The sequence below is a fragment of the Paenibacillus sp. NRS-1760 genome, assembly GCF_050467785.1.
Taxonomy (GTDB): Bacteria; Bacillota; Bacilli; order Paenibacillales; family Paenibacillaceae; genus Pristimantibacillus.
In genome coordinates this window covers 1-57,671 of the sequence record NZ_JBITPK010000015.1, presented here as the reverse complement: position 1 = coordinate 57,671, position 57,671 = coordinate 1, and the positions used below count along the sequence as shown (strand labels likewise).

General features: G+C 43.1%; 35 protein-coding genes and 12 tRNA genes (1 of these 47 running past the window's edge). 9 read left to right on the top strand and 38 right to left on the bottom strand.

The genetic code is table 11. The features are described 5' to 3' along the window. From ACIFSR_RS24140 to ACIFSR_RS24125, 4 genes are all read left to right on the top strand, one after another. A protein-coding gene (locus ACIFSR_RS24140; RefSeq protein ID WP_430060556.1) for an EAL domain-containing protein crosses the window boundary here: on the top strand, window positions 1–533 show its 3' portion. Its footprint begins 256 nt before the window's first position; only the last 533 of its 789 coding nucleotides appear in the window; its start codon lies off the left edge, out of view; its stop codon occupies window positions 531–533. A gap of 251 nt (window positions 534–784) precedes the next feature. Beyond that, window positions 785–1,339 carry a TetR/AcrR family transcriptional regulator gene (locus tag ACIFSR_RS24135; protein ID WP_430060704.1) on the top strand — a complete coding sequence of 185 codons (555 nt, stop codon included), beginning with the start codon at window positions 785–787 and terminating at the stop codon, window positions 1,337–1,339. Between the two features lie 103 nt (window positions 1,340–1,442). Continuing rightward, a complete protein-coding gene (locus ACIFSR_RS24130; protein WP_430060553.1) occupies window positions 1,443–1,895 on the top strand; it encodes a GNAT family N-acetyltransferase in 453 nt (150 codons plus the stop codon). A gap of 21 nt (window positions 1,896–1,916) precedes the next feature. Next, a complete protein-coding gene (locus ACIFSR_RS24125; protein WP_339205228.1) occupies window positions 1,917–3,119 on the top strand; it encodes an MFS transporter in 1,203 nt (400 codons plus the stop codon). Window positions 3,120–3,262: 143 nt separating this feature from the next. Here ACIFSR_RS24125 and ACIFSR_RS24120 read toward each other — a convergent pair whose 3' ends face one another. Further along, window positions 3,263–3,616, bottom strand: a complete 354-nt coding sequence (locus ACIFSR_RS24120) for a hypothetical protein (RefSeq protein WP_076270337.1) — start codon at window positions 3,614–3,616, stop codon at window positions 3,263–3,265. 396 nt (window positions 3,617–4,012) lie between these two features. Between ACIFSR_RS24120 and ACIFSR_RS24115 the strand changes: the two genes are divergently transcribed. Beyond that, window positions 4,013–4,786 (top strand): DeoR/GlpR family DNA-binding transcription regulator, encoded by a 774-nt coding sequence (locus ACIFSR_RS24115; protein WP_430060550.1) that lies wholly within the window; start codon window positions 4,013–4,015, stop codon window positions 4,784–4,786. 128 nt (window positions 4,787–4,914) lie between these two features. Here ACIFSR_RS24115 and ACIFSR_RS24110 read toward each other — a convergent pair whose 3' ends face one another. From ACIFSR_RS24110 to ACIFSR_RS24090, 5 genes are all read right to left on the bottom strand, one after another. After that, on the bottom strand, window positions 4,915–5,637 hold the full coding sequence (locus ACIFSR_RS24110) for a Stf0 family sulfotransferase (RefSeq protein ID WP_430060547.1): 723 nt from the start codon (window positions 5,635–5,637) through the stop codon (window positions 4,915–4,917). Window positions 5,638–5,658: 21 nt separating this feature from the next. After that, complete coding sequence (cysC, locus tag ACIFSR_RS24105) at window positions 5,659–6,222, bottom strand: adenylyl-sulfate kinase (protein ID WP_430060545.1); 564 nt, start codon at window positions 6,220–6,222, stop codon at window positions 5,659–5,661. A 271-nt stretch (window positions 6,223–6,493) separates the two neighbouring features. Further along, window positions 6,494–7,432: an alpha/beta hydrolase gene (locus ACIFSR_RS24100; RefSeq protein WP_430060542.1), complete on the bottom strand. Its 939-nt coding sequence runs from the start codon at window positions 7,430–7,432 to the stop codon at window positions 6,494–6,496. 63 nt (window positions 7,433–7,495) lie between these two features. Next, on the bottom strand, window positions 7,496–8,557 hold the full coding sequence (locus ACIFSR_RS24095) for an LLM class flavin-dependent oxidoreductase (RefSeq protein ID WP_430060539.1): 1,062 nt from the start codon (window positions 8,555–8,557) through the stop codon (window positions 7,496–7,498). Window positions 8,558–8,588: 31 nt separating this feature from the next. Next, window positions 8,589–9,851, bottom strand: a complete 1,263-nt coding sequence (locus ACIFSR_RS24090) for an MFS transporter (RefSeq protein ID WP_430060536.1) — start codon at window positions 9,849–9,851, stop codon at window positions 8,589–8,591. 294 nt (window positions 9,852–10,145) lie between these two features. Between ACIFSR_RS24090 and ACIFSR_RS24085 the strand changes: the two genes are divergently transcribed. After that, a complete protein-coding gene (locus ACIFSR_RS24085; protein ID WP_339205235.1) occupies window positions 10,146–10,748 on the top strand; it encodes a TetR/AcrR family transcriptional regulator in 603 nt (200 codons plus the stop codon). A gap of 130 nt (window positions 10,749–10,878) precedes the next feature. Here ACIFSR_RS24085 and ACIFSR_RS24080 read toward each other — a convergent pair whose 3' ends face one another. Next, window positions 10,879–11,232 (bottom strand): VOC family protein, encoded by a 354-nt coding sequence (locus tag ACIFSR_RS24080; protein ID WP_430060533.1) that lies wholly within the window; start codon window positions 11,230–11,232, stop codon window positions 10,879–10,881. A gap of 137 nt (window positions 11,233–11,369) precedes the next feature. Here ACIFSR_RS24080 and ACIFSR_RS24075 point away from each other — a divergent pair, with 137 nt between their 5' ends. Further along, entirely contained in the window at window positions 11,370–12,641 is a 1,272-nt protein-coding gene (locus ACIFSR_RS24075; protein WP_430060530.1) for a DUF1963 domain-containing protein, read from the top strand. A 70-nt stretch (window positions 12,642–12,711) separates the two neighbouring features. Here the strand turns inward: ACIFSR_RS24075 and ACIFSR_RS24070 are convergent, their stop codons facing one another. From ACIFSR_RS24070 to ACIFSR_RS23990, 17 genes are all read right to left on the bottom strand, one after another. Next, the gene (locus ACIFSR_RS24070; RefSeq protein WP_430060527.1) at window positions 12,712–13,827 is read right to left on the bottom strand and encodes a glycosyltransferase WbsX family protein; all 1,116 of its coding nucleotides are present in this window, start codon (window positions 13,825–13,827) and stop codon (window positions 12,712–12,714) included. A 350-nt stretch (window positions 13,828–14,177) separates the two neighbouring features. Beyond that, the gene (locus ACIFSR_RS24065; protein ID WP_430060524.1) at window positions 14,178–20,048 is read right to left on the bottom strand and encodes an S-layer homology domain-containing protein; all 5,871 of its coding nucleotides are present in this window, start codon (window positions 20,046–20,048) and stop codon (window positions 14,178–14,180) included. Window positions 20,049–20,897: 849 nt separating this feature from the next. Continuing rightward, window positions 20,898–22,397, bottom strand: coding sequence for a hypothetical protein (locus ACIFSR_RS24060; RefSeq protein WP_430060521.1), 1,500 nt, complete (start codon window positions 22,395–22,397; stop codon window positions 20,898–20,900). After that, window positions 22,390–23,163 (bottom strand): hypothetical protein, encoded by a 774-nt coding sequence (locus tag ACIFSR_RS24055; protein ID WP_430060519.1) that lies wholly within the window; start codon window positions 23,161–23,163, stop codon window positions 22,390–22,392. Before ACIFSR_RS24055 ends, ACIFSR_RS24060 begins: the two co-directional genes overlap by 8 nt. 77 nt (window positions 23,164–23,240) lie before the next feature. After that, window positions 23,241–26,585 (bottom strand): DEAD/DEAH box helicase family protein, encoded by a 3,345-nt coding sequence (locus tag ACIFSR_RS24050; RefSeq protein ID WP_430060516.1) that lies wholly within the window; start codon window positions 26,583–26,585, stop codon window positions 23,241–23,243. A gap of 20 nt (window positions 26,586–26,605) precedes the next feature. Next, complete coding sequence (locus tag ACIFSR_RS24045) at window positions 26,606–27,778, bottom strand: restriction endonuclease subunit S (RefSeq protein ID WP_430060513.1); 1,173 nt, start codon at window positions 27,776–27,778, stop codon at window positions 26,606–26,608. Further along, complete coding sequence (locus ACIFSR_RS24040) at window positions 27,771–29,240, bottom strand: type I restriction-modification system subunit M (protein WP_430060510.1); 1,470 nt, start codon at window positions 29,238–29,240, stop codon at window positions 27,771–27,773. Before ACIFSR_RS24040 ends, ACIFSR_RS24045 begins: the two co-directional genes overlap by 8 nt. Before the next feature lie 140 nt (window positions 29,241–29,380). Then, on the bottom strand, window positions 29,381–30,343 hold the full coding sequence (locus tag ACIFSR_RS24035) for a Tn7-like element transposition protein TnsE (protein WP_430060507.1): 963 nt from the start codon (window positions 30,341–30,343) through the stop codon (window positions 29,381–29,383). Window positions 30,344–31,029: 686 nt separating this feature from the next. Continuing rightward, on the bottom strand, window positions 31,030–32,862 hold the full coding sequence (gene glmS / locus ACIFSR_RS24030; protein ID WP_430060504.1) for a glutamine--fructose-6-phosphate transaminase (isomerizing): 1,833 nt from the start codon (window positions 32,860–32,862) through the stop codon (window positions 31,030–31,032). A gap of 553 nt (window positions 32,863–33,415) precedes the next feature. Then, complete coding sequence (gene glmM / locus ACIFSR_RS24025) at window positions 33,416–34,756, bottom strand: phosphoglucosamine mutase (RefSeq protein WP_076271680.1); 1,341 nt, start codon at window positions 34,754–34,756, stop codon at window positions 33,416–33,418. Window positions 34,757–34,818: 62 nt separating this feature from the next. Next, complete coding sequence (locus ACIFSR_RS24020; protein ID WP_339205258.1) at window positions 34,819–36,222, bottom strand: CdaR family protein; 1,404 nt, start codon at window positions 36,220–36,222, stop codon at window positions 34,819–34,821. Next, window positions 36,215–37,057 carry a diadenylate cyclase CdaA gene (gene cdaA, locus ACIFSR_RS24015; RefSeq protein WP_076271682.1) on the bottom strand — a complete coding sequence of 281 codons (843 nt, stop codon included), beginning with the start codon at window positions 37,055–37,057 and terminating at the stop codon, window positions 36,215–36,217. Before cdaA ends, ACIFSR_RS24020 begins: the two co-directional genes overlap by 8 nt. Before the next feature lie 143 nt (window positions 37,058–37,200). Further along, window positions 37,201–37,839 carry a zf-HC2 domain-containing protein gene (locus tag ACIFSR_RS24010; RefSeq protein WP_076271683.1) on the bottom strand — a complete coding sequence of 213 codons (639 nt, stop codon included), beginning with the start codon at window positions 37,837–37,839 and terminating at the stop codon, window positions 37,201–37,203. 210 nt (window positions 37,840–38,049) lie between these two features. Then, window positions 38,050–38,616, bottom strand: a complete 567-nt coding sequence (gene sigW, locus ACIFSR_RS24005) for an RNA polymerase sigma factor SigW (protein WP_054025284.1) — start codon at window positions 38,614–38,616, stop codon at window positions 38,050–38,052. A gap of 397 nt (window positions 38,617–39,013) precedes the next feature. Then, the gene (locus ACIFSR_RS24000) at window positions 39,014–40,162 is read right to left on the bottom strand and encodes a S1C family serine protease (protein ID WP_430060499.1); all 1,149 of its coding nucleotides are present in this window, start codon (window positions 40,160–40,162) and stop codon (window positions 39,014–39,016) included. A gap of 246 nt (window positions 40,163–40,408) precedes the next feature. Next, window positions 40,409–43,213, bottom strand: coding sequence for a phosphoenolpyruvate carboxylase (ppc, locus tag ACIFSR_RS23995; protein ID WP_430060496.1), 2,805 nt, complete (start codon window positions 43,211–43,213; stop codon window positions 40,409–40,411). Between the two features lie 384 nt (window positions 43,214–43,597). Next, window positions 43,598–48,910, bottom strand: a complete 5,313-nt coding sequence (locus ACIFSR_RS23990) for a choice-of-anchor I family protein (protein WP_430060493.1) — start codon at window positions 48,908–48,910, stop codon at window positions 43,598–43,600. Between the two features lie 1,637 nt (window positions 48,911–50,547). Here ACIFSR_RS23990 and ACIFSR_RS23985 point away from each other — a divergent pair. Beyond that, window positions 50,548–50,730, top strand: coding sequence for a hypothetical protein (locus tag ACIFSR_RS23985; protein WP_430060490.1), 183 nt, complete (start codon window positions 50,548–50,550; stop codon window positions 50,728–50,730). 713 nt (window positions 50,731–51,443) lie between these two features. On the opposite strand, the gene ACIFSR_RS23980 is transcribed toward ACIFSR_RS23985, so the two are convergent. The 6 genes from ACIFSR_RS23980 to ACIFSR_RS23955 all read right to left on the bottom strand — a co-directional run bounded on the left by ACIFSR_RS23980 (window position 51,444) and on the right by ACIFSR_RS23955 (window position 55,768). Next, window positions 51,444–51,517 (bottom strand) — tRNA-Gly (locus tag ACIFSR_RS23980). A gap of 14 nt (window positions 51,518–51,531) precedes the next feature. Further along, window positions 51,532–51,608: transfer RNA gene (locus ACIFSR_RS23975), tRNA-Pro, on the bottom strand. Window positions 51,609–51,642: 34 nt separating this feature from the next. Continuing rightward, a tRNA-Arg gene (locus ACIFSR_RS23970) sits at window positions 51,643–51,719 on the bottom strand. A gap of 8 nt (window positions 51,720–51,727) precedes the next feature. Continuing rightward, window positions 51,728–51,802: transfer RNA gene (locus ACIFSR_RS23965), tRNA-Gly, on the bottom strand. A gap of 409 nt (window positions 51,803–52,211) precedes the next feature. After that, entirely contained in the window at window positions 52,212–53,069 is an 858-nt protein-coding gene (locus ACIFSR_RS23960; protein WP_430060487.1) for an ABC transporter ATP-binding protein, read from the bottom strand. Window positions 53,070–53,308: 239 nt separating this feature from the next. Beyond that, window positions 53,309–55,768, bottom strand: a complete 2,460-nt coding sequence (locus ACIFSR_RS23955) for a phosphodiester glycosidase family protein (RefSeq protein ID WP_430060484.1) — start codon at window positions 55,766–55,768, stop codon at window positions 53,309–53,311. A gap of 363 nt (window positions 55,769–56,131) precedes the next feature. Between ACIFSR_RS23955 and ACIFSR_RS23950 the strand changes: the two genes are divergently transcribed. Beyond that, window positions 56,132–56,635, top strand: coding sequence for a GNAT family N-acetyltransferase (locus ACIFSR_RS23950; protein WP_430060481.1), 504 nt, complete (start codon window positions 56,132–56,134; stop codon window positions 56,633–56,635). Window positions 56,636–56,751: 116 nt separating this feature from the next. Here ACIFSR_RS23950 and ACIFSR_RS23945 read toward each other — a convergent pair. The 8 genes from ACIFSR_RS23945 to ACIFSR_RS23910 form a co-directional block, all read right to left on the bottom strand. Then, window positions 56,752–56,834: transfer RNA gene (locus ACIFSR_RS23945), tRNA-Leu, on the bottom strand. Window positions 56,835–56,931: 97 nt separating this feature from the next. Beyond that, window positions 56,932–57,014: transfer RNA gene (locus ACIFSR_RS23940), tRNA-Leu, on the bottom strand. Window positions 57,015–57,032: 18 nt separating this feature from the next. Beyond that, a tRNA-Lys gene (locus tag ACIFSR_RS23935) sits at window positions 57,033–57,108 on the bottom strand. Between the two features lie 10 nt (window positions 57,109–57,118). Beyond that, window positions 57,119–57,193: transfer RNA gene (locus tag ACIFSR_RS23930), tRNA-Gln, on the bottom strand. A gap of 9 nt (window positions 57,194–57,202) precedes the next feature. Further along, window positions 57,203–57,278, bottom strand: a tRNA-Val gene (locus tag ACIFSR_RS23925). Between the two features lie 31 nt (window positions 57,279–57,309). After that, a tRNA-Glu gene (locus tag ACIFSR_RS23920) sits at window positions 57,310–57,384 on the bottom strand. A gap of 40 nt (window positions 57,385–57,424) precedes the next feature. Next, window positions 57,425–57,500 (bottom strand) — tRNA-Thr (locus ACIFSR_RS23915). Between the two features lie 4 nt (window positions 57,501–57,504). Continuing rightward, window positions 57,505–57,580 (bottom strand) — tRNA-Asn (locus ACIFSR_RS23910). Between the last annotated feature and the right edge of the window lie 91 nt (window positions 57,581–57,671).

Here is a 57,671-nt window from a genome sequence, read left to right as displayed (position 1 = left end):
CGATTCAAGTCAGTGCTATGCACCTCAAAAAGGGAACAAAACGGTTCATAAACTTTTTACCTTCATCCATTTATAATCCTAATTATTGCTTAAGTCATACCTTTGAGGCGATTGAGCAATATGAGCAGGACCCGCAGGATTTTGTTTTTGAAGTCGTAGAAACGGAAAAGATTTCGGATGTGTTGCATTTAAAAAACATTTTTAATGTATACAAAGAGCACGGTATTCAAGTTGCACTGGATGATGTTGGATCTGGATTTTCTACGTTAGACGTTTTGGAAGAGCTCAAGCCCCATTTTGTAAAAATAGATCGTGAATTGGTAAGCCACTGCGATAGCAACGATAAGAAACAGAAGCTCATTGCAGACATCGTGCGAAGTGCGAGATCGTTTGGCGCTACGGTTTTAGCAGAAGGAGTGGAACGGAAAGAAGAGCTCGATTTCTGTAAAACGCAGCAGATCACTCTTGCTCAGGGTTATTTAATAGGCAAACCTGCCCCGCTGCCATTATCAAATAAACCAATTTTGATTTAATTAACTTCATCTGAACCCATCGTTGCCACGGTATCCTCCATGTGATTATCGTGGCCTTTTTTTATACATGTTCAACCCATTCCCTCTTTCTCTTAAACTCCAATAATCAAATGCAGCTCTCCAAAGCGCAGTTCGCGATTGACAATAGCAAGGCAAGTGGTTAATATTATCATATAAAACTATTCTAGTTTTTTTAGTTTTCTCAAGTCTAAAGTTTTCTCTCAGGGGGTCTGTTCTTGATAGATCGAATTATGAAAGCATTTATCGAAGAGATTCATGATAAAGGAATCAAATTTACAATGGACGATTTGGCCTCTCGGCTAGGGATTAGCAAACGGACATTGTACGAGCATTTCCCTTCTAAAGTAAGTATTTTGGAAGCACTCATTGCGCAAACTTTAGGTGAATTCGATGAGAAAACAGCTCTGATCACACAAGATGCAAGCTTATCGATTATTGAGAAAATCAGAGGTATTGTAACCCTTCTAACAAAACATTATGAATTATATGATATACGGATACTGGAGCAAATGAAGCGTTACTACCCAGAGCAATGGAAAAAAATTGATGATGCGCTGACCGATGACTGGGATGCATTGCGCAGCGTCATTGAACAAGGCATTCACGAAAGCATTATAGTTAACAAAAATATATCTGTCATTATGAAGCTAATGATCGACGCAGCAAACTCAACACTCGATCAACGCTTTTATCAAAAAAATGATATTACGCTTTCCGAAGCTTTATCCACCATTGTCGATATTATTCTATTTGGACTAGTACCTAGAGCTTCAAAGGGAGAATAAAAGCCAACGCTTTTATTCTTTTTTTAAACAGCTAGAAAACTACAAAAACAAAAATAGTTTCATGAGTATTGAAATTTACTGCAAAAGAAAGCGAGTGAACAGAATGAGTCTTCATTTTTGTAAAGTAACAACAGAAAACTGGCGCGCTGTAGCCGCATTATCGGTGTCCAAGGAGCAGCAACCATTTATCGAAAGCAACGCCTTTTCTTTAGCCGAATGTTTATTTGAGAAAAACGCAACTTCGCTTGCATTATATGATGGCGAAACTTTAGTCGGCTATGCGATGTACGGCTGGCAAAACAACGTGAACAAGAGTGTGTGGCTTGACCGCTTTATGATTGATTACCGATTCCAAGGAAACGGATATGCCAAGCGGTTTATTCCTATACTACTCGAATATTTACAGCACTTATATGAAAGCCGAACCATATATTTGAGCCTCCATCAACATAATTCGCGTGCTCAACGGCTATATGAACATTTTGGATTCCGCTTAAACGGTGAGATTGATGCAGACGGGCCGGTTGTAGGAATGGTCATGGAATTAAATTTATAGAAACATAATAGGTGAAACCATATGAAAACATTATTTAGTAATCGCGTTTATTTATTAGTTACCGCTTCTGATTTATTGCAAAATATAGGTACATGGATACGGAACATTGCTTTGCTCTTTTTTGTATTGGAAAAATCAAATAATGACCCGGTCGCTGTGTCGATGCTGACAGTTATCGAATATTTTCCTATCTTTGCTGTTGCCCTTGTAGGCGGGGCACTCGTTGATCGGTGGAATCCCAAAAAAACGATGATTATAGCTGACTTATTAAGTATCGTATCTATTTTGCTCATCATTGGCGTTTTGGATCTAGGCTTCTGGCCAGCTATTTATATAGCCACTTTCGTATCAACTATTATTACACAGTTCTCTCAGCCATCATCCATTAAGCTTATTAAACGTTATGTCGAACCGCAGCATGTTGGAGCAGCTGTTGGTTTAACGCAAAGCATGAACTCGATTTTCATGATTGTTGGGCCTGTCATCGGTACCGCTATTTACGTTAATTTTGGACTTAAGGTGTCCTTATACAGCTTATTGATCCTATTCGCCCTTTCTGCCTCCTTTCTTTCGTTTCTTCCTAAACAGACCCGTGAAGAGAAAAAAGAAAACAGCTCTGTTCTGAAAGAAATTAAAGAGGGTATGATCTACCTCCGTCAAAATAGAATATTAGTTGTTATAGCCGTATGGTTTGCTATTGATGGTCTGTCTTGGGGACTTATTCAACCACTTGATGTATTTATATTGACGGAAAGACTGCAATTGCCGAAAGAGAATTTGCAATGGTTTAGTATGTTATACGGAGTCGGCATGCTAGCCGGGGGATTAATAGCTGCATCTATTGGCAATCGTTTTGAAACTCGGAAAATATTTACCGTTGTTATTATTGTAACGGCGACGGGAGTGCTCGTTCAGGCGCTTTCCACTTACGTTTGGTTAACCGCATCATTCCATCTGCTGGTCGGTTTATTTTATACCGTGCTGCAAGTACTGCTTAATATGCTATTTATCAAATCCGTACAGGATGAATACGTTGGCCGAGTTAACGGTGTGATGGTTCCTGTATTTATCGGATTTATGTTAATTGGTACGTTTTGCTCAGGGTTTCTGAAAGAAGCGACCTCTTTAATTTTCGTGTACGGGACTTCCAGCTTCGTATTGCTGCTGACGCTGCCTATCATCGCTAGATTAAAGCCAAAGCATTTGAGCAAAATGAAGCAATAGCAGTGAGCTAGGGATTAAATCAAAGAAAACACCCAACTATTCTCGCGAAAAAGCGAACTCGCAAGTTAGATGGGAGATTAAATTAAATCGCTATGATTAACCTTTTTTTATGGCTTTTAATAAAAGGATTGCTCTACGTTACTCTATCTGTTTTTTGTAGTGCGACGCGAAGTTGCGGCTGTCCGTGATTTTGCGTCGTATTTTTTATTTTTTATTCTTGCTGGTTTTCTGGATAGATTGCTGACGGTTGCCTTTGGTCCAAAAAATGAACCAACTACTTTGAAAGTAGGAGGGATCTGTTGAACGAAGCCAAACAACTGCTGCATTCTTCCCATCATGGACATGATTCCATCAATACCGCCGATTCGACTAAACATAGACCCTGCTCTTTCAAAACCAGGCTCAAAAGTAGAATCAACCGGTTGACTAAAGTCATTAAATGGTTCATCTACAGTAGGAAGAATTGCGCTTATACGAGCTCTTTTTCTTCTTTCCACTTCGAATCACATTCCTTTTCTTAGTAATGTTGATATAGGTCTACTTCAAACTATGCAAGTACACCTCTATCGGTATAGTTAGTCATCTATAAAGCTCAAATTTGTACCTTATCTTTTTAAAATATGTTCCCAGTTTGGCGGTAAATCACCCTTCTGTAGGCCTTTTATATGCTTCTAGCCTACTAGCCTTACATTATCAGTATTCATCGGAGATATATCAAACGTCAATCGCTCCTCTCCGACTGAAATGTGCGGACCAACTACAGGAATGGCTACCTCTCAACTTAAACGTGAACAAAACAGAATTATCATGAATAAAAATGATTGACAAAACCGAATAAAACCGAATAACATGGAATTGTAACTGGTTATAAAATCCAGAGGAGGCGATTCGATTTGTTTACCGATGAGCGTCGTGACAAGATTATTGAGCTGCTGCAAAAAAACGGCAGAGTACTCGCCAAGGAACTAGCGGATAGGTTTGAATTGTCGATTGATTCCATCCGAAGAGATCTATCGATTATGGAGGAGAAAGGGCTGCTCAAACGTACGCATGGCGGCGCAATACCAGCTTCTAAAGTCCGCAGCGCCCCGCTCCCGCCAGACCTTCGTTATAAAGAGGCTTCCCCGCATCAAGATGCCATATCGAAATTAGCAGCTTCTTTTATACAAGAAAAGGATACTGTATTTATAGGCAGTGCAGGCATCCATTACGGCATGTTAAAGTTTCTTCCTGAGGTACCATTTACGGTGGTTACGAATGCTATCAGAGTTGCTGATGCGTTGAAGGATCGTGAAGAAATTGATGTTTATTTGATAGGCGGCAAAGTGAAGAGTTCCGGAAACATTTCCGATACACTCGCTAATCAGTTTCTTAGACAATTCACTTTAGATCTGTGCTTCGTTGCTGGGGGCGGAATTTCCAAAAACGGGGTAAGCACCTCCTCACCGGAAGTGGCTTCATTAGGACGAACCGCGGTCGAAATTTCTAGAAAACGAATTTGTCTAGCTCCTCATGAGAAGCTAGGGGTCGATTTTTTTGCAAAAGAAGGCCCCATTACCGATATGGATCTATTAATTACCGATAGTGAAGCCAGCATAAATGCCATTGAGGATATTGAGAACAAAGGTGTCAAAGTGTTAATTGCTCAGATTCCAGAGGTATCTTAATCATTCTTAAATCGGGGCTGCGGCTGCAGCTCCGTCTTGCTATATCGCGGTTGCTTGTATCCGAGCGTTAGCGGAAAACCGCGAATGCTTGCACCTCAACTAGGAGCTAAGACATCAATTAATCGTAATTACCACACTTTTGTTTCGCTTCCCGCTTGTCGCTCTTGACGGTAACGCTGTACCCACTGCTCTGCCACATCATCTGCTAACTTATCAAAAGCTGGCGGAGCAATCTCCACCGACTCGGACTGAATGTTCAGAAAATCCAGCACCCTCAGCACTGTTCCTTCATAATCGAGAATAAAATCTTCATAAACGATCGTAAGTGGGACGATCCCTTCTTCCGAGAAAAAATCCTCCATCGCTGCTTCCCGAAGCGAGCTTTCAATGAACAAATGGTTGATTGCATCAAAATTATACTTATCGGCAATATCATGCTCTTGCGGTTTTTGGCCATGCTGCCGATGCCACTCTCCGGATACGATGGCCCGCCACCAAGATACGGCTAAACGGACTTTATTTCTTCTCGTCATATAGATATGTTTATCGCAATTCGGAAAAGCTGCACGCCAGACACTAGCTTTTGTCGCCGTATCAGGCAATTGAAAGATGTTCCGAAATGCAGTGATCCATTCGCTATTCATACTTGTTTTCAAGCCAAAAACACCATTTGACGAAGTACCTTCCCGCCACATCTGCTCCATTTGCTCCAGCGTCATCGTCTTGGGGTCCTTGGAGAGCAGCCATTCCCCAGGATCTCCGGCCACTCCAGTTGATGAAAGAGCTTCGTTCAGCAGGGTACTCCCTGTACGCTGTGAAAACCATATTGTATAACTTTTTTCCGGTCTCATTTATATATCCCCCTCTCTATTCTAGATATTGTTCAATCGGGATTCGATGTACGCAACAAGCGCATTTATAGCATCTGCTTCGCCATACTTCTCCGTGTCTATGATCATATTAGGTTGTATCGGCGTCTCATAAGGGGAATCAATGCCCGTAAAATCCTTTATTTCTCCTGCTCTCGCTTTGCGATACAAGCCTTTCGGATCACGTTGTTCGCATTCCTCCAGTGAGCATTTCACATACACTTCAGCAAAATCTTCCGGCCCAAACCGCTGCTTGATCTGCTTTCGGTACGATTCATAAGGGGAAATCATCGGTACAAGGACAACAAAACCTTTCTCTAGAAACATATCCGCAATCTCCATTGCACGGCGCATATTTTCTAGTCGTGCCTCTTCCGTAAACCCAAGATCCCGATTCAAGCCTTGCCGTAATCGATCGCCGTCAATGATGACGCATCTGACCCCACGCCTCAGCAGCTCACTCTCCGCCCCGCAAGCAAGCGTCGTTTTCCCTGAACCAGACAACCCCGTTAACCAGAAAATAGAACCATTATGACCATTCCACTTTTCCCAACTCGTTCTTTGCATAGCCGCAGCCTCCTTTCGATATGGAGCCGAAGCTCACCACGTCATCTGTTTGTTTTTAGTATAGAAAATTAAGTTGGATGCGGGCAAGGTAATGATTTATTATAGCCGTTTATGGGGAGAAGCTCTTGCACCATTTATAAGCTTAACTGAAACAGCGCGCACCGATTGAGATCGGTACGCGCTGTCGGTAATAGAGCGGATAGAATAAGTTCGTTTGTGGAAGGAGACTTCTAGGTCAATTCTGACCATTGGAGAAGGTTCCTTTACTTCATTAAGGATTCAGTGCTCTTGCAATCGCATCCACATAGCTTTGGCTAGCTCGCTGGCTCACTTCTGCTTGTGGAACGATCATTTCAAAGCTGTGAAAACAGCCCGGATATAAATGAAACTCGACGTCTACGCCTGCTTGCGCTAAGCGTGTGACATATTCGATTGTTTCATCACGGAATACATCGAGCTGACCAATGCAGGTATAGGTAGGCGGCAACCCCACTAGATTTTCCACCCTCGACGGCACTGCATGTGAAGATAGCTCGCTATCATCAAGATGTTCGCCTAAGTACATTTTCCAAGCTGTCAAATTGTTCGTTCGGTTCCATGTTGCATTATCCGCTGTAATTTCATGACTTGATACCGAAATATTACGATTGTCGAGCATCGGATACAGCGGCATTTGGAAGATGAGGGCTGGGCCGCCTTTGTCACGAGCCATGATAGCAAGCGCTGCGGTCAGACCCCCGCCTCCGCTGGCACCAGCAATGGCTATCCGATTCAAATCAATGCCCAGTGAATCTGCTTCGTCCGCCATCCACGTCAAGCCTGAATAACAGTCGTCGATAGCAGCTGGGTAAGGGTGCTCAGGAGCAAGTCGATAATCGACAGATACGACGACACAATTAGCCGCTTGCACGAAGCGTTCGCACAAAGCGTCGTCCATATCAGGATGCCCCATCACGTAACCTCCTCCGTGAATCCAAAGCATCGCAGGAAGCTTAGCGCCAGTTCGCTCGGCTGGTTCGTAAATTTTGACCAGTATCTCTCCTGCTGCGCCCGGGATCATACGACTTGTCGAACGTACATGCTCCGACTTTTCAATAGGAGCACTCGACAACAAGCTCCGGCTCCACTCTAATTTTCCTTCCAGCTGAAATCCAGGAAACTGAGCTAATACCGGCCTTAATTCTGGCAATATGCGACTTTCAAAATTCATAATAATTGCTCCTATAATACAGTTTATTTGTTGATTACATTTTTTTTAATAACTACAGCAGAATCATGATTCTTTTTCCGTCTCCGCTTCCCACTTGGCAATTTCCTCTCGGACGCGTGGCGCAACCTCTGTTCCTAGCAGCTCAATGGCTCTCATCACTTGATCATGCGGCATAGTACTTAAAGGCACATACATCATAAAGCGCGTAACGCCTACATTTTTCCGAAGATGAATAATTTTTTGGGCAACAGTTTCCGGATCACCCACATAAAGTGCTCCTTCAAAGCTGCGCGCGGCATCAAAGCTGGAACGGTCATAATGCGCCCAGCCCCGCTCTTTCCCCAGTTTATTCATGCCTGCTTGCGTGGAAGGGAAAAATGTATCTGCCGCTAGATCCGTATTTTCTGCAACAAAACCGATGGAATGAGACCCCACTTTAAGGCGCGATTCATCATGGCCGGCATGCGCAGCCGCTTTCTTATAAAGCTGTACAAGTGGTTCAAATTGCATCGGGCTTCCGCCAATGATCGCGAGCATCAATGGCAGTCCGAGCAGTCCAGCACGAATTGCAGAGTCCCGGTTGCCTCCGCTGCCTACCCATATCGGCAACGAATTTTGAACAGGCCGTGGATATACGCCTAAATCATGAATCGCAGGCCGGTGCCCGCCCTTCCAAGTTACTTTTTCGGACCCTCGTATTTTTAAGAGCAATTCCAGATGTTCCTCGAACAGCTCGTCATAGTCATTCAAATCATAGCCAAACAGTGGAAAAGATTCGATAAAGGAACCCCGACCAGCCATAATCTCCGCACGTCCATTTGAAATACCATCAAGCGTAGCAAAATCCTGAAAAACACGTACCGGGTCAGATGAAGAAAGTACCGTTACGGCACTCGTTAGCTGAATCCGTTTTGTCTGTGATGCAGCTGCAGCTAGCACAACTGCAGGTGAAGATGCTGCATAATCTTTCCGATGATGCTCACCTACGCCAAATACATCAAGTCCCACTTGATCGGCAAGGACAATTTCCTCGACAACCTCACGCAATCGCTGCGCATGACTTATTACTGCACCCGTATGAATATCCGGCTTTGTTTCAACAAACGAAGTTATACCTATTTCCATGATCAATCTCTCCTGTTTAAATTATTTATTTTCATGCTGCAGAGGCAGTACGCCTCGTCATTGCCCAAAACAGAAGAGCGAATGTACTAACCGATGCTCCAAGCAAACATACTCCGTCCCAGCCGTAATGGGCATAGGTAAGCGTCGATGAGATCGAACCAACGGCACCCCCAATGGAGTAAAAAACCATGTATCCCGCTGCAAGTCGGCTGCGAGCCTCCGCATGCAATGCGAAAATCATGCTCTGATTCGTGACATGTACAGCCTGCACAGCCAAATCAAGAAGAACAATGCCAATAACCAAGGCGAATAGCGACTGATCTGTATAGCTGATTAACAACCATGATAGGAGCAATAGAATCAAAGCTATGCCCGTCGTTTTCTGTCCATAACCTTGATCGGCAAGCTTTCCCGCCCTTGCAGCAGCTAACGCTCCAACAACTCCCACGAGGCCAAATGCCCCTATGGCGGTGTGAGAAAGTGACCATGGCGATGCGCTAAGGGGCAGTACTAATGAAGTCCACAATATACTGAAAGCCGTAAAAATCAGCATAGCCAGAACCGCCCGGATACGTAGGATCCTCTCTTGAACGAACAACATAAACACCGACTTAAGCAGCTCAGGATAGGACAGTAATTTCACTTCCCGCTTCACATTTGGCAAAACCTTAAATAATGCAACAACCATAAGAAGCATCAATGCTGCAGAAAATAAATATACGGAACGCCAACCCGCTATATCTGTTAATACTCCTGCAATCGTTCGTGCAAGAAGGATGCCAATGACAATTCCACTTGTTACTACGCCAACGACACGTCCTCTTTCGGCAGGAGCAGCTATGTTCGTTGCGAATGCTACAAGCGTCTGGGTTACAACAGCAAGCAGTCCCACCAAAGCCATACCTGCGAAAAGCATCAGGCTGGAGGAGGCGCACCCAACGATAACTAGGGCGATCACGGAAAACAACATCTGACCGATAATGAGTCGGCGCTGGTTCAGTAAATCTCCAAGCGGTACCAACAATAACAATCCCAACCCATAAAAAATTTGGGTGATCGTAATCAGAATGCCAATGGTTGAATAGCCAATGCCAAATGCCATCGACAGATGATCGAGCAGCGGTTGTGCGAAATAGATATTTGCAACAGACATCCCGCAGGCAACCGCAAACAACAGTGTGACCAAGCGAGACATGGAGGAACCCTGAACGGAAACGCGATCGTTATTTGTTCCCTGTGATGAATTCATCCTTACCTTGTTATAAATTGCTGCTTTTTCTTTAAGCTCCTCCATTCCAAACTCACCTTTTCTTTATTCATTTTAAAAACTATTTTTTATGTACCGATCGGTACGTTATATTGCTCGGTAAATATAACGCATAAAAACGATCTCTGTCAACGAAAAAATATTTACACACTGTTTTAGGTTAAAAACCAAGCAAATATTGTGAAAAACAGATCTTTCATTTGACATTGCAAACCGCTAATTATAAAATAATACTATACCAAATGGTACGTAAATGAAGGCGATTATCTATTGCATTTGATTCATTCACTAGAAAATAAAGAATGCCGAGAGGTTTTGACTATGGGAAGAACCCGCGAATTTGACGAAGAAAAAGCATTGGATGCAGCTATGCAGCTGTTTTGGGAGAAAGGCTATGAGGCTACCTCACTAAGCGATTTAACTTCCAGAATGGGTATTCAACGACCTAGCCTATACTCAGCTTTTGGTGACAAAAAAGAATTATTCGAAGCTGCACTGCGCAGATATACGATGTCGCGCGCTGCTCTCGTTCGAACCAAGCTTCAGAGCTATTCCTCTGTTAAGGAAGCCTTTCGCCATTATTTTGAAGGGGTAGTTGCTGAGGAATACGGAGAAAATCGCAACCGTGGATGCTTTAGCATCAATACGATAGTCGAGCTTGCACCGCATGATGAAAAATTCGAAATTCTCACAAGAGAACATCAAATGTACCTGTCCGTCATATTTCTAGAGACCATTGAAAGGGGCATACAATCGGGTGAGCTCGAAATTTCAGTCAACGCGAAAGCTTTATCGCAGTCGTTAATCGTATCGTTAATTGGGCTAACGGTAATATTGAAAGCACGTCCCGAACAATCATTTATTGATAATACGATAGAGATCATACTTGCACAGCTTAAGGAAGCACCCGTTCATGGTCAGTAATTCAGTAGAAGAATGAATGTTATTGCCATCTATGCACCACATAAAAATAAAGCCCACTGACCTGTTGGTCGGCGGGCTTCATCCGTTCATTCTTGTATCTCATGCTGTAAACAATAAATTTCGCCTTGCCTCAATGCTCATGAGAAAGAATGTTGATAAGCTTACCAAATGGGTCGCGTACATAGAAACGCCGAACACCCCAGGGCTCTACAGCGATGCCGTATTCGATTGGAAACCCAGCTTTTTTCATGCCATCAAATGCAGCTTGGAGATCATCGACTTCAATCGACATATCAGGCACAGGCGTGTCAGATCCCCCTTGTGTGGCAAAACTAATTTGTATGCTCATCTCTTCGCTCGAACCGTAAGTTCTAATCCAACCATGATCCATCCATAACTCAAGACCGAGTACATCCTCGTAAAAACGTTTTGCAGCGGTAATATCCTGCGCTTCAATATTCGTGACGATCCGTTTGACCCGCATCTTAATCCTCCCATCATTATTCGATAATTACTAATGCTTCTTCCCGTATTAATTCGGTTAAATGCTAGTGACAACCTTTTCAATGACAGAGATAATAAAAATAGAAAACAAAATTCCATTTTTCTAGAGGTGAGCTAATGACGGAACGTCTGCCCTGCCAAACAGAAGGCTGCGTAGCAACTATTTTACCAGCTACCGCAGCCAAGTCAGGCGGAATATGTATGCCCTGCCAACAAAAAAAGCTTCGATTGGAAAAGGAAGACTATATTGCCCGCAATCGTAGATTCGTCGATCCTTATAAAGATGTTACCGAACCCGTTGAAATACTTAAAATCATGCATACACCTAAAAAACATGATCCGCTCGAGGTCCTTCTCTCCTACCCAAAAAGCGAACAGGAACTCTATCATAACCTCACTCCAAAGGAAGTCGCTCAAATGGAGGCGTATGCTAAACAACTCATTGAAGAGGGGGAGCTTGATCAGGCCGAAGAAATTTTGTTATCGCTCGTTTGCTTTGCTCAGGCAACCATCCATCTTGGCTTGGATGCGTTAGTGCAAAAAGAATGTTTTTATCCAGGGATTCTTTTCAAAGATGCTCTGCCTTCCATTAGAACCAAAATCATGGAACGGATTCATCACGATAAGGAGAATCGCAACCATCTACTGTCAGCCCTTGCTTGGATCGGAGATGAAGAGATTGTGCGTCAGTTTGACAGCTGGGCAAAATCAGCTCCACACTGGGCTAGCGAACTTTATGTATCCCCTGAAAGCTATACCCATGAGGCCGGTTGGGAGTTGGATGATGAGGGAAACAAGATTACATTATTCCATTCGGTTCGCTATGCATTTAAGGCTGAAGATCAATTTCCTGAAAATAAAGCAGTGCTTGCGCTCAAGGACAGTAATCACACCTGCCCATGGTGCGACGGCCCAATAGAGGTGCTTTTTGATTGCAATCTCCTCGACCCGGTTCTGCAATTTCTGAATCTTGAAGGTGAACGTTTGCGATTGGCTGCATGTATGCGGTGCGCAGCTTATTATGGTGTGCAGTTTATGGAAATTGATTATCAGGGCCATATGAGCTGGAGTTCCTATAATCAGCTGCCGAAGCATTTTTCTCGAGAGATTTATGAGGATACAGAGCCTGTCCATTTGCTGCACATGTTAGACCAGCCTAGAGGTAGTTATGAAGCTTCTTACTGGGCCCTTGAAGTGCCTGCCACACAAATTGGAGGGCATCCGACTTGGATTCAAGATGCTGAATACCCGTCCTGCCCTAGCTGTGCGGAAACAATGGTATTCATTGCCCAGCTGGACATGGAGCAAGTCGGAAATAGTGAAGGTATTTACTACACCTTCCTTTGCCGTGGCTGCCAGCTGTCAGCGACAAGCTTCCAGCAGACATGATTTAAAATCGAAGAAGAGACCCACTTCGTGTGGGTCTGATTACCTCAAAGAGGAGGTCAGCTCTCCGCGCTTACGATTTGACGAATGTTTTCTTAATCGCCTCTAAATACCCGTACCCGTACAAATCGTCCGGCAATAAATAACTCGTCTCCGTCCACTCATTCCAGCTGTTCACCGTGATGAGCGGAGGTTGCTCTGGATGTGCGTCCGCATATTGCTTCGCTTGTTCAAACGCCTTCTGAACGTTGTCTGGCGTATTGTTCTGAACAACAAGCGGAACACGTTCCTTAAACCTCGGATTATTATCCCAGCCAACCGAGATGTGCGGATAATACGGAATGTCGTATGCTGCGTCAATGCGGGACCACTCTTGAACGACATCCACCATGATTTCGTTGTAATCACGGTCTACGTTCACGAAATGAACGTACTGATAGTGGGTCAAGCTGTCGAAGCCAAGCAGCATTACGATCTCTTTCGCCGTTACCTTTTCCCCGCCGTCAACGCCGCTGAGATTAAAGTTCTGTTCACCCCACAAAGTGAGCTGCAGGTGTAAGCCGGGCAAGCCTTCTTCGAGGCATTTGGCTCTGAACCAACCGAACGCATCCTTCGTTTCCTCGGCACCGCCCAAACCTCTCATCAGATTGGCAAGATCATAAATATTGAAAATTGGTTTGTCATCAATCGTGTAGTAAGACGGATGCTTAAAATATTGATTAATTACGCGCTCGGCGATGATCTCGAATTCTTTGCGATCGACCGCACCATCCCAGATCATGGCGCCTTCCATATCATGCGACAAGCGGATATCCCACGTATTATTCACGCTATGGTTAGCCCACATCAAATAAAATTTCACTTTATCGTTGTTTCTTGCCTTTAGATAGCCGTCGTTGAGGCAATTTTCCAAAAAAGGGCGTTTGTCGTACCAGTACCAATCGTAAATGAATACATTGACGCCGTGGTCCGCCGCCGCGTTGATCTGCATCTCCATCACATAAGGGTCCGCTTCGTTGCAGTAGCCCCACAGCGGCTTGCGCGGCCAATTATGTTCGGGAAACTTCTTGACGGCGTTCTTGACCGATTGCCACTCCCCAATCCCCTCCGGCCAGAACATCCTAGTTCTTGGTTCGTCCCCTGTATAAGCTGGCCATATGTATGCCGCTACGTCATACTGTTTGCTCAAATGCATTCCTCTTTTCAACGATTTTTTAAATTGGAAGCCTTTACATAATACTCATTATAACCAATAGCCCACATACGAACAGGGGTAATAAAGACATTAAATCCGGGTAAATACGACATAAGACTCCCTAGCCGCCATCACATTACAACAAATAGAAGATGCCAATCAGAAATCTCTAGTTAGCTGTATATTCCGAAAAAAGTAACAACATCCCTTTTTTCTCAAAAAATGAAAGTCACTTCTCTTCCCTTAACATAAAAAAGCGGAAAACACCTAGTTTATCTAATAGGTATTTTCCGGCTTCTAATCGATAAAGAGGCTGCGGAATCCGCAGCCTCTTTATGTAATGCTTAAATGAATGTAGCTTTTTGAAGCAGCCTTTGGATAATGGCGGCTGTTTCAGCTCTAGTAATATTTTTCTGAGGCTGCAGCTCCCCATTATAACCGCCGATAACACCGAATTGAATCGTTAATGCCGCGGCTTGGCGAGCCCATGCCGCTAATTTGGTATTATCTTTAAAACCATGAAGCAGATTTTGCTGCTGTACATTGCCAAGCTCATTATACAAATCTGCCAGCTTCATTGCTCTCGATAAAATAACCATTGCTTCCTGTCTAGTAATCTTCTCGTTAGGCTTGAATGAACCATCGCTGTATCCATCAACCAATCCGTACGAATATGCGATTTGAGCTGCTGAATGATACCAGTCCTTTTCTGATATATCTGTAAAGCTTACAGATTTAGCAGCAGAACTTAAACCTAATGCCCTTATCATTATAGCTGTGAATTCTGCTCGAGTTATTTCGTTATCCGGTAAAAAACGCTGCTCGTCAGAACCATTAATGATAAGTCTTGATGCCAGATCATTGATACTTGTTTTGGCCCAATGTGTTGCAACATCGCTAAATGATTTTTGATGATAAATGAGACCGTACATGCTGTTAGTCATGCTGCTCAGGACAGCGTAATAACGTCCGCCTTCTTCTATTACCTTAGTTGGAATATGAATGAGCGATCCGTCCGAAATTAGCTTTACTCCCGTCGTAATACGCTTAGGATCTAATCCTTCAGGCAAAGCAATACTTCTCTCTACAAAAGTATCAAATTGATTCAGCTCTATTTCCTTGCCCCCAAAGTACGCTTTCACTGAAAATTTCACAGGAGGAGCGAAAAGTGTAATTTGTCCGTTACCCCTATCCTTATAAACAAATTCTGAGTTAGGAGCATGAATGATTTCCATCTTGAGAGTTATATCCTTAAGTGAAACATTAGATCCGAATTGGTTAAGCCATTTATCAATATGAACTTGATCCAACGGAAAGCTATAAGACGCTTTTTCAGACATTAGTTGAATAACAGCGTTACTGCTTTCAAAGGCTGAAAGAAGCCCGGCATTTATTTCCCAATTCACGATATCAGATTGATTATGAACTGTAATCGTAATAACGGGATTATCACCTGCTCCATTCAAAAGCTCTTTAAGCTGAGCTTCCTCAAAAACCAACGTCGTAACTTTTTTACCTTCTATTGTCCTTACAGTTGCCTTAATCATTTGTACTGGCTTGTTTCCTATGCTAACTGTAATATCAGAATTCGTTTCTGTACTACCACCGCCATTGCTGGAACCGCTGCTTGCTTGGTATTCAATAGATGCTGCATGTGCCACACTGTTATTACCTGCTGCATCTCGGTATTGAACGTATAACTGCTTAGATCCATAATCTCCATCCAAAATCCAATTTTTGGTGAGCAGTACATTCTCCCAAGCTGACCAAGCCAACTTATCGGCAGAAAACCGCATTTCAGTAACACCACTACCTTCGCCATCTGAAGAAGTTAGAGATAGTTTTACTTCCTTGCTACTCGTTACAGCAGCTCCGCTATTTATGGTAATCATTCCTGTCGGTATCGTCTGGTCAAGTTTTATTTTATCTTGAATAACGGAATGACTTACATTGCCTGCCTTGTCTTTAAACTGTACGAATACTGATTTCTCCCCGTCGCCTGCTCCAAAGCTCCATGCCTTTGTTGCAGCGGATGGCTCCCAGCTGCTCCAATTCGTCCCATTGCCCGAGAAGCGCATCTCGACAACGCCACTTCCTTTACTACTGTCATCGCTAGTAAGAGTTAGAGTTGTATCCGCAACATTCGTCCATTCCGAACCAGCTTGATCAATGGTTAATGTACCCGTTGGAGCAGTAGTATCCACTAGGAAAATAATCGTAGCAGCATTACCCGCTCCATCCGTTACAACAAGTGTATAGCTACCGTCTACAGTAATCTCCGTACCGCTTGTAAAAGCAGTTCCATTTAATTTTGCTGTGCCTTCATTGAAGTTGATCGTGACCTTATCCTTGTACATGCCGCCATCCGCAACACCTGTTACGATTGGTGCTACTGTATCAATCACAAAGTTCACCGTTGTTACATTTCCAGCTGCATCCGTTACGATGAGCTTATACGTGCCATCTTGATTAACTTCAGTCCCGCTCGTAAAAGCAGTTCCATTCAATGTTGCCGTTCCTTCACTGTAGCTAACTGTCACTTTATCCTTGTACATTCCACCTTCGGTTACTCCAGTTACGATTGGTGCTACCTTATCAATCACAAAGTTCACTGTAGTTGCATTTCCTGCTGCGTCCGTTATGACAAGTGTATAGCTACCGTCTGCAGTAACCTCAGTACCGTTTGTAAAAGCAGCTCCATTTAATTTTGCTGTTCCTTCATTAAAACCAACTGTCACTTTATCCTTGTACATTCCACCATCCGCAACTCCTGTTACGATTGGTGCCACCGTATCAATCACAAAGTTCACCGTTGTTACATTTCCTGCTGCATCCGTTACGATGAGCTTATATATGCCATCCTGAATAACTTCCGTCCCACTTGTAAAAGCAGTTCCATTCAATGTTGCCGTTCCCTCATTAAAGCTAACTGTAACTTTTTCCTTGTAGATTCCACCTTCGGTTACTCCAGTTACTACTGGTGCTACCTTATCAATCACAAAGTTCACTGTTGTTACATTTCCAGCTGCATCCGTTACGATAAGCTTATACGTGCCATCCTGAATAACTTCCGTACCACTTGTAAAAGCTGCTCCATTCAATGTTGCCGTTCCTTCATTGAAACTAACTGTCACTTTATCCTTGTAGATGCCGCCATCCGCAACACCTGTTACGATTGGTGCTACTGTATCAATCACAAAGTTCACTGTTGTTACATTTCCTGCTGCATCCGTTACGACGAGCTTATACGTGCCGTCTTGAGTAACTTCCGTACCACTCGTAAAAGCTGCTCCATTCAATGTTGCCGTTCCTTCATTGAAGCTAACTGTCACTTTATCCTTGTACATGCCGCCATCCGCAACTCCTGTTACGATTGGTGCTACCTTATCAATCACGAAGTTCACCGTTGTTGTATTTCCAGCTGCATCCGTTACGATGAGCTTATACGTGCCATCTTGAGTAACTTCCGTACCACTCGTAAAAGCAGTTCCATTCAATGTTGCCGTTCCTTCATTGTAGCTAACTGTCACATTATCCTTGTACATGCCACCATCGGCAACACCCGTTACGATTGGTGCTACTTTATCAATCACAAAGTTCACTGTTGTTACATTTCCAGCTGCATCCGTTACGACAAGTACATAGCTACCGTCTACAGTAATCTCTGTACCACTTGTAAAAGAAGCACCATTCAATGTTGATGTTCCTTCATTAAAACTAACTGTCACTTTATCCTTGTACATCCCGCCATCCGCAACTCCTGTTACGATTGGTGCTGATCTATCAATCACAAAGCTCACCGTTGTTGCATTTCCAGCTGCATCCGTTACGATGAGCTTATATGTGCCGTCTTGATTAACTTCAGTCCCACTTGTAAAAGAAATACCATTCAATGTTGCCGTTCCTTCATTGTAGCTGACCGTGACTTTATCCTTGTAGATTCCACCATCCGCAACACCTGTTACGATTGGTGCTACTCTATCAATCACAAAGTTCATCGTTGTTACATTTCCAGCAACATCCGTTACGACAAGTGTATAGCTACCGTCTACAGTAATCTCCGTACCACTCGTAAAAGCAGTTCCATTCAATGTTGCTGTTCCCTCATTGAAGCTAACTGTCACCTTATCCTTGTACATTCCACCATCCGTAGCACCTGTTACGATTGGTGCTACTCTATCAATCACAAAGTTCACCGTTGTTACATTTCCAGCTGCATCCGTCACGATGAGCTTATACGTTCCATCCTGATTAACTTCAGTACTACTTGTAAAAGCAGTTCCATTCAATGTTGCCGTTCCTTCATTGAAGCTAACTGTCACTTTATCCTTGTAGATCCCACCATCCACAACACCTGTTACGATTGGTGCTGCTCTATCAATCACAAAGCTCACCGTTGTTGCATTTCCTGCTGCGTCCGTAACGACAAGTGTATAACTACCATCCGCGTCAATCCGCATTCCACTAGCCAATGCTGCTCCATTTAACGTCGCCGTTCCTTCGTTAAAAATTACCGTAACCGGAGCTTTGTAACTCCCACCATGTGTTACTCCACTTACAATTGGTGCAGTCTTATCTATCTCAAAGCCCACTGTTGTTACATTCCCTGCTTGATCCGTTACAACAAGCGTATAAGTGCCGTCCATTGTAACCGCTGTTCCACTAGTGAATGCTGCTCCATTTAATGTTGCCGTTCCTTTATTAAAGGTAACTGTCACATTCCCCTTATAGATTCCACCATTAGTTACACCTGTTACAACCGGTGGAGCCGTGTCTATTTTAAAGTTAACCGTTGTTGAATTCCCTGCCGAATCCGTTACGGTCAGCGTATAAGTACCATCCATAACAATCTCTGTCCCGCTATTAAAGGGGTTGCCATTTAATAGCCCACTACCTTCATTAAATGCGGGGGCTATCGCCTTGTTATATGTTTTACTATTCTCAACATTTGATATAACTGGTGGTATGGTGTCTACAGTAATCGTGCTGCTTATAGTTCCTGTACTCAAATTCCCGACCCTATCTTTATATTGAACATATATCGTTTTAGCACCTTCTCCTGCTGAGAGTACCCACGACCTCCCATTCAAATCAGAAATATTAAACCAACTCGTTTGCCAACTACCGCTAACATTCGATAGCCGAGCTTGCTCAACTCCCGAGCCACTCCCGTCGGAATAACTTCCGCTCAAAGTCACGGTGTAGTTTTTGGTAAATGCAGCATTATTATTAATGATAAGAAATCCTGTTGGAGGTGTCTGATCTAATAGTATACTCTGGGAAGATGTATTCGAAATTCCATTTTTGGAATCCATTAATTGCATATAGATCGTCTTAGCCCCGTCACCGCCAGCTAGACTAAATGTTGCTGAATTGCTAAAAGGCAACCAAGATGCTGCCGACAAACCCGCAGCACTATTCGAAAATCTCATATGCGTAACACTATCGCCTGCGTCAGCGTCAGATCCCGTTACAGATAGATTAACAAATGACGAGCTTGTAGCTGCGCCTTCAATTATCGCAAAAGAACCTGTCGGAATCGTATTTGCAGGTCCGGTCTCATAAGTAACCACTAGTTTAGGATGATACGCAGCATTTGCAGTTTCCATGGAATAAAATAGAAATCTACCGCTATCAGCATCTGACTCATTACCATTCAGAATTAAGGTTAGTTTACGATCAGAGCTGTCCGTAAATGCATCTACAGCTGATTTTACGTTAAGAGTAATCGTTTGATTCTGAAGATATGTACCCATAGGCACTTCACTAGTATTCTTTGCTGTAAATTTATCCGCATAAAGGGTGTTCGTATCCATTGGCGGAAAGCTTACAAGGTTCAAATCATTCGCTGTAGAACCCCTAACTTCCGTATACAAATTATGGCCAGGGACTCTAAGGACAGTAGCGACAGTCAAAACCAACTCTGCTGATACAATAGTTCCTTCGGGTACACCTAGATTAAACATCATTGCCATTCTATTTCGGACATTTACGAAGCCGTCATTATTACTCATACCAACATTAAGAAAACCATCCCCATCATTATCGTATATGCCGTTATATTCCGGCTGGCCTCTCAACTCCATCGTATCCGCAGAGGCAGTGTAACTTTTTGTAACTGTACCCCCAGCGGCATCCGCTCTATTAGATACTAGTCCAGGTGAAATAACTGATAATAAAATAGCGATGACCAACAAAAAAGATTGTTTCCTCATCCTTCATTCCTCCACTTTCTTGTATGGAACCATAGTTAATCATTGAAATATCATGAGGTCTTTAGCCACCTTCTTACCATGACTTCAACATGATCCTTATAAAAAAATTCTCATCATTAACTACTATAATTAAAAGGGAGGTTGTCTTATAGTGACCGCTGTCATCAATTCTGTCATATGACAATTTTATTTTAATGTGGTTGTCCCCATATGAATAAGTTCACCACACCACCCATCTCCCACCCAACCAATCCCGCTCCACCCTACTCCCACAGGGCTTTTCATATTCACGACACCCTCAAAAAAATCCGATTTTTTAATAAGTTTGACTGAAATGCAGAGAAAATCATGGGCGTGAGGGCTTGGGAAAAACACAAATCGAACCAGTTTGACGGCAGGTAGGAGTAAAAGCAGGAGAAAACATTGGGATTGGGTTTTAAAGGGAACAGATTAAAATAGGAATAAAACCAGAACAGGCAAGGGATTACGAGGATATTGATTGGGAAAAAGATCGAGGAAGAGATTGAAATAGAAAAGAAAAAGCCGAGTGATTTCAGCTGGAAATGCCTGAAATCAGTTCGGCTTGTAATTACACTTTATAAGCTTTGTGCATGGTTTTAATGGTGGGCTTTAGGGTTTGTTGGATGTTAACACTAGTCATCAACTTTAATGTCACCGGACATTATTGTAGCTTTAGAATAAAGTTTGATAATTTAAAAGATGAAAACCCTTGATTCACAGTCAAGGATATCAAGGGTTTTTAAAACAAAGATAGATAAAAACTCAATTCATCTTTAATTTGTAGGCAGAGTATTTATAATAAAGTTTGATATTTTTTTACAACTAAAGTCACATCCAAATCGCCTGCCCGACTACACTTTTTATTCGTCTTAACCATCCGTCCCCAATATTTGTTAATTTCAAAAGTTGCTCATCAGTAGCCTCTGCCAAATCACCTACCGTTTTAAACTCGCCTCGTTCTAAAATTTCCATTCTATGAGGTGTTAATCCGTATGGATATGCTTTGGATACTTTAAGTACCGAGATATCTTTCTGCAGGATTCCTAAAGTACCTATTTCAGCTAACTCAGGCAAATTAATTTTATCAAGAATTCCTCTTCTGTGAATCTGAACATATTCTTTCTCGCTGATAATCCATTTCCTAAATAAATCTGAAGTTAAACGATTACTCGGCATAACCTCTAAAAGATTACACAAGTTAAGAACATATCTAGCGCCTCTGCCTCCATTCTTCATTGCTCTTGACGAATCTCTTTTTACTACAAATCCAGCATACTCCATTATTTCAAAAAGTTTTTTCAATCGTTCTACTACTTCTCTATGAATAACACAGGAAGGACCATAATCAGGTCTATCAACTAGCTTACTTACATCTTCATAGAGCATCTCTGCCAATTCTCTAGCCGGATCTACTAATGGTTCATACTTACCTAATTTAGGTTCTAATTCCTCTAGTAATGGCCAGTAATACTCTATTGCTAAATGCTTCAATGTTTTTTCAATTTCTAATAAACCTATACTGCTATCATTAGATATCTCAACTAAATGATTCATTGCATAAATAAATGCACGTACATTTCCAATTACAGCTCTACCTAAAAATCTAGAGAAATCATCTAGAGGTAATTTAATATTGTCTAGATTTACATAATCACGATATCTGATTTCAATAATTTCTTTGAAAAATGATGGAAAAGATGGATTTTCTTCATTACGTGCAATATCAATCACACTAGCATCATTTAATAGGTCAAACCTTGAACCGAATTCAGTTACACCAGGATAAATTGCAGCTTTACAAGAAATCGTGTTACTTGATAAAGTCCTAAAGATATCAAAGAATTCCTTCAGAGATGTTTCGCGACCAATATGTGCAGCATCATCAAAATATAATATTATTCTTTTTTGCAATTTACTAGCTAATTGAAATAACTCTTTCTGTAATTCACCTATATCTGGATTTGGATCAAAGTTAATCTCTCCGTGATTTTTAATCTCATCACTTGACTTAACTGTATCAATAACTAGCTTGCAAAAGTACTGCTCGTATTCTTTACCTTCTGCTCTAATTAGTGGAAGATGTCTTAAACTAATATAAATTCCCATTACATTATTAAGATTTTCTTCTTTATTAGTCCTAAAGAATGCCTCCTTTAGTAATGCACTTTTACCGCTTCCTCTTCCACCTCTGATAAGCACAGGGCCATGTGCAATTAGTTTCCTAATGATTTTATTCTCATATGAAGAAAAAGTATGATAATTTTGAAACTCGTTGTCAGGAAAATCTTCAGCTGCAAGTATCAGTTGGCTATCAAATAGTTCACTCACTTAATTCTTCCCTCCATATATCTATTGAATTAAAACTTGCTAAAGCATTATCTATAGGTAACCGACATATGACAGTATCAATATAATGACTTAAATAACCTAATACAGAACACAGTTTAATAGTATCGCTTATAAGAACACTAACAGTTGTTTTATCATAAACGACTTCCTCAGCAATAACTAATTCACTATGTACTCCCTTAGATAGCGAAGAATATATGCGTGATGACTCACTTCTTAAATATAATATAAATCTTTCAGGATCCTCAACTACCGTTCTATAGTACTCTAGCGCCATTTCATTACTAATAGTATTGTCATCTAACATTTTCTTATAACTAGGATTCCAATACATTTCACCATAGTATCGTCCTAAGAGTACTCTTTCAATCTTTGATATATCTTTATCAGGACTCCATAAATTAGTAGTAGTTTCATTCTTCCCAAAAACATCTCCGCTCCAACTAATTGCTGATGTTGATTTATTTCCCAAACTGAAATTGGATAGAGATTGAACATTTCTTAATGATATTATTCTAAACGGATCAAGTCTTCCGATTATTGCTGTGCAAGTTGTTTCTAAAACGGTTCTAGCCAGATAAGGTCCTAGTACTGTTAAATCATCAACATTGTCATCTCGCAGTAATTTATCGATTCTTGATTCATAATTACTCAACTTGTTAAATAATACTTCATAGATACTCTCTATTGACTTATGATTTCTAAAATCTCCACATATTAAACAAGCTAAATCAGCCCTAGTCAAAAATAATTCCTCCTAGTTACATTTATCCTTAAATAATATACTGCACGGAATTTAACACTTATGTACGATAGCATTTATTAAACAACCCTAACCGCATTCTCCCTCACAGCATTCACCAACTCCACAAGCTGCTTCTGCTTCATACCATCAAATAGCTTAATAAAACTCTGTGGACGATCGAAAGGAGGCTTCATAAGAACGGATGTAGCTTCTATATAGCCATTCTCAGTGATATAATCGATCACTTTACGTACAAACACAATCTGAGCTTGCGTAAGCGATTGATCATTAATAAAAATAGAGAATGCGCTCATCGCTGCTTCGTGCTCGAGCTTTGCAATCTTACGAACAAGCAGGCCGAATGGCGTATCTTTGAACTCACGTTTATAATCTTCTACTGTGCCTAACTCACCAGTGAAGATATGCTCCAAGCTCTCATAGTCACTCGCGGTTAATGGCATGTTGTTGCGCAGCTTATGAATCGCTAGATGATCCTTATTGTTCTCGATATACCGATTGACCTTCAGTCTGTAATCCTCAAAATCATACGCCGCATCCAGTGCTTCACCGATACGTTCACCCAAAATTTCATCCTGAAGATTGGTATAGATAATACGACTGCTACCTTCGTCCACTATAAACTTAATGAGATCACGCAGCTCGACGCGAACCTTCTCAAAATCTAATATCCCTGACTCTGACCAGAATTCATCCGTGTCTATTGCTTTAATCAGTGTAATTTTAGCCTTGACTTGAGGAATGGTTGCTTTGGTTTGCAGCGCTTGTCCCATTTCCATTAGTTGCTTTTTGTTGCGTTTGAATTGTTTATTCGCTTCGAGCGCACCGAGCATTAAGCCATACATGAGGTTGTCGAATCGCTTCGCATACTCATCACGATCATCCATAAAGGCTAAGGAAGCAAGATTCGTATTCAACTCATACACATCGGTATCCGATAAGCTAACAAATGCTTCTTTATGCTTAAACTTTTCAATGTATCGGAGCTGCATTCTGACCGATACCAATTCAAGATTCAACGCAATAATTTGACTCCATACTGCTTGAATGAGTTGCTGACGTAGTCCCTGATAGTCTTCACCCATATAATCCGCATGCTGCAATTGTTGTATCAGCTTTACCCGCTTGGAGAAAATGAGCTCCGACAAGCTTAATGTCTCTGCCCCTTGCAAGCCTTCTTTATTCTGACGGAAGAACTCGAAGTTACCCAAATAATCAAAAATCATAAAGTGCGTTTTATCCTGGCCATCTCCGAACAAGTCTTTCCGTAACCGCGTACCACGCCCAATCATTTGCCAAAACTTCGCTTTGGAGCGAATACGTTTGAAGAAGATTAGGTTCACTACTTCTGGCACATCAATCCCTGTATCCATCATATCAACCGACACCGCAATATAAGGTGCTTTATCAGCTACTTTGAATTCATCAATGGATGATTGTGCATAAGTTTCTTCATGAGTGATTTTACGAATCAATAGACCGTTATATTGCGGATATAGCTTATTGAAGCGCTGAAGGATATAGTCAGCATGCTTTTTATTTTGAGCAAAAATAATGGTCTTGCCGATGAGATCGCCACCGCCTACTTTTATACCACGAGTCATTAGATCTTCTAGAACCCGATCAACGGTATCTTGATTAAAAATAAACTCATTGAGCGCCGGAGCTGGGATTTCCTCAGGCAGTTCACCATCTTCATCAACAAAATCATCTTCATAACGACTACGATCTTCCGCAGAGAGATCATCATACGTAATGCCTTGTTCCAAAAATTTCGTTTGCACCTCAATATTGTAATAAGGAACTAACACTTTATCCTTCTCTACGGCTGTCTCATAATCATAGGCATATGTAGGAACATCACGTTCCATTTCAAAAAATTCATACGTATTACGATCCACTTCAGACTTTGGAGTGGCTGTCAGACCTAACAATATGGCATCAAAATATTCAAATATCGCTCGATACTTTTTAAATATACTACGATGGGCTTCGTCGATAATAATCAGATCAAAATGGGCAGGTGAATAGAGACGTTGTCCATCTTCGGACTTCGCTGTATCAATTGCATTAAGAATCGTAGGATACGTTGAGAATACAATTCTCGCTAATTTATCCTCTTTATTACTTAACAAATTACAAAGGGTCATATCTGGAAGGTATTGCTTGAAGTCATCCTTCGCTTGCTTAACTAAGGACTTACGATCAGCTAAAAATAATACATTCGTCACATGCCCACCACGAGATAACACATCCGTTAAACTCGATGCCGTACGTGTTTTCCCTGTACCCGTAGCCATCACAGTAAGGGTCTTACGATGACCTTCTTCAATGTGTTGGCTTACGGCACGAATCGCTTCCTTCTGGTAATAGCGGTCTGTAATCTTATCGTTAATGACGACATGTTCCAGAGATTCCTTCTGTGTACGACGCTTAATTAACTTTTCCAGATCATTTCGTGAGAAAATACCACTGACTCTACGTTGTGGAGAAGATTGATCATCCCATACATACGTATCAAAGCCATTGGTGTTGAAAATAATCGGACGTTGTCCATATTTCTGTTCTAAACAATCCGCATATAGTTTGGCTTGCTGCGTTCCAATTATAGGATTGATAGATGTGCGTTTGGCTTCAATTAGTGCAAGAGGAAGTCCATCACGACCATAGAGGACGTAATCGACAAAGCCTACATTTTCACCATTAGGCATGCCTTCAACTTTGACTTCTTCCCGGGCATCATCACCGATTGTCCAGCCTAATAACTTGAGATCAACGTCAATGTATTTCTTACGTGTGAGGAATTCTGAGATGTCTTGAGGGGTAAACGTACGTTCTGCTTGATGCTGTTCTTTGCCTTGCGTTAATTGCCTACTTAATGCTTCAATCTGAGCACGAAGACGTTCAATTTCACTTTCTTTTTCTGAAAGCAGTCCTTGTGTTTCTTTAATTCGTCTAACATCTAAATGAACCTGCTCAGTTGGAATCAGTTGCTCATCAAATGTACGTTCTTCGTACTGCACTCCATAGCAGTAATCAATCCATTGTATAAACTCGAACAGTGAAGCTAAGGCAAGGGTAGCTTCACTTTGAGTAATAGTCTTATTAGTATGAACGCCTAGATTACCTAGCTTAATGATATATGGCAGCTTACTCCACGTTTGTGAATCGACTTCAAAGCGAAAAGATGGCTCGTGAATAAGAGACTGTAAATTATCTTTGTATGGCATCTGCATGGAAATGTCTGCAGCATATACCCATTTCACTGCAAGCTCTAATGCCTTACGGCTTCCCACAGCCGACATAGCAGGAGAAGTCGCAAGGACACGTTCTGCTTCTATACAAGCATGAGCAAACATCTCATACTCCGCTTGTCCACTCAAAAACGTAAAATTTGCAGTCATTTCGTTCACCTCACAGAAAGTTAATCAAAATACTGACTAATTAAGGAATCGAAGAGCGTTTGCGTTTCTTGGATGGATTGTTTGACGAGAGCTTTTTGTTCTTCAATTTTCGTTACTATGGATGCGAATTCGTTTTGTAAGGCTAGGGGTGGAACTGGAAGTGTAAATTCTTTAATCATCCCTAAATTCAAATTTTTTTGACGAACACCTCTACGATTGGACAAATAGGTAATCTTCATTATTTGACAAACATCATACACCCAAATAATGTTAGTCTTATTTTCATTAACTATTATATTTGCACACGCTTGATTAGAAGAAGAATCTTGAGTAAGTATACCTAATTTAAATGCTGCAGTATCATACATACCTATCAACATGCTACCTTTAGGAAATATCTTCGCTGAACTTTCTAGAATAGCTTGTTCAGTTATTTTTTCAGTTGATTCATATAAATATCTATCATTAAGCTCCCCAGCAGAAAACCAATTTATATTACCTGTAAAGTATTCTGCCTTGCTTCTTGAAGGAGTACCTCCGCTAGTTAAGCGCCCAATATCTTCAAATTTCTTCATTTCCCAACCCTTATCATTCGTAACAGGATCACCAAACATATCATAAAACACTGACTTGATAAGCTGATCTAACTCCTCTAATTGCTTTTTCCGTAAATCAAGAAGTTCAGAAACGGTATCAAGATTTTGAGCGATTTTTTTTTGAACTTCAAGAGGAGGAAGGGGAATATCAAGCTCCTCAATTCTAAAAAGTGCTAATTTGGGCTGAGAAGTAGCAATTGTTTTACTTTTTATTTGTTTAATTCCATTTTCTGAACTTAAAAACTTTACCAAGTATCTCGTTGATAAGTTCTCTTTTTTTTTGATAACCAACTTAGCTGCATTTTCCGTTAAGTGTGCATTATCTATTTCAGGTGGAATCGTCCCCACTAAACCAATAGTACCAGCAATACTAATATAAACATCATCTTTTGTAATAATATAATTCTTAATTAACTTTGAAGTAGTAGAAGAAATATATTTCAAATCACTTAAATCTACAGTACCATTATTAAAATCACATACCCTTATATAAGGAAATGAAGAATTATTATCAACATATGTGTGATCTTTAGGTAATCTCTTCCCGCCTTTTACCAATACTAATTCACCTAACTTAACCTTCTCCCACTTACTCACCAAGAAGCCCCCTTAATTCCTGCATCTTAGAGGCAATCTTCCCATCTAGTCGCTCTAGACGATCCATAATTACAACCGGAGCATCATACTCAACCTTCTCATACACAATTTCCTTATAACGATTAATCGACAGATCATAGCCATTTTCAACAATCACAGACTTATCTACCATAAAGCTTTGTTCCGTCGCTTTACGAACCAACTCACCATCAAGGTTATGGAAACGGGACAATATATCTGGAATATCATCAGCCGTAATTGGGGCACGCTTATCATCTAGTGAATAGCCATCTGTCTTCATATCATAGAACCATACTTTATCCGTACCACCAGCATCTGTTTTTGTGAAAATCATGATCGCTGTACTTACTCCTGCATATGGCTTAAATACGCCGCTTGGCATCGAAATAATTGCTTCTAGGCGATGATTTTCAACGATTTCTTGACGTAATGATTTGTGAACCTTTGTTGAACCAAATAACACCCCATCAGGAACAATGGCAGCACAACGCCCACCTTTACGTAGCATACGAAGAAATAGTGCTACGAATAATAATTCTGTCTTCTTTGTATCACAAATGGACTTCAAATTATCATTTATACTATCAGTATCAACCGTTCCTGTGAATGGAGGATTGGCTAGAATCATCGTATATTCGTTAGAAATGCTATTTTGCTTCGATACGCTATCTACATAGTCAATATTGGGATTCGTAATTGAGTGGAGCATTAAGTTCATCGCAGATAGACGCAGCATCGTACGGTCAGTATCAAATCCAGATACTATGTCACCAGCAAACTTGTCCCATTGCTCAGTGGTCATAGTTGCTTCATATTGCTCACGAATATATTCAGCTGTAGAAACTAAGAAGCCTGCCGTACCACAAGCAGGGTCACATACTCGATCATCTGGTGTTGGAGCCAATAAGCGTACCATTAAGTCACGAATATGCTTCGGCGTGCGGAATTGTCCGTTTTGACCAGCAGTAGCAAGTTTCCCTAGCATGTACTCGTATAGATCACCCTGCATATCCAATTCTTTAATATCATGTTCATACAGTTCGTCTAATCCTGTGATAATCTTCTGCAAAACCTGAGGTGTAGGCATGAGGAAGATGGCATCCTGCATATAACGTGCAAATGCAGTCGTTGGGTCTTCACTCATCCCTTTAATAAATGGGAAAACTTCATTACTAATAATATCGAACATGATACGTGGATCTTTGTTCTTAAAATTGCTCCAACGCATAGCCTGCCCAGCTTCTGTCTCAGGGAATATTTTCGGAAGCTTGTCACTACCAAGTGCCTCAAAGCTTTCAGCATCTAAATCCTTTTCATCTAATGAACGAATAAACATTAGGTATGTTAATTGTTCTATAACCGTCAGTGGATTCGATATCCCACCAGCCCACAAATCAGACCAAATTTTATCTACTTTATTACGAATTTCTCCTGTTAGCATATCTAGTTCCCAACCTCTCATCTATAGCAACAAATATATAATTTGTTTTTTAAAACTAAAAAAACTAGCTCCCTTTATAATACCATGATTTTACTAATATGTAGTCTATATTTACTATAGAAACTATTGGTTTCTAGTTCTTATGGAATAAGCATCACATGTTTTGTAATTGTATTCGCTCTAGTCTCAGGCTCATTCAAACCGTGCTTTAACTTCGATAGTTGAACACCCATTTCTCGAACGGAATTCAAGGATACAGATAACCAACTTCCATGATCATGTATGAGATTAGATAATAGCTTCTGAATCAAACTTTTGTAATCTAAGATATGCTCAGAATATACAAACAAAGTCGATAAAGAATAAAGTTCTCGTTCTACTTCCAGTACATTTATAAGCTTACCGTTCTGCAATGTAACCTCTGCCCATACAAATCGCCTTCTTGTTACACCATCAATCAGATATTTAAATCTTCTTTCACCACCAACATCGGGTAATACATCTACATGTGCACGTACTGATTCAATACCTTGTTCTCTTTCTAAAAACCTTAGCGTTCGAATAAATTCATCCAGTTCTCCTTGTACCTTTATCTCATGAAGTGTTTTATGTTCTAGGCCACGGGCCAATCGATGACCCCCAATATCCGCAGTTGACCGTTTTCCTTGGTCATCTAAGTAGTAAATTTTCGTATTTTCATCTTCATATGAACGCTGCTTATCAATATTTTTATGTACTTTCGTAATTTTCGGTTTAAAAGTGTACTCGTGGCTTTGGTTTTCCATTTCCACAACATCAAAATCACTCGTCGAACCATCAAAGTCCTCACTCAGTTCAACTTCATCACTTTTATCCAAATTATTTTTGTTTATCAAAATATACTTTTTAGGCTCATTTGATCGTTGGTGATTGTGTAACTTAGGATGAGTAAATGTAATCTCCTTGAAAGGTATATGTTTATTCATCACACTCAGCACGCGAAGAATGGTGTACCCATAAGGATTAGGTTTAGCCAGAACTTTGAGTGTTCTAGGTTGTTGAAATGACCAGGAAAACATTAATTTCCCATTATTTAAGTTGTGAGGTTCGATACTTTCAAACACTTACCTAATATCCGAATGTGAAATTAGCCAAGTCAGATGAAGTAAATATTCTTGACGTGTATATTTAATTTCATATAGTGAGGTGAATTCAAAATGTAGTCTTTGATATTCAATTTTGTTAAAAAAGTATTGCGGAAAGGAACTCGGTTCAAATAACTGATATAACAAAAATCTGTTAGGTGCTAGGATGCTGCGTATCACTTCGATTAAAGGAATCGTGTACTTTTTACCTTCAAATGCAGCAATAAATGATTGTGAAAGATCTGTATCCTTCGTCCCTTGAATATCCCATCTTTTCTCTGAATAACGTACAAAATTAGGATCAATCGTAATTTCAATAGTTTCGGTATCATCAGTTATTGATTTTTTTTAATTTCCATCCACCTAACAACGCTGTATCAATAAAAGTTTCCCAATTTTGATTGCACATACTCGTTTCATGAAAATCCCACTTAAATTGTGAACATTACACTATACTAACAATACGAAGATTCATCTCCTTAAACGGCTAATGGCTTCGCCCTTTATTTAAAAGGGCGAAGCCATTAGAATTTCATTGTGTTCCTTTTATTAATATAAATTAAATATATACTTTAATAGGTGTAATTTGACATCTAGGCACCAACTCTGTTGTAAAGCCACCAACTTTAATGTCACTGTACATCTACAATAAAAATCACAATCCCTTACTCCACCGTAACACTCTTAGCCAAATTCCGCGGTTTATCCACGTCATGCTCAAGAGCTAACGAAGCATAATAAGAAATCAGTTGTAGCGGGATAACCGATAGCGCTGGTGACAAGATCGGAAGTGTCTTCGGAATCGCGAATAGCTCGTCGACAGATTTCGCAACTTCTTCCTCTGCACCATGGTTCGCTATGCCTATAACATGAGCGCCGCGCGCTTTTACTTCTTTAATGTTGCTAAGTGTTTTCTCGTACAGCTCTTCTTGCGTAACAAGAGCGATAACCGGAATACCTTCCTCTATGAGAGCCAAGGTACCGTGCTTGAGCTCACCAGCTGCATAAGCCTCGGAGTGAATATACGAGATCTCTTTCAGCTTCAGCGAGCCTTCTTGCGCTACAGCATAGTCAACGCCGCGGCCGATGAAGAACAAGTGTTTGTGATGCGAGAACGACTCTGCAACTTGTTTAAGCACATACGCTTGCTCAAGGATGCGCTCAACCTGAGTTGGAAGCTGATGCATAGCCTCAAGAACTTCTGCAATGTAAGAAGCTTCTTTGGTCTCAAGCGTACCTGCCATGTGTAGACCAAGCAGATAAAAAGCAATCAATTGCGAGCTGTATGCTTTTGTCGAAGCAACCGCAATTTCAAGACCTGCCCAAGTAATAAGCACATGATCTGCTTCGCGGGCAACCGAGCTGCCTACTACGTTAGTAATCGCAAGCACACGAGCGCCGTTGCGCTGTGCTTCACGCAAAGCTGCAAGCGTATCAGCTGTTTCGCCAGATTGGCTTACAACGATAACGAGTGTATCCGGAGTAATGATCGGCGAGCGGTAACGGTACTCGGATGCTACATCCGTCTCAACCGGAATGCGAGCAAGCGACTCAATGACCGTTTTGCCGACAAGACCTGCGTGATATGCCGTTCCACATGCTACGATGTGTACTTTGCGGATCGATTTAATATATTCAGCTGTCATACCCAGCTCTTTTAAGTCAACAGATTTACCGTCTTCTGAAACGCGGCTCATCATAGTATCACGGTAAGCTTTTGGCTGTTCGTGAATTTCTTTCAGCATGAAGTGATCAAATCCAGCTTTCTCTGCCGTTACTAGATCCCAATCGACATGAAATATTTCCTTGGAAATACTTTCGCCTTCAGTCGTCATTACTTCGACAGCATCGCGTGTCAGGATTGCCATTTCGCCGTCGTTCAAAATATAAACGTTGCGCGTATGCTCCAAAATAGCCGGAATATCCGAGCCAATGAAGTTTTCGCCTTCACCTACACCGATAACAAGCGGGCTTGCATAACGAACCGCAACCAGGCGATCCGGCTCAAACTCAGTCAAAACTCCAAGCGCAAACGCTCCACGCATACGTTTAACCGCACGCTGCACAGCTTCCACGATGTTGCCGTTATATTCATCAGCTATCAAATGGGAAATGACTTCCGTATCTGTCTCCGATACAAAAACATGCCCTTTTGTCACTAATTCTTCCTTAAGATTCAAGTAGTTCTCAATAATCCCGTTGTGAACAACCGAAAATTTAGCCGTGTTGTCCGTATGCGGATGCGAGTTCACATCAGATGGTTTACCATGAGTAGCCCAGCGTGTATGGCCAATGCCAATAGAACCTTCGAGTGGTACTTCACGCAGCAAGCCTTCAAGATTCGCGAGACGTCCTTTGGACTTTGTAATTTCGAGCCCGTTTTTCGTGAAGACAGCGATACCAGCGGAATCATAACCCCGGTACTCCAGCTTCTTCAATCCTTCGAGCAAAATGTCCTGCGAGTCGCGTTTACCAATATATCCTACAATTCCACACATAATTTAATAGGCCTCCGATAGGTTATTTTCCCGTCCTTATCGGATGCCGCCAATGCGTGGCACAGGCACTATGAAGATGTCACAAAATAATCCGAATGATTGCGGAAAATGTAACCCCTCTGCCCATGCCCACCCTGCTGGTGGCATCTTGGACATACGGGAGTAATATTATAATCGAAGCCTGCCGCACGATTGTATGACCGGTCGCCCGGCCGTTTTACGTAACGGCTTTCGGTTGGCTTGTAATACCGGAAGGTCCCCGCCGAATGTTTCGAACACCTTCACCTCGTCAGCTTCCCGTATGAATACCCGCTTCAAGCTGATCTATCTTAGCTCTACCACCGATCATTCATCACGCAAGCTCTGGCGCTTATGTTGCTTAAATAACCTCTATCCTCGCTTTCCTTCTTGAATCACACTACCTATCATATTCATTTTCCAGCTGCTGTGCAACCTTTCACGGAAAATATACTCGTCCATTTTCCAAAATAATGCTAAAAAAGCCCGCCGGCTACAAGAACCGACAGGCCTTCGACACCATTATTCTCTATGATTAACCTAGTTCACTTTTAACGACATTTGCAATTTGATCAACGTAAGCCTCGACCTGTTCCTTCTCTGGTCCCTCAGCCATAACGCGAATCAAAGATTCCGTACCCGATGGACGAACAAGCACGCGGCCGTTGTCGCCAAGCTCCAGCTCTACACGTTTAACCGCTTCTTCTATCGCTGCATTGCCTTGGTACAAGCTCTTGTCCGCTACGCGTACGTTAACAAGCTTTTGCGGATATTTACGCATAAGGCCTTTAAGTTCGCTTAGTTTCTTTCCGGAGGCTGCAATCGTATCAACGAGCTGAAGCGCAGTAAGAATACCGTCACCAGTCGTAATATGGTCAAGGAAAATTACATGGCCGGATTGCTCGCCGCCTAGATTGAAGCCGCCGCGACGCATTTCTTCCATGACGTAACGATCGCCAACTGCCGTTTGCGCTGTCTTCAAGCCAATGCGCTCTGCTCCCTTGAAAAAGCCGATATTGGCCATAACCGTCGTTACAATGGTATCCTCTTTCAGCTTGCCTTCACGCTTCATCGCATCGCCAATAATACAAAGAATAAAGTCGCCGTCTACCTCTTCGCCATTTTCATCAATAGCAATTAAACGGTCAGCGTCCCCGTCAAAAGAAAGCCCAAGGTCTGCGCCATGCGCCAGTACCTGCTCACGCAAATATTCTGGATGCGTCGAACCAACGCCAGCATTAATATTCAAACCATCCGGCTCAGCGCCTACTGTTATAATGTCCGCTCCAAGCTCGCGGAATACCGAAGGAGCCAGCTCATAAGCGGAACCATTCGCGCAGTCCAGCACGATTTTCAAACCTTTGAATTCGCCTTTAATCGTTGTTTTCAAATAATCCAAATAACGCTGCTTAGCGCCTTTATCGCTTGATACCGCTCCGATATCTCCGCCCTCAGGCCGCGGTAATTCATCTGTAAGAGCATCAATTAATTGTTCGATTTCGAGTTCGGTATCATCCGACAATTTAAAACCGTCGCCAGCAAAAAATTTAATGCCGTTATCCTCTACAGGATTGTGTGATGCGGAAATCATAACGCCAGCGTCAGCGTTAAGCTCACGCGTAATATAAGCAACTGCTGGTGTGGATACGACGCCAAGACGCACAACGCTTGCACCAATCGACAATAGACCCGCAATCAGTGCAGATTCCAGCATTGGGCCAGAAATCCGTGTATCAAGGCCAATAACCACCTTCGGCTTTTGTGCCTTGTGTGTTAGAACATAGCCGCCGCAGCGACCGATTTTGTATGCTAGCTCAGGTGTAAGCTCACGATTGGCTACACCGCGAACACCGTCTGTACCGAAATATTTCCCCATGTTTAAAAAGCTCCTTTGTAATATATTGCTTTCGTTGTTATATACTTATTCCGCTCTGATGATTATGGATTCGTAGTTGAACCGCCTGCTGCGTTTCCGCCACCATTGCCAGTCTCCTCACTGGTGTCTGGAGGCGGTGTCGTAGCAGGGGGAGGAGACTCCTCTGTCGGAGTGCCTCCGACCTCCTCGGAGTTGTCTCCGCCTGATCCTGATCCTGGTACGGAGTTGTCCGTTATTTCTATCGTTACCGTTAAAGTTTGCCCATCAGCCAGTACGGTCTGAATATACGCAGGCACATCGACCTGAAGCGTTACGACATGCGTGCCTACACCTAGACCTTCTACATTGGCAATAATGCTAATATCCGATGCCTTAAGCGTAGACAACACCGGATCTGCTCCGCTGACGGTTAAATCAAACTTACCGTTTGCCGGCGTCCGTATAACCGCTGACAGCCCGTTTGCGATACCTTCTATGGCTACATCTAGTCCTGTAAGTGTTCTATTCTTTACGGGAGCTACAACGACATTGAGCTCCACCTCTGCTGGATCAATTGCCTTTATTCCATCAATCAATTCCGTCTTCACGCGAATGGTTCCTGTTTGCTTCACCTTCGAGAGATCAAGCACGACTCCATCGTAAACCTGCAGCTCGTCTAACTGCTTCTGCTCGCCGTATACGGTCACCTTATCAATTGCCGGCTTCACCGATACTAAGCTCAGTCCTTCAGGCAGAGTGCCCGTATAGCGCACCTGTAGAGGCAGTACCTTCAGCGGAGGCGTTACCTTGACCTCGACATGCAGCGTTTCTGGTGAAACAATCGCATTTGTCATTTCGATACCGTCTACATCGTATACGATTACTTTTGCTTTTTTGTTAACAACCGTTTTATCTGCACCCTCAATATTGATCTCCGTCGTAACAGCACCGATTCTGCTCATATCATCCTTAGGCAGTGTAACCTGTACACCTGTTGTCGGTGCTACAATCGTCGATGCTCCAACAATATAACCGTCTGCCGGCTTGCCTTCCACAATGACTTGCGGCTCAAAAGGCTTCGTTACAATTTCTTCGATCTGAACCGTAACGGTGCGCGGCGACATCTCCACAAGCGTAATCCCTTTAGGCAGTTTTACCGTCAAAGGCAACTCCTGTATGCCGGGTTTTACGCCTTTCAAGTCCACTTGAACCTTATAATCATCTTTCGAAGAAGCATTGAACAAAACAGTTAACCTGCCCTGCACATCAAGCCGCACGACGGTAGGTTCCATCGCCGTAAGCACGTACTTATCTGTATCTAGGCCATCTGCCGTAATAACCGATGCTTCTATCGTTTTGGTATCAATATTTGATGTCGCCGTCTGCGGTGAGGTGTCCGGATCAATATGTACAATAGCCCAGAGCAACAATCCGACTATGACGGATATTACTTTGAGAGAGGTGGGGTGACTTAGCCATTTATCCATCACTGCCTCCTTTCCGCTTCCAAAGAGACGATATGGTTACACGTTCCTTCGTACGACCTGTCGTCTTCGGAGTCAGCTCGTCAAAGAGCTTCGAAATCAGCGATTCCTCGTTAATATCTCGTACGATCATGCCTCCTAGAGACAATGACACTTGCCCCGTTTCTTCCGAGACGGTTACGGACACTGCATCCGTTACTTCACTTACTCCAATAGCGGCACGATGGCGAGTTCCAAGCTCCTTGCTTATAAAAGGATTTTCCGATAGAGGCAAGTAGCAGCCCGCCGCCATAATCTGATTAGCGCGAATAATGACAGCTCCATCATGCAGCGGTGTATTCGGTGTAAAGATGTTAATCAGCAGCTCCGATGTAATTTTTGATTCCATACGGATGCCCGATTCAATCAATTCACTGAGGCCTGTGCTCCGCTCAAATACGATTAACGCCCCGATTTTTCGTTCTGCCATAAAACGGACAGCTTTAATTACGCCGTCAATTTGTTCATTGACGACATCCCGATCAAGCGAAAATGACCGCGCAAACAGCTTTCCACGACCAAGCTGCTCAAGCACGCGTCTCAGCTCAGGCTGAAAAATAATCAGCACGCTCACAATTCCGAAGGTGAACATCTGGTTCATTAACCATTTCAACGTATACAAATTGAACCATGTACTCAGCCCCCATACAGCGACGAGCACGACGATCCCTTTTAAAAGTTGAACTGCCCTTGTTCCGCGCACAAGCAAAATCATTTTATAAATAATATAACTAACTATACCAACGTCTATAATATCCTTTAAATAGTCATGCCATGTTAAATCTGAGAAATAACTCATATGCCAACCCCCAACAGCCGATCCCCTTATTATTGTCTAATTATCGGTTTTCAACTTTATTATTTTCTATATATGGGATTGGAAATCCTTTTTTTCAAAAAAAAATTAAAAAACGCCCCCCTGCAACAGGGAGGCAGCTTGCTTTAGCGAGCGTTACCGCCAAAAGTTTGCGTTACTTTGTACCAGAACCAATCGAGCGCTTGATCAATCGTTCTGCTCTGACCCGCGATATGGCCGGTTGAAGCCAGGTTCAAGGTTCCGTCAATGACGGTTACGTTGCCGTCCACCTCGCCCTTAACATCGGCTATTCCATTTTCTACGGTCAAATTACCCGTTAAATGAGCACCCTCTGGCACAATAACTGTATTTCCTTCTATAATGACCTGCTGAAGATCCTCGCCTGCAACAATCAGCTTGGTATCCTCTTCCCACATCGTGAAGAAGCTGCCCAACATAACGAGTACAAACACAGCAGCTGCTGTTACTCCGGGGTACCGATAAATAAAACGTACGATGCGGTTTCTCTGCTTGCTCTGTTTCTTCGGCAGTTGCTGCATAATTCGTTCATTTAAAAGCTCGGATGCCTTCTTGTCATAATCCGCGGCAGGCTTAATCGCTTCTAAAGTCTGGAACACCGCGGCGTCCGTCTTCTGGAGCTGTTCAAACCGGCTGCGACAAGCGGGACAGGAAAGCAAATGAGATTTTAACGTAACGATATCTTCACGCGGCAGCTCGCCGTCCAAATAATCATGCATCCATACGATAGCGACGTTGCAATTCATAGCAGCCAGTCCTTTCTTTCAGTTGCTCGCGCATTAAGTTCTTATCTCGCTATTAGGATACGTTACTAGCAAGAAGGATGTTTCACTTTTTTTCGTAATCGCGTAAGTAATCCTTTGCAGGTAAGGAATTAGCTTGAATTTCTCCCAAAAAGAAGCCTATGTCTGCGCTAGACATGGCTTTCCTTTGGAGGATTGTATCATTATTTGTAATTATAACTTATGCTCAAGCTTCTTCCGAAGAAATTCCCTGCCGCGGTGAACCCGCGTTTTAATCGTCGTGACAGGCATGTCCAGCACATCGCCAATTTCCTGCAACGACAGGTCCTGCATATATCTAAGCGTCATCACGCTCTTATATTTCGGTGGCAGTGAAGCAATAGCCGCATGTATAATGCGCTGTGTGTCCGAGAGAAGCAGCTCTGATTCTGGCGTCCGATTATCACTCGGTATCATGGAGTAGCCATCCAGCCCCTCGTGATCCGATGACTCCGCATCCAGCGAATAGGTCGGCTTGCGTTTGCGCAGTCGATCAATACATAAGTTTGTAGCAATTCTATATATCCAAGTTGAAAATTTTAACGTTTCATCATATCTATCCAGGTTTTTGTAAACGCGAAGGAACGTATCCTGTACAACATCCTCCGCTTCCTGGCGGCTGTTTAACATTCGATAAGCCATATGAAAGAGCTTGTCTTGATAGAGGTCTACAAGCTCAGCAAAAGCCTGCTGATCGCCTTTAAGCGATAACTTCGCCAGGCGTGCTTCCAATACAATCACCTAAACTCCTCCAAACCTTCCATTCGATCGACTGATCGCCTTGCTCTATTTTATATATATAATGTCTCATCCATACACCCTAGAAAAATCGTAATGCACATGGGCTGAAAAAGCAAGACAATTGAGAAAGATACTTCCAATATGAGCATCGACCCTAATTAGTCGTAATGTTCATAGTCATGAGCAGCAATGTACGTACCTCAGGTTCAGGTTTCTTTGCTGTTTGCTCCAAAAAATACTAACCGTTCAAATAATTATATAGGTTTGACGTTCAGTCAGCAATCGACCTGAGGCTAGTTGTTTTTTCGACTTTCGGCTAGGAACGCTAAAATAAAGCAAAAAAGGTCTAGGAAACGTAATGTTCCCAGACCTTCAATGTTCATGCGCTTTATCTATTTTAAAGTGTATTGGTCTTCAATTGCTCGAGCACCTTCGTAATCGTCGTCGTAGGAATCGCAAAACCAATGCCTTGCGCCTCAGCGTTCACAGCCGTATTTATACCGATAACCTCTCCCTTCTCGTTCAGAAGCGGTCCTCCAGAGTTCCCTGGATTAATAGAGGCATCCGTTTGCAGCAAATGCTCATAATTATGGTTCCCTTGCTCATCTGCAATCGTAATTGGACGCTCTTTCGCGCTTAACACGCCCATAGTCAACGTTTGATCGAAGCCATATGGATTGCCGATCGCCATCACCCAGTCACCGATTCGCGTCTGGTCAGAGCTTCCCAGCTTAAGAGACGGGAATGCTTTGCCGTTTGGCTCTTCCACCTTAAGCACAGCCAAGTCTAGATCATAGCTCGAACCAAGCACCTTTGCTGTTAGAGGCTCGTCATAACCTTGAACCGTTACTTTAACCTCCTTTGCACCCGCAATTACATGCTCGTTAGTCAGAATATAACCGTCCGATTCGAAGAAAAAGCCTGTACCAGAGCCTACCACTTCAAGATTTGAACTGCTTGGCTGTTGTTCTTGCGATTCTTGCTGCTGTCCGCTGCTACCCGACCCGCCATTTCCAAAAAACTGTTGAAAGCGCGGATCGTCGAACATGGAGTTCGAACGTGCTGGCTCCCCATAATTTTCGATCTTCACAACCGCGGGGCTCGCAGCTTTATAGACGGAAGCGATATCTTCACTTGAGCTTAGCGATGCTGTAGACAAGCCAGCATCCTGCTGTCCTGAATTGCTAACTACGCTGGAACCCGAGTTTTGAACGGTTTGTTCCCCCCCGCTGAACAAATTGTTTTTATCTGCCATGTAGGAGAAACCGCCAATGACGAGAGCGCCAATCAAGAACGATGCAAGCAGTGTTTTTGCTGAGCTGCCGCCCGCACGCTTTGAACGTTTTTTACCGCCAGGCGCTGACCCGCTTCCGCTCCCATCTTGTCCCAGCCCAAGCTCCCTCTCATATGAAGCTCTAAGCTCATTTGTTGATTTGTTGGATTCATAAATATAAGTAGTGACAGGAGTCCGGATCGTTTCATTCGATGTATGGTTCGACGTGTAAGTATCACCGCTCTTTTCTGAGCGTTTGTTTTCCTCGTTCATCTCTATCATCCTCTCAATAGTAGGTGTCTGTTTCCTATGTACCTATCATGCAGGATGTACCTTAAACAAAACTTAAGTGGACTATAAAAGAACATAAGAAAAATAGAGTTCTGTTTGCAGTTTGTTTTTCTAGCTTCTCACAACAATGCCTCCCAGCTGCTTTCAACGAAAAAAAGCCAACCACAGTAAATACCATGGTTGGCTTTGTAGCTATTCTATATTCGCCTAAGCGATTAGTTTGAGCAGTTAGCCCGTATTCCGAAGGCCTGCGGCAATGCCATTGATCGTCAGAAGCACTTCGCGAAGCAGTTCTGGATCATCTTCTTCGTTATCACGCAGTGCACGAAGCTCGGTTAGCAGCTGCACTTGCATGTAGCTAAGCGGATCGACGTACGGATTACGCAGACGAATCGACTCTTGAATAACAGGAACATTATCCAAAATTTCCGTTTGGCCTGTGATGCTAAGAATAAGCTCAGATGTAAGCTTGTATTCTTCTTCAATTTGCTCAAAAATACGATCGCGGATCGTTTTGTCCTTAATCATATCTGCATATTCCTTCGCAATAAGCAAATCTGCTTTAGCAAGAGCCATTTGAAGATTGTCAATTAGCGAGCGGAAGAACGGGAACTTCTCGTACATCGTACGAAGCGTGTTCAGCTTTTCCTCGTCGTCGCCAGTATACTGCTTCATTGCAGTACCAGCGGCGTACCATGCCGGCAGCAAGTAGCGGCTTTGCGTCCATGCGAACACCCAAGGGATGGCGCGCAAGTCCTCGAAACGATCACTGTTTTTCCGTTTGGATGGACGTGAACCGATGTTCAGCTCGCCAACCTCAGGAAGCGGTGTCGACTCCTTGAAGTACGTCAAGAAATCTGGATCGCGGAAAATAAGATCCTGATACTTCTCCAGTGCCGTCTCGGAAATCGAACGTGCAATTTCTTCCCACTCTGCTTCTGCTTGCGGTGCTTGTTCTGGGTATTTCGCCAGACGAGCAGCAGTAATCAGCGCCCAAGTTGCTTGCTCCAAGCTGCGGTATGCAATACCTTGCATCGAATAACGCGAGGATAGAACCTCACCTTGCTCGGTAATTTTGATGCCACCGCCAACCGTATGCGGCGGTTGTGCAAGAATACTGCGGTTAAGCGGCATGCCGCCGCGGCCAAGCGCTCCGCCACGGCCGTGGAAGAACTTCAGCTTAACGTCGTACTCTTTGCCGGCTGCTGTAATTTCATTAAGTGCTACGCGCAGCTCCCAGTTCGCTGTAACAACTCCGCCGTCTTTGTTGCTATCGGAATAACCAAGCATAATTTCATGCAGGTTGCCGCGAGCTTCCACCGCTTGACGGTAGATCGGCATTTCGAATAGCTGCTTCATAATAGCTGGTGCTGCATGCAGGTCGTCAATCGTTTCAAATAGCGGTACCGATTGCAGTGTACAACGAATCGTGCCGTCCGCTTCCTTGCGGAACAGGCCAACTTCCTTCGCAAACACCATAACCTCAAGCATGTCGCTTGCCGCTTCCGTCATACTAATCAGATAACTTGAAATACAATTGATGCCAAACTCTTGCTGCGCCCGATAAATCGTATGGTATACATTCAAGCATTCACGCGTGGACTCCGTGTAATCTAGATGCCCCGAAGTAAGCGGGCGCGGATCATTCAGGAGACGGTGAAGCAGGTCTGTTTTTTCTTCTTCTGGAAGTGCCGCATAATCTGCTGCTACATTCATTTTCGCTAAAATTTCAGACATCGCATTTTCATGCTCTTGGCTATGCTGACGAACATCAAGCGCCATAAGGTGGAAACCAAACAGCTCCACTTGACGTACTAACTTAGCAAGTGCTGTATCTGCTACATAATCAGCGTAGTGATGACGCAAGCTGCGATCGATAACGAGCAAGTCCTCGCGAAGCTCTTCCGGGTGGTTGTAACGCATTTGCGAACCCTTAAGTGACTCATCGCGTGTATTAGCCAGCTTCTCTAGCATAAAGCCAAGCTTAATACGGTAAGGCTCCTTCGTATTTCTCCAAAGATCGACGCACTTAAGCTCAACATGCTCGCGATCCGATCGAATCGAATCGATAAGCTCAGCCGATACCTCGACAAGGTTTGTGCTGAAGCTGAGAAGGTCCATAAGCTCGCCTAGTTTTTCTTCGTACTTGCGAATAGCCAGCTGACGGTGCAGCGTTAGCGTTTCCCAAGTTACCTGAGCTTTCACAGATGGGTTACCATCGCGATCGCCGCCGATCCAAGAACCGAAGCGCAAGTAATCCGGCACATGCCATTTCTCATCTGGATAGTACTTGCTTAGGCAGCGTTCAAGCTCTTCATAAACATTTGGAAGCACCTCGAACAATGTCTCATCAAAATAGTACAAGCCGTTACGAACTTCATCGATAACGGTTGGTTTGCGGTCACGAAGCTCGTCTGTTTGCCACAAAATAAGAACCTCATTCATGAGCTTCTCACGCAGCTTCTCGCGCTCGCGATAGGTTAGTGTTGGGTTATCAAGCTCCATCACATCTACAGCAATCCGTTTATGAATATCAAGCACCGCGCGGCGAGTTGCCTCGGTCGGGTGTGCAGTCATTACTAGTTCCAGCGAAATATTGCTCAAAATATCTCTAACTTCCTCGATTGCAATCTCGCGTTCCTTCAGATCTTGAACCGCGCTCTCAATGGAGCCGCGTTGGACCGCTTCGCCAGCAGAAACCTCGTAATCACGTTTCCGTCTAATCCGATGATTTTGCTCTGCAATGTTGACAAGCTGAAAATAAATGGCAAACGCTCTAATCACTTGATGACGTATTTCCGGGTTAAGCGATGATACATTTTCTTTAAATTGATCAAATAATTCCGGTACAAATTCAGCGCGAAGAGATTTACTTTGTTCACGAATCCGTTCTACGATTTCAAGCAGCTCGCGGCCGCCTTGATGAACAAGAACTTCACCGAGAATGTTGCCTAGAAACCGGACATCGCGTCGCAGCAAATTGTTAGCCTGCTGCCGATTTGTGGTCAAAGTAGATGCAGATTGATCCGACATACTGTTCCTCCTAAATTTTTGCGAAGCAACGATCGCTCCGTAAGCATTTACTTGTTTTCCGAAGCAGCAATCGCTTCGAAAGCTTGCTTGTACAACATGAACGTTTTTTTGACTTCTACCATCATACTACAAAAACCTACAGGGTTGAAGCCCTGAAGCCAATCCTAACAAAAACAGATTCACGCAAGCGGAGTATAAAACCCGCTCCTTTTTACTGCTTATGTTTCCGGTAAATATTAACTGCGCAATACAACCCGCTTCGATTAAGTTAACAATGCTTATTAACTTAGCGAAAATGCTGGTTTCATCCCATAAATTAGACCTCTTATGAAAAAGACCGCAGCACCTCTAACTGAAGGGCGCTGCGGTCTTGTTCAAGTCGAATTATGCCATTAATTGAATTAATTTCGCTAACATTTTTGCTGCTTCCTCACGGGTAGCCAAATCCTTCGGTGCAAAATAGCTGCCTGCCTTATTTGCATAGATCTTGCCGTTAATGATTCCCGCCTGCTGCACTGCAGCTGCTGCTTCCTTCGCAAACGCACCAATAGATGATGCATCTTCAAACGCTATAGCATTTGTTTGCACAGGCAAATCAAAATTCATGACATCAACGAACCTTGCAATCATAGCAACCATTTGCTCACGGCTAATATTGGCTTTAGGATTGAAGCTGCCATCTCCAGCGCCTCCGACAATTCCTTTTTCAGCCGCCCATGCTACCGCCCCTGCAAAGTAATCGGATGACTTCACGTCCGTAAAGCTTGATGACGTGTAATCGTCCAGTTGAGTGCCGGCAATTCTTGCAAGGATGAGTGTGAAATCAGCCCTTGACATGTTAGCCTTTGGAGCAAACTTTTGATTGCCCAAGCCGCCGATTATATCTCTGGAAGATAAGTAAAGGATAGAATCCTTCGCAAAGCTTGATGCAGTGTCCAAAAATGCCACATAATTGTAGCCAACTCCGTAAGTAGAGAAATGGCTTACCGTAAACTGCAATTGACCTGTCGACTTATCGTACACGCTGTTAGGTACAATACTAAGTTTGCCATCATTTGCAATATAGTAGATGACTACTGCTTGGCTGTCTTCGTTTGCTTGAAGCGAATAAGGAATGCTAACCCGTGCTGTACCACCCTTCAGATCGGTAATCGCTGTTTTTCCGCCAATCACATCAAATTCATACACAGGATGGCTGCCGATCGTTTCCTTAATCTCACTAGACAGCTTAGATACATCCGCTTTGTTGACCGCTATGGAAAGCTCGCCATTTCCTGTCGCTGCTGCTAGTGTTCCAATAGCCTTAGCATCAAAGGATACGATTCCGAGCCCTGCATTAACATCCAGCGACTTCAATCCCTTAGCTGCAAGCTTAGCGATAGCTTTTTCCTCAAACTTGATAGCCGTTGACTTGGTGTCTGTGTTAGCCGCCATTTTAAACTCAATGGATGCCGGCTTGCCGTTTGATGCTTTATCTAATGCAGCTATTGCTGCATCCAATTGATTTACCGTTACCGTTGCCGTTGTCTTACCGCTGTTATCCGTTTCAGCTTTAAGCGTGCTTACTGCTTTTACGGTCTCGCCATTTACGATCGTCACTCCAGCATCTTCAGGTTTTGTAGAAGGTGCAGGCGTCGGCGATGGATTCGGTGTTGGCGATGGAGTTACGATATCACCTGAAGTAACCGTCACACTCGTCTCAGCGAGACCATATCCGTCAGCACTCGCTGCTGAAATGACCGCTGTTCCCGCTTTTAACGCTGTGACATATCCATTTGAATCTACGGTTGCCACAGCTGGATTAGAAGAAGTCCATATTGCAGCAGCTGAGCTTCCGCCTACAGGCTCGACGGTTGCAACCAGCTTAGATGCAGCATCTCCAACTTTTAAGGAAAGGGAAGCTTTATCCATCGTTACTTTCGTTACATTCAGCTGATATACGCCTACCTTGCCGCCTACCTCGTAAGCAACCAAGAGTAAAGGCATTCCAGTTGGGCTAATGTTAGCCGGAATAAACTCCAAGCCTTCCGGGCCAGTATCTGTATCTAAGTTGTCCTTGCCTTGACTGTCTTTGAACACGCGAGTATTTGTATAATTAGCGAATGTCGCATGTGCAGGATCTGTTACATCATAGGTCATGAAACCACCGATGCGCTCAAGACCAACGAATGCCAAAACCTTATTGCCAACCTTCCCCGTTTTAATATCTTCCGGTTCTGGTCCCTTCTTGCCGCTTCGATCGTCAATGGCTGTCTTACTATTGCTTGTGTTAAAGAATGCTGGCAAGCGACTGCCCGTTATCGTTTCAAAATCGTTGCCGCTGTCATAGACCTGCTCCATCGAGTTCGCATTCCAGATAGAGAAGGAACGTCCGCCGTACATGTAAATGCCGTCATTGCCCATATCGCTTGCGACTTCAATACCATCATAAGCAGTCTTGCCATTTAGGAAAATCGCTGCCGCTGAAGTCGGATCAAGCTTGCCTTTTAAAGCACCGATCGTGCTGCCGTTTGTACGGTTCGGCCATTCCGTTACATCGCCTTCATTAGCTGTAAAAAGGTACGTTTGACCGTTAATTGTATGAGATGCGATGCCGTCAGGCATGTACATCCCTTTAAACGGTACATTTTCCAGCTTAATCGCACCGTCTTTTAGAACGTCGAGAGAATTGCGCGGATCATTATAATTCTTTAATCCGAGTGCTTTTACAGCCGTCACTTTGTTCGTTTCGATATCAATAATCGCAATGGCATTATTCTCTTGCAATGACACATAGGCTGTCTTGTTATCATCCGAAAGAGTGATATACTCAGGCTCCAGATCATACACAGCGTCTGCTTTTGTTCCGCTCGATTTAATTTTTCCATCTGCCGGATCTACTTTGCCTCGAATATGAACACCATCCTCGATAACGGACGGATCATCGAAGAGTACATGTGTAACTTTGTTGTCTACTGTGTTGACGATTGTTACGCTTCCTTTAGGATCATCTGCACCATTGCGCGGCTCCGCCTCATCCGCAGTAAGGATATACTTTCCATCAGCTGTTGACTTAATCATATCCGGTTGTACACCAGCAGCGTAGGCTTTGATTAAATTACCATCATAATCAAGTACGATGATTTTACCTGGCTTGAGTGGATCTGCCTCTTGTACCGCTACAGAAACACGCTTAGTTGTCGTATTGATATCTACACTAGTTAAATCACCATATACAAAGCCTTCAACCTCGGCCATCGGCTTAACAAGAATCGTTTTTTCTTTACTTAGCGTTCCGTTCCCGCTTCCCATGCTGACAATATCTAAGCTTGGCGGATTACCGGAGCCGTTAACCAAATAAAATTTGCCATTGTCTTTGTTGAACTTCACGATCTCGGCAACGCCGCCATCTTTATTGAATTGACCTACTGAATATTGTCCGATTTTTGAAATATTGAACGTATCTTTAAACTCAGCGGACGCTGGCTTTATGATCATATCTGCAGCTGCGCTCGCTACAGCCAATCTAACTTCGCTGCCAAAAACTCCAATGGTTCCCGTAGCTTGTGCATTGTCCCCGACTTCAACCTTCGGAAACGCTCCATTCACATAAAGCAGCATATTGTTATCAAGCTTAATCGTATTAGACGTTTTGTCCACGGCAGTTACATTGCCTGTAGTTGTCACTCTTCTGCCGTACATATCAGCTGTTACTGAACTAAGCTTATCTACGTTAAGCATAGACTTATCGAACGTATCTTCCGCCACTAAGCTAAAAATTTTATTGTTCAGCCTTGTTACCTGTAAGTTGCCTTTTACCCGTACTTCGCCGTCATGAAGACCAGCCGTCCCAGAAACACGTACCTCTGCACCTACAGGGATGGACGGGTCCATGCCTTCAACAGCAATTGCGCCCGTAAACGATTGTACATAACGCACTGCGTTTGCTTGGCTGTTATCCGATTTAACGGACGGAGTTGTAACCAAACCTTCGACCGTTACCGCTTTGTCTGCTGTATTCTTCTGGAGTGAGCCGATAAGCTTCACAAAATCAGGAATGACATCAACCGTTCCTTCTGTTTTTCCACCTCGCGTTGGAGACGGATCCACTACTGCAAAATCAGCAGCATTGTTGTTGGAATCTTGGAAGTTAATGCGGCGCACGCCTTTAACAGCCGCAGGCAGTGAAGCTCCATTCCCTACGGATGTTCCTTCATGCAGTGAAGTCTGAACCGCACCGAAGCCTACAGCATCAACAACTGCCGAAGTGGCGTACACTCCTTGGAACAATTCCACCGTGCCATCCACATCAGACATGCCGATGGATTGCTCTTTCGTGCTTGCATATGCATCAGCCAGGTAAGGATCTCCGTAATTTTTGTCGCTCGTATTGCCCCATGTTGCTTCAAGGCGAACGAGGTAATAATCATGAGGAGCAATGACTGCGCCTTCTTCAAAATCATAGCCTTGTACCGTTGTAGCACCTTTATTGCTGTATCTTAAATGATATCCTGCAAGTGATATTGGCGAAGCAGTCGGATTGTAGAGCTCTACAAAATCGTACAGGTACGGAGATGATGCTGGCGGAGTATCTTTATTAATTTTCCCGCCGCCGCCATATACTTCGTTAATTAGAACATGAGTTGCTGGCGCTATACTGGATTGAATGGTAAACGCAAACGACTTAACTATGCTAACAGGCGTTCCTGCCGTGCTGTCAGTCGCTGTAATTGTTACATTAGTATTTGATACCGCCTTGGTCGGTGTCCCCGTTAAAGCACCATTTGGCGCAAGGCTAAGTCCTTCTGGCAAGCCAGTTGCAGTAAAGGTATATGGCGTGTTTCCACCAGTAGCCTGAATAACTGCGGAATATGGAGATCCAACAAAGCCATCAGCAAGAGACACTGTAGTAATGGCTAGCGGCTGGACAATACCCGGCCCCCATGCGCCGTCAGCACCGCTGCGAGGTATTGCTGCTAGTAATGCATCGCCGGTAGCTAACTCATAATCGACTTGTTTGAAATCCGCTTTATTATTGTCTGTATCTAAGAAGTTGCTGCGGCGAATGGACTTTTTCTTCGATGTGCCTTCTGCTGAGCCCGTAGGGAATGCAGTCTCATATCCGTCGATATTACTATCCTTATCATTGCTTCCTGTACCGACCATATCTACATAGCCGTCTGGCTTAGTGTCAAAAGGATTAGGATCAGTCAGTAAAGTTTGATTGCTCATGAGAGCAACCTTCATCCCTTTGTTGTTAATGAAACGCTCCCAAGTAAGGTCGCCTTTTGAAGAGAGATCTACCTTAGGTTTTGCAGCACCTGTAGAAGCTCCAGTTATTAGAAAAGAAGAATGTGCTTTAATCGTTCCGGACAAATTAAGCTTTTCCCAAGCCTGAGTAGCACCTGTCGTTGCACTGGAGCCCCGATCCGCATATTGCAGCGACCAACCAGCAAGATTGACATCACTATCCGTCGGATTATAAAGTTCAATAAATCCATGAGATAACAGCGTGGTCGTATCTGTGCTCAAGCCGCCGCCATATATTTGATTAATAACAATGTGCGGGGTGGCTACATTATAGGCACTGTCTACTGCGTAAGGCGTCCCCGATAGCGGTGATCCGGCAGCCATGACTGGCCCGCCTGCCAGCACCATGCTGGCCGTAATTTCCGTAGCTAATAATAATGATATTAACCTTTTACTATAGATCTTCAAGTTTCACTCACTCCCATATCTATTATGTTAACTAGAATTGTAGAGAGTTTTTATTTCATAATGATTAATGTTCCATGAAGCTTTTGTAAAGTGCTTGGTTTTTGGTGGGGGGGTTGGTAAAGCGTATGGTTATTGGTGGAGTGTTTGGTTCTTGGTAAAGCGCATGGTTCTAGATAAATCGTTTGATACTTGGCAAAGCTCATGCTTCTAGATAAGGCAATTGATAAAACGCTTCGTAACTACTTGATTAAGCACTTGGTAAACCAGTTGATTAAGTGCTTAGTAAGCATTTGATAAAATACTTGATAAACCATTCCAAACCTCGTCTAAGCACATGTTTTACTTTTTTAGTGTATGGGCAAACAAAACAGCCCGCTAAGAGCTTCCAGACGGGATGTTTTGTTTGATAAGTTTATTTTTCTTTACACATATAATATTTTCGACACTCATCATTGGAATACTGTTACGTTTTTTATGGTTAACCTTTAACCCTAACGGACTTGAAATCCGCTATTTCGAGAATTCAAGCTCATTACGTGGATCTAACGGACATAGGATGCGTTAATAGCTCAAAAAGTAGCCAAATTAAGCATCCTGAAACTAAATAAGAGATCCTATGTCCGTTAGTTCTATAAAAAGACGGAATTTCGGCAAATAAGGTACCTGATGTCCGTTAATTCAACACAAGGTTGGAATCGTCGCTTATAAGGCAACTGGTTTCTGTTTGATACGCTTATTTATGTTTACACAAATAATATTTTCGAATCAATATTGGAGTCTGCTCATGCGCTGTTCATGTTCAGCCCTAACGGACATGAAATCCGCTATTTCGAGAATTTAAGCTCGTTACGTGGATCTAACGGACATAGGATGCGTTAATAGCTCAAAAAGTAGCCAAATTAAGCATCCTGAAACTAAATAAGAGATCCTATGTCCGTTAGTTCTTTAAAAGGATGGAATTTCGGCAAATAAGGTACCTGATGTCCGTTAATTCAACACAAGGTTGGAATCGTCGCTTATAAGGCAACTGGTTTCTATATTGATGCGTTTATTTATGATTACATAAATAATATTCTCGGCTCAACATTGGAGTCTGCTCTTGTGATGTTCATGTTCAGTCCTAACGGACATGAAATCCGCTATTTCGAGAATTTAAGCTCGTTACGTGGATCTAACGGACATAGGATGCGTTAATAGCTCGAAAAGTAGCCTAATCAAGCATTCTGAAGCTAAATAAGAGATCCTATGTCCGTTAGTTCTCTAAAAGGATGGAATTTCGGCAAATAAGGTATCTCATGTCCGTTAAAGCTCTTACTTGGAAGTTTTAATTGTAGAGAACCCTCACAATTAGCTAAGAATACGTGCGCCTGTACCAATTCATCAAACCCCCACTTTATACCTTCAACTTCCGCTTTAGGTACTTGCCGCTAATATATGATAGTTCACTTTCTTAAACGTTTTAAATAAATTACTTTGCTGCATAAATAACGCTTCTAAGCCGCGCCATTCGAAATTTTTAATCATAACTTGATATTTCAAGAATAGGTTTAAATGTTTTAGGTTCACTGTCTTTGAAACTTAGATTAATGCTTTGCGTAGAAATATTTGTAAATAAAGAAAGAATGAGGTCATTACGAATGAAAAAAACATTCCTATATGCACCAATCATTCTTGTGGCTCTGTTTTTTCTTAGCATGAATGAAGCAGGAGACGAGCTACATTGGAAAAACATTGTAGAGAAGATTTTAGTTTTGGGCTCTGCATTTGGGGTCTTATATTTAATTAATTGGCTGACCAAAAATAAGCTTTATGTTTATTAGAATTCAAACGTGGACACTATCGAATCGATACATTTAAGTGTAACTATATTTCTCCAATTCACCTAATGCCAATAAAGGAGAATGATTTAATGAGGCGCAGAACTCGTAATAATAAGGTTGATACTTTCTTTTACAGATTGGAAGTATTTTTTGAAGTATGGATATACCTCCCTCGGCTAATTTTCCGACTATACAAATGGATATTTGATTAGCTTACATACACTTGTTTAGTACAGGGAGTCTCTAAGACGCTTCCGACTAGAATGAAATAAATGTTATGTAAGACCTGGTAAGGCGGTACTAAGCGATATGTCTTTCATGGTGAGAAGGTGTGAATTACTATCCGCCCCTCCCCTCTATGGGCTAGAGAAGGTTTCTAAGCAAGCGAGAGCTCACTAATATCCGTTTGTATGATCTATGGCATAAAACGGCGAAGCTACTGCGAGAGAGCGGTTCAGAACTCAAACAAATAGAAGAATGGTTGCTTCATTCATGCGAAGATCAGAAGATCAGAACTACAGCAGATATTTATATGTATGATTCTGACATAACCAGCAGAGAGGCTTCTGATCGGTTAGTATATCTTAACCCTCAAACTACTAATTAAAATTTCGCACCATCTTCTGCTCACTATTAGGTGCAAGAGGCACTTTTATTGCAATATATAAAAACAAAAAAAGCCTTGCTGCGCAAGGCTTTCGGGTTTAAATAGTTGGAGCGGGTGATGGGAATCGAACCCACGCTATTAGCTTGGAAGGCTAAAGTTCTACCATTGAACTACACCCGCAAAAAAAAAGATTATGGTCGGGACGACACGATTTGAACATGCGACCCCCTGGTCCCAAACCAGGTGCTCTACCAAGCTGAGCTACGTCCCGAAGTGTAAATGAATTGCGTCTAATGTTGGGAAAATGGCGCGGCCTAAGAGATTCGAACTCCTGGCCTTTTGATTCGTAGTCAAACGCTCTATCCAGCTGAGCTAAGGCCGCACAATTTATGGAGCGGAAGACGGGAATCGAACCCGCGACCCTCGCCTTGGCAAGGCGATGCTCTACCGCTGAGCCACTTCCGCATGTATTTCTGTCGGCCGTTCGTTTCGTTTATCATCGCGGCGACAAGTAATAATATATCACCCCTGAAAACAAAAAGCAACTGTTTTTTGAAAAAAGTTTTAAATTATTTTAATACCCTTAAAATACATTATTCTAAAATGGCTGAAAAGCCTTATATGGCGCGGAAACATGTGCTTTTAGACTTCATAAATCCAATCATAAAAATCAGCTTAAATGACGTTGCATCTTACTCCGTTTACTCCTTCCGATTGTTCAGCTCTAATGGATAACATTTTATAAATAACGAATATAATTGGTTCACTTCCCTCCCACTCGCTTCTAAGCTCAATATACTACACATGGCTTATCTAAAAGAACAAAAAACCGCATTTCCAAAGGAAACGCGGTTTACGGCATTAATATTAGTTCCTATGCTCCAGCAGCAGCCAATGGTCTCTCTGACTGTGCACGGTTAATCAATGCCACTTTATCAGAAGCAGGCTGTCCGGCTAGTGCATATGGTAAGCAAAGCGGAACGCCTGTACGCGGATCAGGCACGATATCTGCCTCAATGTTAAACACTTCGCGCATAATATCCGGTGTCATAACTTCTGCTGGCGTACCTTCGCCTACAACGACACCCGTTTTAATTGCGATCATATGATGAGCGTAACGTGTCGCGTGGTTCAAATCATGAACGACCATGACTACTGTGCGATTATTAGCTGCGTTTAGCTTTTGAAGCAAGTGAAGAACCTCTAGCTGATGCGCCATATCTAGGAAGGTTGTAGGCTCGTCAAGGAATAAAATATCAGTTTCCTGCGCAAGAGACATTGCAATCCATGCACGTTGACGTTGTCCGCCCGATAGATGATCAACCGGACGATCGGCAAAATCAGTCATACCTGTCGCTTCGATTGCCCACTGCACGATACTGCGGTCATCCTTAGTCATCGATCCAAAGCCCTTCTGGTATGGAAAACGACCATAAGAGACAAGCTCCGCTACTGTGAGTCCGTCCGGAGCGGTTGGATTTTGCGGCAAAATTGCCAATTGCTTCGCCACTTCCTTCGTCGATTGCTTATGGATGGACTTACCGTCCAGAAGTACACTGCCCTTCGAAGGGGTCATAATACGGGCCATTGTTTTCAAAATCGTTGATTTACCAGAGCCGTTAGCTCCTACTAGCGCCGTGATTTTCCCTTGAGGTATAGCAATGTTTAAATTCTCAACGATTAGACGGTCATCGTAAGCAATATCAAGACTAGAGGTCGTTAAACGAATCATTGAACATGCACGCTCCTTCCGCTGCCTGAGGCAGACACCTTCTCATTTTATATTTATATTTCAATAAGTAACGAATATTGATAACGATTATCATTTATTTCCTAATGATAATGTTTCTCATAAAAAAAGTCAATGATAATATAAATAGCATTTATTCATATCGATAAAAATAGAACCCCATTTAAATAGAAAAGCCGCCCAACAGGTTGGGTCGGCTAGCTTTTATCATTTTACATACGTTACCACTTTAGCTTCGTGCCAAATACAAGACCATTGCTTATTAGTCTTCCAGGCGTGGTAATGAGTTTTCCTTGTGCGTACATGCCAGAGGATGCTCCTCCGTCCAAATTCATCGCCTGCTCAGCGCCAAGCTGAATCATGATTTGACTCCACTGTTTTATCGTTGCTTTAGAGACGGTAGCTACGACAACAGTCCCGTCCTTTTTGACAAGAATGCCGCTTCTGCCAGCTGCATCGGTCAAAATTTTGGAGCTGCTAAACCCTTCCCCAGCGGGATTAACTGCCGGTTTCCCATCCTTCACAAGCCTAGGTCCTGCACCAATGGCGGTATGAACGCGAGACCAAGCAATCGGACTTTTCGAGAGGTTGGTCATTTCGATCTTATATTCAACCTTCGTCCCCACCTTAAAGCGTGAGGCTAGCTTCTCCTCAGAACCTGTATAAACGAGAACATATCCATCTGCTGGAATGCTGACATTCTCTTTTTTGCTTATTTTGGTCACGACACCCTTACTGACCGTTACTGAGGTGCCTTGTGCAAATCCAAGCTTAGCACCACGCTTTGGCGTGAACATAATGGCTGACGATGCGCCTGCTGCAGGTGTTCGATTAATAAAATACGCATACCAGTTGTTAGGCGACTTAAAAGAACCGTCTGTTCCACCTAAAATTTTGACGCGCAGCGTATCCATAACTACATTCCCGTCCCATGTAAAACCAATCGCTGTCCCTGTATTGCCTATATGCTCCACATTGCCGTCTACAATTACCGTTCCATATGGCTCCGGAATGCCGCCATAAGCCTCAAAATAGGTTCCGTTAATCGCTGCGTCTGCACGGTAATCTTTAGCAATCGATTGAAGCGACTGAACGACGCCTATCTTACGGCTTGCCAGGCCTGCAGTAACCGGCATTCCCTTTGGAATGGTAACGGTTTGAACCGTAAACGATTGGCCTGCTGCTGCAACCTTCTTGGATTCATGCTTCACCTTTAGGTTCAAGGCAGGGGCTGTAACCTGAATAGGAAGCTTCAGCTGGCCTTTGTAGCCGCTAGCTGTAACATCGACATAAAGATTAGCTGATCCAGCTGTAACCGGGGTTACCACACTTTTCTCATTGATGCGAACGATCGCTGGATTGTCGGAGCGATAGCTGACAGCGACTGGATCGGACAGCTTCAGCTTGTCCGTGAGCAGGAGCCGTGTATCCAGCGGCAGCTTAACCGCCGCCGCTGCTGCATAGGTGATCGCAACGGTGCGAACTGGTCCCGCTGCGATTAATGTACTAGCGGACGCATATATGAAGCGTCCGCTGCCCTGCGGCGCCACACCGCTCGCGGGAACCGCGGTGTGACCGCCGTAGGTGTACAAGATCGACCCGGCAGAGCCGTCGATCGCGTACACAGCGCCGGAACGGCCGCCGGCCAGCACCGTGCCGGCGCCAAGATCCGGCGCAAGCGCCGCGGGGCCGAAGCCGCCCGCCCCGCTGGCGCTAATGCGCCATAGTTCCGCCCCGTCTGCGAGGCGGAACGCAGCTATGCCGTTGCCGCTGCGCTCGGCGGCAACGACAGTACCTTTGTCTCCGGGCACAAGCACCGGAGACGTCCAACCGCCTGCGGGCGCTGCCGCAAGCTCGCGAGTGAAGCGGACTTTACCGTCCTCTTCATACGCAGCAATAGCTTTGCCCGCAAGCAGCATCACGCCGCCGCTCACATCGCCAGCGATCAGCTTCGCCCCAGACAGCGTCTGCTCAAGCGACGCTTCCCATACAACTGCATTGCCGCGCACGGCGTACAACACGCCATTGCTGCCCAGTACATAGACGCCGCGCTTACCTGCGGCCAGTTCCTTAACCGAGACGCCCTCTGGCAGCAGAGCAGCCTGCTGCTCTCCCTCACTGCTCAACGATAAAACAGCATGCTGATAGGCGAAATAAGGAGTCCCTTCCCCATCCATCACCATGGCAGATGGCTCTAATTGTTCTTTTTTCCCTTTAAAATAATAAATACCTTTCTGACCGCCATTGCCACCTTCATCATATTGATAAAGCCTAGCACCAGTTCCTGCAGTAAATATTTGTCCTTTTCCATTTACGGCTGGGGCGGATAGTTTTGAATATGTGTTTATTCTTTTTAATTCTTTTCCACCATTATCTAATAGGGATAACCATCCATTATTCGTTACTACCAGCAGCTTTCCACTCGGCATAACAATTGGAGGATATAGAGTACCTTCTGCTTTGTATCGCCAGTACTCGATTTCTGCTTTACTGGCAGCAGAACCCTTCGCATTAGAAGCAACCGTTTTTGTCTCATTCGTCGATTCTGCCGCAGAAACAGAGGAATCCCCATAGGCTCCCTTACCATCTAATGATTCGCTTCCTGTGTAGCTCACATTCAACACTATAATAAGCAGAATAGCTACTACTCTAACAAGCCATTTTTTCGTCTTTTGCTGCATATGACTGATCTCCTTCTCTTTCTTATGTGTAGATTCCAGTTAGTCCCAATGAACTATATCGACAGCTTTATTCTAAAAATGAAGGGATTATATGGATAATAGAACCCTCAAATTCTATTCAGGAATAGGTTGGCATCCTGTAACTCCCTATGTTACGATCACAAAAACCATGTCTACAAATCTAGCAATGGGATTACTAATTCTTTATATAAATCACTAATTCCATTTACTATTCATCCTCACAACAATTAACCTTGTACATTTTTAACCCCCTACGATTGAGTAGGATCACTTTATTGCAGAGGTAGATCGTGTTTTGAACAAGCTATCCTAAGCAAACATAAAAGGAGGATTATAACCAATATGCAAACCACTAGATGCAAGCTGGACCCATTACAACAATCAGATTTAAAATACATGCAAAGGATATATTCGAGTCATGAGGTCAGAAAATACTTAGGCGGAGTTGTACCAGAGGAATATCATCTAAATAAGTTTCTAGATGCTTTAGAGCGCTCTTCAACGAAGGAGTCAAACATTTGGACGGTTAGACTAAAAGAAAACAATGATTTTATTGGGGTTGTTTCCTTAGATAATCACACAGACGGAAGGTTTAAGGAAATCAGCTATGAATTTCTTCCACAAAGCTGGGGTAGCGGCTACGCAGCCGAGGTAGTAGGTCAATTATTAATGTACGCACTTCATGAATTAAAGCTTGGTAAAGTAATAGCTGAGACACAAACAGCAAATACTGCTTCCTGCAGGCTCCTTGAGAAGGTAGGCATGCGATTAGAGCATAAGCTACAAAGATATGGTGCTGAACAAGCGCTATACAGCTTCAATGATCATTCGGGGCTTTTCGATTAATGGATGTGGATGATAAGCGTGGTTATAAAATCAAACATGATGGATGATTACTACATAATTATTACACATATATAAACAGCAAAAAACCCTTGTTCGCCAAGGGTTTCTTCATGGTATGGTGCGCGTAGAGGGACTTGAACCCCCACGGTCGCCCGCTAGATCCTAAGTCTAGTGCGTCTGCCAATTCCGCCATACGCGCATATGTGATTCTTTGAAGCTTAACCATGTTTTGCAGGGCTTCCACCTACATTACTCTGTTGACATACAGAGTGCTTCCCTATGAAGGGTGTTAAAGATGGTGCGCGTAGAGGGACTTGAACCCCCACGGTCGCCCGCTAGATCCTAAGTCTAGTGCGTCTGCCAATTCCGCCATACGCGCGCATCCGAGATTAAAAAATGGTGAGTCATGTAGGATTCGAACCTACGACACCCTGATTAAAAGTCAGGTGCTCTACCAACTGAGCTAATGACTCATAGTATAAGTGGCTGGGGATTCAGGGATCGAACCTGAGAATGACGGAGTCAAAGTCCGTTGCCTTACCGCTTGGCTAATCCCCAATAGCGATATGGTGGACGCTGACGGGATCGAACCGCCGACCCTCTGCTTGTAAGGCAGATGCTCTCCCAGCTGAGCTAAGCGTCCAAGGATAAAGGCGCCATTTTTAAAAATAAATTGGTGACCCGTAGGGGACTCGAACCCCTGTTACCTCCGTGAAAGGGAGGTGTCTTAACCACTTGACCAACGGGCCATGCTAAAATTGATGCTTGTCCTTACAGTTGAAAGTTTTCTGGAGCTCTCAACCGGATTCGAACCGGTGACCTCATCCTTACCATGGATGCACTCTACCTACTGAGCTATGAGAGCATAATGGCTCCCCGAACAGGACTCGAACCTGTGACAACTCGATTAACAGTCGAGTGCTCTACCAACTGAGCTATCAGGGAACATTGTATTTTGAGTTGAATGTTATTAAAGCATCAACTTCAAAATAGGCACGGTTGAATATCAAGGTGTTTACGCCCTGAAAACTGGATA

Coding starts and splice junctions, on each gene's coding strand:
- ACIFSR_RS24135 (WP_430060704.1), top strand. CDS start 785: ATGAAAGCATTTATCGAAGAGATTCATGATAAAGGAATCAAATTTACA.
- ACIFSR_RS24110 (WP_430060547.1), bottom strand. CDS start 5,637: ATGAGACCGGAAAAAAGTTATACAATATGGTTTTCACAGCGTACAGGG.
- ACIFSR_RS24130 (WP_430060553.1), top strand. CDS start 1,443: ATGAGTCTTCATTTTTGTAAAGTAACAACAGAAAACTGGCGCGCTGTA.
- ACIFSR_RS23985 (WP_430060490.1), top strand. CDS start 50,548: ATGAAAAAAACATTCCTATATGCACCAATCATTCTTGTGGCTCTGTTT.
- ACIFSR_RS24095 (WP_430060539.1), bottom strand. CDS start 8,557: ATGGAAATAGGTATAACTTCGTTTGTTGAAACAAAGCCGGATATTCAT.
- ACIFSR_RS24050 (WP_430060516.1), bottom strand. CDS start 26,585: ATGACTGCAAATTTTACGTTTTTGAGTGGACAAGCGGAGTATGAGATG.
- ACIFSR_RS24090 (WP_430060536.1), bottom strand. CDS start 9,851: ATGGAGGAGCTTAAAGAAAAAGCAGCAATTTATAACAAGGTAAGGATG.
- ACIFSR_RS24125 (WP_339205228.1), top strand. CDS start 1,917: ATGAAAACATTATTTAGTAATCGCGTTTATTTATTAGTTACCGCTTCT.
- ACIFSR_RS23950 (WP_430060481.1), top strand. CDS start 56,132: ATGCAAACCACTAGATGCAAGCTGGACCCATTACAACAATCAGATTTA.
- glmS (WP_430060504.1), bottom strand. CDS start 32,862: ATGTGTGGAATTGTAGGATATATTGGTAAACGCGACTCGCAGGACATT.
- ACIFSR_RS23960 (WP_430060487.1), bottom strand. CDS start 53,069: ATGATTCGTTTAACGACCTCTAGTCTTGATATTGCTTACGATGACCGT.
- ACIFSR_RS24085 (WP_339205235.1), top strand. CDS start 10,146: ATGGGAAGAACCCGCGAATTTGACGAAGAAAAAGCATTGGATGCAGCT.
- ACIFSR_RS24000 (WP_430060499.1), bottom strand. CDS start 40,162: ATGAACGAGGAAAACAAACGCTCAGAAAAGAGCGGTGATACTTACACG.
- ACIFSR_RS24040 (WP_430060510.1), bottom strand. CDS start 29,240: ATGCTAACAGGAGAAATTCGTAATAAAGTAGATAAAATTTGGTCTGAT.
- cysC (WP_430060545.1), bottom strand. CDS start 6,222: ATGCAAAGAACGAGTTGGGAAAAGTGGAATGGTCATAATGGTTCTATT.
- cdaA (WP_076271682.1), bottom strand. CDS start 37,057: ATGAGTTATTTCTCAGATTTAACATGGCATGACTATTTAAAGGATATT.
- ACIFSR_RS24100 (WP_430060542.1), bottom strand. CDS start 7,432: ATGAATTTTGAAAGTCGCATATTGCCAGAATTAAGGCCGGTATTAGCT.
- ACIFSR_RS24020 (WP_339205258.1), bottom strand. CDS start 36,222: ATGGATAAATGGCTAAGTCACCCCACCTCTCTCAAAGTAATATCCGTC.
- ACIFSR_RS24080 (WP_430060533.1), bottom strand. CDS start 11,232: ATGCGGGTCAAACGGATCGTCACGAATATTGAAGCGCAGGATATTACC.
- ACIFSR_RS24065 (WP_430060524.1), bottom strand. CDS start 20,048: ATGAGGAAACAATCTTTTTTGTTGGTCATCGCTATTTTATTATCAGTT.
- ACIFSR_RS23955 (WP_430060484.1), bottom strand. CDS start 55,768: ATGCAGCAAAAGACGAAAAAATGGCTTGTTAGAGTAGTAGCTATTCTG.
- glmM (WP_076271680.1), bottom strand. CDS start 34,756: ATGGGGAAATATTTCGGTACAGACGGTGTTCGCGGTGTAGCCAATCGT.
- ACIFSR_RS24075 (WP_430060530.1), top strand. CDS start 11,370: ATGACGGAACGTCTGCCCTGCCAAACAGAAGGCTGCGTAGCAACTATT.
- ppc (WP_430060496.1), bottom strand. CDS start 43,213: ATGTCGGATCAATCTGCATCTACTTTGACCACAAATCGGCAGCAGGCT.
- ACIFSR_RS24010 (WP_076271683.1), bottom strand. CDS start 37,839: ATGAATTGCAACGTCGCTATCGTATGGATGCATGATTATTTGGACGGC.